This is a genomic window from Paenibacillus hebaui (assembly GCF_051934385.1).
GTDB lineage: Bacteria > Bacillota > Bacilli > Paenibacillales > Paenibacillaceae > Paenibacillus.
The window spans coordinates 3,056,589-3,114,259 of the sequence record NZ_CP196836.1 but is presented as its reverse complement, the minus strand read 5'-3'; the positions used below and the strand labels follow the sequence as shown (position 1 = coordinate 3,114,259).

37 protein-coding genes and 1 riboswitch (1 of these 38 only partly in view) are annotated in these 57,671 nt (G+C 46.7%); of the genes, 7 read left to right on the top strand and 30 right to left on the bottom strand.

The window, feature by feature from the left end:
- A protein-coding gene (locus ACR32F_RS13820) for a sensor histidine kinase (RefSeq protein WP_440119237.1) crosses the window boundary here: on the top strand, positions 1-1,155 show its 3' portion. It extends 363 nt beyond the left edge of the window; the window shows 1,155 of its 1,518 coding nt (coding positions 364-1,518); the start codon falls outside the window, past its left edge; its stop codon occupies positions 1,153-1,155.
- An 86-nt stretch (positions 1,156-1,241) separates the two neighbouring features.
- Here ACR32F_RS13820 and ACR32F_RS13815 read toward each other — a convergent pair whose 3' ends face one another.
- The 5 genes from ACR32F_RS13815 to ACR32F_RS13795 all read right to left on the bottom strand — a co-directional run bounded on the left by ACR32F_RS13815 (position 1,242) and on the right by ACR32F_RS13795 (position 6,340).
- The gene (locus ACR32F_RS13815) at positions 1,242-2,801 is read right to left on the bottom strand and encodes an IS1182 family transposase (RefSeq protein ID WP_440114982.1); all 1,560 of its coding nucleotides are present in this window, start codon (positions 2,799-2,801) and stop codon (positions 1,242-1,244) included.
- A 191-nt stretch (positions 2,802-2,992) separates the two neighbouring features.
- Positions 2,993-3,283 carry an HAD-IA family hydrolase gene (locus tag ACR32F_RS13810; protein WP_440119236.1) on the bottom strand — a complete coding sequence of 97 codons (291 nt, stop codon included), beginning with the start codon at positions 3,281-3,283 and terminating at the stop codon, positions 2,993-2,995.
- A complete protein-coding gene (locus tag ACR32F_RS13805) occupies positions 3,283-3,582 on the bottom strand; it encodes a hypothetical protein (RefSeq protein ID WP_440119235.1) in 300 nt (99 codons plus the stop codon). Before ACR32F_RS13805 ends, ACR32F_RS13810 begins: the two co-directional genes overlap by 1 nt.
- Positions 3,583-3,725: 143 nt before the next feature.
- Positions 3,726-5,501: an ATP-binding cassette domain-containing protein gene (locus ACR32F_RS13800; protein ID WP_440119234.1), complete on the bottom strand. Its 1,776-nt coding sequence runs from the start codon at positions 5,499-5,501 to the stop codon at positions 3,726-3,728.
- Positions 5,498-6,340 carry an ATP-binding cassette domain-containing protein gene (locus tag ACR32F_RS13795; protein ID WP_440119233.1) on the bottom strand — a complete coding sequence of 281 codons (843 nt, stop codon included), beginning with the start codon at positions 6,338-6,340 and terminating at the stop codon, positions 5,498-5,500. Before ACR32F_RS13795 ends, ACR32F_RS13800 begins: the two co-directional genes overlap by 4 nt.
- A gap of 111 nt (positions 6,341-6,451) precedes the next feature.
- On the opposite strand from ACR32F_RS13795, the gene ACR32F_RS13790 reads away from it, so the two are divergent.
- Positions 6,452-7,042, top strand: coding sequence for a biotin transporter BioY (locus ACR32F_RS13790; protein WP_440119232.1), 591 nt, complete (start codon positions 6,452-6,454; stop codon positions 7,040-7,042).
- 143 nt (positions 7,043-7,185) lie between these two features.
- Here the strand turns inward: ACR32F_RS13790 and ACR32F_RS13785 are convergent, their stop codons facing one another.
- The 4 genes from ACR32F_RS13785 to ACR32F_RS13770 all read right to left on the bottom strand — a co-directional run bounded on the left by ACR32F_RS13785 (position 7,186) and on the right by ACR32F_RS13770 (position 12,905).
- Positions 7,186-9,072, bottom strand: a complete 1,887-nt coding sequence (locus ACR32F_RS13785; protein WP_440119231.1) for a beta-glucoside-specific PTS transporter subunit IIABC — start codon at positions 9,070-9,072, stop codon at positions 7,186-7,188.
- A 211-nt stretch (positions 9,073-9,283) separates the two neighbouring features.
- Entirely contained in the window at positions 9,284-10,114 is an 831-nt protein-coding gene (licT, locus tag ACR32F_RS13780; protein WP_440119229.1) for a BglG family transcription antiterminator LicT, read from the bottom strand.
- A 279-nt stretch (positions 10,115-10,393) separates the two neighbouring features.
- A complete protein-coding gene (locus ACR32F_RS13775) occupies positions 10,394-11,836 on the bottom strand; it encodes a 6-phospho-beta-glucosidase (protein ID WP_440119841.1) in 1,443 nt (480 codons plus the stop codon).
- Between the two features lie 241 nt (positions 11,837-12,077).
- Positions 12,078-12,905: an amidohydrolase family protein gene (locus ACR32F_RS13770; RefSeq protein WP_440119228.1), complete on the bottom strand. Its 828-nt coding sequence runs from the start codon at positions 12,903-12,905 to the stop codon at positions 12,078-12,080.
- 306 nt (positions 12,906-13,211) lie between these two features.
- Here ACR32F_RS13770 and ACR32F_RS13765 point away from each other — a divergent pair, with 306 nt between their 5' ends.
- Positions 13,212-14,936: a cellulase family glycosylhydrolase gene (locus ACR32F_RS13765; protein WP_440119227.1), complete on the top strand. Its 1,725-nt coding sequence runs from the start codon at positions 13,212-13,214 to the stop codon at positions 14,934-14,936.
- Between the two features lie 154 nt (positions 14,937-15,090).
- Here the strand turns inward: ACR32F_RS13765 and ACR32F_RS13760 are convergent, their stop codons facing one another.
- From ACR32F_RS13760 to ACR32F_RS13675, 18 genes are all read right to left on the bottom strand, one after another.
- The gene (locus ACR32F_RS13760; RefSeq protein ID WP_440119226.1) at positions 15,091-17,061 is read right to left on the bottom strand and encodes a sucrose-specific PTS transporter subunit IIBC; all 1,971 of its coding nucleotides are present in this window, start codon (positions 17,059-17,061) and stop codon (positions 15,091-15,093) included.
- A gap of 26 nt (positions 17,062-17,087) precedes the next feature.
- Positions 17,088-18,563, bottom strand: coding sequence for a glycoside hydrolase family 32 protein (locus ACR32F_RS13755; protein ID WP_440119224.1), 1,476 nt, complete (start codon positions 18,561-18,563; stop codon positions 17,088-17,090).
- Positions 18,564-18,954: 391 nt separating this feature from the next.
- Positions 18,955-19,938 carry a LacI family DNA-binding transcriptional regulator gene (locus ACR32F_RS13750; RefSeq protein WP_440119223.1) on the bottom strand — a complete coding sequence of 328 codons (984 nt, stop codon included), beginning with the start codon at positions 19,936-19,938 and terminating at the stop codon, positions 18,955-18,957.
- A 240-nt stretch (positions 19,939-20,178) separates the two neighbouring features.
- Positions 20,179-21,900, bottom strand: a complete 1,722-nt coding sequence (locus tag ACR32F_RS13745; RefSeq protein ID WP_440119222.1) for a ribonuclease J — start codon at positions 21,898-21,900, stop codon at positions 20,179-20,181.
- A gap of 141 nt (positions 21,901-22,041) precedes the next feature.
- The gene (rhaA, locus tag ACR32F_RS13740) at positions 22,042-23,313 is read right to left on the bottom strand and encodes an L-rhamnose isomerase (protein ID WP_440119221.1); all 1,272 of its coding nucleotides are present in this window, start codon (positions 23,311-23,313) and stop codon (positions 22,042-22,044) included.
- Between the two features lie 18 nt (positions 23,314-23,331).
- A complete protein-coding gene (locus tag ACR32F_RS13735; protein ID WP_440119220.1) occupies positions 23,332-25,401 on the bottom strand; it encodes a bifunctional aldolase/short-chain dehydrogenase in 2,070 nt (689 codons plus the stop codon).
- Positions 25,402-25,524: 123 nt separating this feature from the next.
- Positions 25,525-27,846 carry a beta-galactosidase gene (locus ACR32F_RS13730; protein WP_440119219.1) on the bottom strand — a complete coding sequence of 774 codons (2,322 nt, stop codon included), beginning with the start codon at positions 27,844-27,846 and terminating at the stop codon, positions 25,525-25,527.
- Between the two features lie 41 nt (positions 27,847-27,887).
- The gene (locus ACR32F_RS13725) at positions 27,888-31,226 is read right to left on the bottom strand and encodes a DUF5107 domain-containing protein (protein WP_440119218.1); all 3,339 of its coding nucleotides are present in this window, start codon (positions 31,224-31,226) and stop codon (positions 27,888-27,890) included.
- A gap of 183 nt (positions 31,227-31,409) precedes the next feature.
- A complete protein-coding gene (gene treR, locus ACR32F_RS13720; RefSeq protein ID WP_440119839.1) occupies positions 31,410-32,120 on the bottom strand; it encodes a trehalose operon repressor in 711 nt (236 codons plus the stop codon).
- A gap of 159 nt (positions 32,121-32,279) precedes the next feature.
- Positions 32,280-39,755, bottom strand: a complete 7,476-nt coding sequence (locus ACR32F_RS13715; protein ID WP_440119217.1) for a fibronectin type III domain-containing protein — start codon at positions 39,753-39,755, stop codon at positions 32,280-32,282.
- A 170-nt stretch (positions 39,756-39,925) separates the two neighbouring features.
- Entirely contained in the window at positions 39,926-40,582 is a 657-nt protein-coding gene (locus ACR32F_RS13710; protein ID WP_440119216.1) for a prolyl oligopeptidase family serine peptidase, read from the bottom strand.
- 9 nt (positions 40,583-40,591) lie between these two features.
- Positions 40,592-41,614 carry an SDR family oxidoreductase gene (locus ACR32F_RS13705; RefSeq protein WP_440119215.1) on the bottom strand — a complete coding sequence of 341 codons (1,023 nt, stop codon included), beginning with the start codon at positions 41,612-41,614 and terminating at the stop codon, positions 40,592-40,594.
- Positions 41,615-41,709: 95 nt separating this feature from the next.
- Positions 41,710-42,135: a cupredoxin domain-containing protein gene (locus ACR32F_RS13700; RefSeq protein WP_440119214.1), complete on the bottom strand. Its 426-nt coding sequence runs from the start codon at positions 42,133-42,135 to the stop codon at positions 41,710-41,712.
- A gap of 188 nt (positions 42,136-42,323) precedes the next feature.
- Entirely contained in the window at positions 42,324-43,289 is a 966-nt protein-coding gene (locus ACR32F_RS13695; protein ID WP_440119213.1) for an EamA family transporter, read from the bottom strand.
- Positions 43,290-43,395: 106 nt separating this feature from the next.
- Positions 43,396-43,506: riboswitch (purine riboswitch) on the bottom strand.
- Positions 43,507-43,622: 116 nt separating this feature from the next.
- The gene (locus ACR32F_RS13690) at positions 43,623-45,833 is read right to left on the bottom strand and encodes a DEAD/DEAH box helicase (RefSeq protein ID WP_440119212.1); all 2,211 of its coding nucleotides are present in this window, start codon (positions 45,831-45,833) and stop codon (positions 43,623-43,625) included.
- Complete coding sequence (locus ACR32F_RS13685) at positions 45,830-47,173, bottom strand: ATP-binding protein (RefSeq protein WP_440119211.1); 1,344 nt, start codon at positions 47,171-47,173, stop codon at positions 45,830-45,832. Before ACR32F_RS13685 ends, ACR32F_RS13690 begins: the two co-directional genes overlap by 4 nt.
- Entirely contained in the window at positions 47,170-48,750 is a 1,581-nt protein-coding gene (locus ACR32F_RS13680; RefSeq protein WP_440119209.1) for a TerB N-terminal domain-containing protein, read from the bottom strand. Before ACR32F_RS13680 ends, ACR32F_RS13685 begins: the two co-directional genes overlap by 4 nt.
- Positions 48,751-48,951: 201 nt before the next feature.
- Positions 48,952-49,548 carry a biliverdin-producing heme oxygenase gene (locus tag ACR32F_RS13675; protein WP_440119208.1) on the bottom strand — a complete coding sequence of 199 codons (597 nt, stop codon included), beginning with the start codon at positions 49,546-49,548 and terminating at the stop codon, positions 48,952-48,954.
- A gap of 268 nt (positions 49,549-49,816) precedes the next feature.
- On the opposite strand from ACR32F_RS13675, the gene ACR32F_RS13670 reads away from it, so the two are divergent.
- The 4 genes from ACR32F_RS13670 to ACR32F_RS13655 all read left to right on the top strand — a co-directional run bounded on the left by ACR32F_RS13670 (position 49,817) and on the right by ACR32F_RS13655 (position 52,769).
- Positions 49,817-50,614, top strand: a complete 798-nt coding sequence (locus tag ACR32F_RS13670) for a Nif3-like dinuclear metal center hexameric protein (RefSeq protein ID WP_440119207.1) — start codon at positions 49,817-49,819, stop codon at positions 50,612-50,614.
- Positions 50,615-51,110: 496 nt separating this feature from the next.
- Positions 51,111-51,536 (top strand): DMT family transporter, encoded by a 426-nt coding sequence (locus ACR32F_RS13665; protein ID WP_440119206.1) that lies wholly within the window; start codon positions 51,111-51,113, stop codon positions 51,534-51,536.
- Between the two features lie 34 nt (positions 51,537-51,570).
- Positions 51,571-52,269, top strand: a complete 699-nt coding sequence (locus ACR32F_RS13660) for a Crp/Fnr family transcriptional regulator (protein ID WP_440119205.1) — start codon at positions 51,571-51,573, stop codon at positions 52,267-52,269.
- A 14-nt stretch (positions 52,270-52,283) separates the two neighbouring features.
- Positions 52,284-52,769, top strand: coding sequence for a DMT family transporter (locus tag ACR32F_RS13655; RefSeq protein ID WP_440119204.1), 486 nt, complete (start codon positions 52,284-52,286; stop codon positions 52,767-52,769).
- Positions 52,770-52,863: 94 nt separating this feature from the next.
- Here the strand turns inward: ACR32F_RS13655 and ACR32F_RS13650 are convergent, their stop codons facing one another.
- The 3 genes from ACR32F_RS13650 to ACR32F_RS13640 all read right to left on the bottom strand — a co-directional run bounded on the left by ACR32F_RS13650 (position 52,864) and on the right by ACR32F_RS13640 (position 57,529).
- Positions 52,864-53,580: a YebC/PmpR family DNA-binding transcriptional regulator gene (locus ACR32F_RS13650; protein ID WP_440119838.1), complete on the bottom strand. Its 717-nt coding sequence runs from the start codon at positions 53,578-53,580 to the stop codon at positions 52,864-52,866.
- A gap of 335 nt (positions 53,581-53,915) precedes the next feature.
- Positions 53,916-55,637, bottom strand: coding sequence for an assimilatory sulfite reductase (NADPH) hemoprotein subunit (gene cysI, locus ACR32F_RS13645; RefSeq protein ID WP_440119203.1), 1,722 nt, complete (start codon positions 55,635-55,637; stop codon positions 53,916-53,918).
- Positions 55,638-55,690: 53 nt separating this feature from the next.
- Positions 55,691-57,529: an assimilatory sulfite reductase (NADPH) flavoprotein subunit gene (locus tag ACR32F_RS13640; RefSeq protein ID WP_440119837.1), complete on the bottom strand. Its 1,839-nt coding sequence runs from the start codon at positions 57,527-57,529 to the stop codon at positions 55,691-55,693.
- Positions 57,530-57,671 lie beyond the last annotated feature (142 nt).

Genomic DNA, 57,671 nt, shown 5'->3' with positions numbered 1-57,671 from the left:
GACATCTTTGGTGAAGACGGTCTGACCGCTCCTCGCTTGACGTCAGCTGAATATCAGAACATCACAGATCAGATTAACGATAAACAACATGTTCCGTACCGGATTGTAACGGATAGCCATGGCAATGAGCAGCTTATCGTCTTTTCCTCGCCAGGGCCGCGTAATCGCGGCTTACCCATGGTGCAGATGGGCACTGCAACCAAACCGCTCAAGGATCTGATTATGAAACAACTTCTGATCTTCATGATGTTATCGCTGCTCGCGATGGTTGCTGGCCTAGTTCTTTATACTAGGGCACTCCGGAAGACTCTGGTGCCTCTGTCCAACATGGTGGATAAAGTACAACAGATCGATGCAGGCAGTCTGGCCGAACGTCTTCCCGCTATTCAAGGGCAACAGGAAGTGGATCAGTTGGCTCTTTCCTTCAACGGTATGCTGGAGAGATTGGAAGAATCGTTTGAAGCAGAACGTGATTCGAAGGAGCAAATGCAGCGTTTCTTGTCCGATGCTTCTCATGAGTTACGTACCCCGCTTACCTCCATTCACGGATTTATTGAGGTACTACAGCGAGGTGCAGCAAGCAATAGCGAACAGTTATATAACGCACTGAACAGCATGTATGGGGAATCCATGCGAATTAACAAGCTGGTTGAGGATTTGTTGATGTTAACCAAGCTGGACCAGGCACCCCAATTGCAGCAAGAAGTTATTCAGCTCGACAGTCTTCTGCTCGAAATGCAGCCACAACTTGTCATGATGGCGCATCAACGTAATGTTCATATTGACCTGACTGCTGAAGTTTATGTGATGGCTGATCCCTACAAATTGAAGCAGGTCGTGCTCAACTTGTTCCATAACGCAGTCCAGCATACCGATCCTGATCGGGGTGCCATCACCTTAACGTTGTATGCTGTTCATGATAAGGCCGAGTTGTCGGTGAAGGATAATGGCACAGGGATTGAACCGGAGCATCTGGCTCACGTCTTTGAACGATTTTACCGGACAAGCACATCGCGTTCGAGGAAACAAGGCGGCGCCGGTCTCGGCCTGGCGATTACCCACACGATCGTGGAGTCATATGGCGGGAAAATTACGGTTAGCAGCCAGGTAGGCACAGGAACTGAATTTACGATATTGCTACCATTGTTAACATGACAAATAGGGGCTGTCTCAAAAGCCTTAAAAAACGTATCGGCAAAAAGAAATAACACCCATACGTTCAAAAGGGACGAAGCAGAGGTTTATCCTGCTTTGTCCCTTTTGCGTTTTTCCGTCATTGCGGCCTTTTTAAGCAGATTGTGGGCGAGGCAAAGCCACCCGACCTCCAAGCTTACTTTTTGCAAGCCGCGAAGCAGGAATTTTCGGAATGCCCGGTTGTTTTTGATTTGTCCAAACACGCTTTCTGGCTCTGTCATGCGCCGAACCGAAAGGGTGTATCCTTCCTCGCTACGCAGTCGTTCCCGCATGTTGTTTTTTTGCCGCATATAGGTCAGACTGATCGCGATCTCCCGATTGCCTTTGGCTTTGGTGCATTTCGTTTTGAGGGGACAATCGCTACAATCTGCACTTCGATAATGGCGTGTTCGAATCGTGTAGCCACTCTCCGTGAACGTCTCGCTTTCGTACCGAAAACGTAACGTCTTCCCAGCCGCACAGGTCCATGTATCTTCCGTTTCGTTGTAGCTCCAGTTATCCACTTTGCCAATCGCTTGCTGAAAGGCTCTCGTTTTCTCCTTGTGGTACGTCCCGTATTTGACGATTGCCTGGATGTTTTGCTCTTCGAAATAGCTGTAATTTTCTTCGCTTCCATATCCTGCATCGGCAATGACGATTTTCGGTCGTCTACCGAGCGTTTCTTCCACATGCTCCAGATGCGGCTTCAGACATTTGGTATCGGTAGGCCGTTGATGTACACTGTAGCCCAAAATAAACTGGTTTTCCGTTCCGATCTGCACATTGTACCCTGGCTTCAATTGACCATTTCGCATATGGTCTTCTTTCATTCGCATGAACGTCGCATCTGGATCGGTTTTGCTGTAACTATTGCGCTCGCCAGCGGTTTGGATCTGATGCTCATACTTCTGCAGCCGCGGTAGCAAGTCCTTCCGCAACTGGCGTACCGCTTTCTTTAATGTTTTGTTCTTCGGTTTTTCTTGTAAAGATTCCTCCAGTTGCTTAACGGCTTTTTCCAGCTTTTCTGCCGTGAGCGCAGAAGCTTCACCGAGCTCAGGAAGGTCTGTACCCGTGTGGAGCGCATCTTCTTCACCTTCAGCCGCTTCGATGGCTTGGAACAGGGTATGTACTTTTTCTTGCAACTTGGCCTGGTACTTGACGACAGCCTTTTTCCAGACGAAGGTGTACCGATTCGCATTTGCTTCAAGCTTGGTTCCGTCCAGAAAGTAGTGTTCCAAGGATACGTATTGCTCCTGAACCAACAACTCCAGCACATGGGTAAACACGGTTTCCAACACCTTTTTCATCCGCTCCGAACGGAAGCGATTGATGGTCCGAAAATCCGGTTGTTGCCGCGCAGCGAGCCACATGAACATGATATTTTCGCGAACGGCCTTGGCGATTTTCCGGGAAGAATAGATGCGCTGGGTGTAGGCGTAGATGATGATTTTGGTGAGCATTTTGGGATGATAGCTATGGCGGCCCCCGCCAGGATACGCCGAGTTGAAAATGGAATCGCTCAGGCGATTGACAGCGTCATTCACAACACGAACGAGGTGATTTTCGGGGATATCTGTCTCCAAATCCATTGGCAAGAAAAGTTGATCCATGGTATATTGAATGTACAAAAGAAGCCCTCCTTAGAAATGGTTGCTCGACACTTCCATTTTACCAAGGAAAGGCTTCTTTTTGTTTTACAATTTGGAAAACAGGGCTGTCCCTAGCCATTTTTATGACTTATGGGACAGCCCCTATTTTTTTTGCATCCAATTCGTGCAGCGGTATATATGTAGGTGATGTAGTACATCTGTGTCTAGGGTTAATGTTGGTCTACGAGCCATTCGTCAATTACAGCAATCCAATGATGCTGTTGATCTGCAAGTAATGTTTCCCATCCCAGTTCAGTAGCAGGCTTCAAATTTTTAGCTTGATCATCCACATATATAATATGTGCAGTCCTGTGTATATGAGATTGAACAAGTTCATATATCTCTATATTGGGCTTGCAATATCCGACTTGATTGGACATATATACAACTAAAAATAGCCCCCGAACAGGACAATCCTGCCGAAGGCCATTATTTATTTCATATTTATAACAACACGTCATTACGATTTTTCCGGGTATTGAGGCTCGGTCACGTTATCGGGGACAGATTCATCAAAGACGTCCTGACCAGGATAATCGCGAACTTCTCCTTCGTGCAGCTCATGATTCTCATAATCAAAACGATGCGCGGTCCTTTGATCCACTCGCCACGGCGAGCTCTTCCCAAGAGATTCAGACATCAGAGATGAACCGTAAGGACCTTCTGGGAACTCTTCGAGTGTGATATCATTTCGCTGCGACTCCACCGTGGAAACATCGGTATATTCTTGCCTTTCTTCCTGCAAAAATTTCTCCTTCATCGTTCGTCCCTCCATATCTGCTTCAAGGTGATCAAAGCAGGTTTATTTTGAGCCAAAAGAAGAACATTTATACATATGCACCTGCAAAACACTGCGTTTCAAGCTCTGATCGAATCATCGATCCAGCGCCTTCATTTTTACCGTTACACCTGGCGTAATGATACAAATAATACAAAGACAATAAGACCAGCGATGCTAATCCAGGTATCACGCCTCGACCATACCAACAAAGAAGAACGTGCTCCAAGCAGAGAATTCTCTCTGACTTTACGCATTTCCATCGCAATCGTCATATCCTCTGCACGCTGGAACAGCGCCATAAGCAAGGGAATGACCATTGGACCCAGGTCACGCACCCGGACCGCATTCGGTCGTAACACCGCTTTCCCACGTGCCCGCACGATCAACGAGAATCGCTGCCACTCACTCCAGATCATCGGGATAAACCGAAAGATTAACGATACGGCAAGTGCAAACGAGGCAACGGGCAGCCTGATTTTTTTACCGATGCCAAGTACCCAATTCAGCCCTTCTACCATACGCCCATAAGGCGTGGTAAGCGAAAACCATAGGCTCGCCAAGGTGACAATAAACAAACGATACACATTCAGCAAAGTGCCCTCCGCCTGTACCAGGGAAAAACCAAAGTGCAGACCACCTCCCTCTGTTGAAAGGGTGGTTCCAGATAACGCTGTTGATATGAGGAAAAAGAATAACAGCGGCTTCATTAACTTCACGCATCCAGCCAAAGTCTGACGAGGGAGAGCGGCAAGTGCGGCCACTACTGGCACCAATGTTAACGTCAACCCCAACCAGCGCTGTTGAAGCATCGCCGCGGTTACCAGTAAAATATACAACATCCATTTCAAACGCGGGTCCATGACTCCATACATTCCACTGGTTGAAGTTGGCCTGACGTTTGGAAATTCAGCATTTCCAGCTCTACTAGAGTAAGGAAGGAGATCCCTCGTTTCCCCGTTGAATAGAGTACTTTCGGCAACCGCCAATGTTCCCGACTTGTTTTCCTTTTTTAATTCCGATTTTGTACAGCCCTCCGGCTCCATTCGCTTGGACTGAACAATACTTTCAACCATCTCCTCTGGCGTCATTGCCGTAAAAGGCAAGTGAATGCCAGCCGTTCGGAATTGCTGTGCCAGCCGCATGGAAGGGGGCAAGCCAATCCCCGTCTGCTCCAGCAGTTCGGGCCGTGAATGCAGCTCTCTTGGTGTGAGATCAGCGATCAGACGACCTTCCTGTAATAACAGAACTCGATCGGCGCAAGGCAAAAAGGTATCCAGATCATGCGTTGCCACCACGATTCCACAGCCTTCCTCACGATGCTGAACCAGTGCATCAAGGAGCAGCATGACACTTTGTGCTTCCAATCCGGCGCTAGGCTCATCGAGCAGAAACCAGTGTGGATTCGTGACACTACCCAGTGCAAGACCAAGTCTACGCCTTTCCCCCCCACTCAGGGCAAATGGCGATCTATTCAGACGAAATCGTTGTTCCTGTTCTTTACCCGAGGGTGGGTCCCACTGTTTGAGCGCTTCCGTGATCTGCTTTTCCTGTTGTTCATCTGAAATTCGGTATGGACGCAGGGAATACGCGAATTCCCGCTGAATGTTCCGGGCAAACAGTTGTTGTTCCGGGAATTGAAATACCAGGCCCATCTGTAACAAAATGGACTGTGGTACTTTGCCTTCTCGCCAGAAAGGCTCGCCATCCAAAGTGATACTTCCTGCATCCGGAGGTTTTAGGCCAGCCAGCGTCTGTAGCAACGTTGTTTTTCCCGATCCTGTGCAGCCCAGCAGCAGGGTAATTTCCCCACTGTTCAATTGCACAGTCACATCGTCAAGCAGTACACGCTTATTCGCTTCGGATGCTTCTATACGTATATTCGTTAAATCAATCCTCAACGTGCAGCCTCCTTAGCGAGCTGTTCTGGTCGCAGTGGCATCACATCAGGAAGCAAGCCTCTTTGCTTCAGCAGTAACGCCGTCTTTACAGTAAAAGGAGGGTCCAGCCCCAATCGTTCGCAGGGCGATAAGTACTCCTTTTCTTGGGTAACACTCTCTTGCGTCTCTGACCCGTAAAAAAAGGACTCAGGCATTCCGTCGTATACACAACGTCCCTTTTCAAGAGCAATGATTCGATCGCATAATGTTGCTTCTTCCAGGTGATGCGTAATCCAGATCACTGCTGTGCCTTGCTGGACAATGGCCTGGACTATAACTTCAATTCGGTCTCTAGCTCCCGGATCAAGCATGGCTGTCGGTTCATCCAGAATGAATACATCTGGTCTGGCTACAAGAGCCACTGCAATGTTAAGCAACTGCTTCTGTCCTCCCGACAACTGCGAGATGGCCGTTTCTGGGGGATAATGAAGTCCTACGGTATGTAATGCTTGCTGTCGGCGCTCCAATTGCTCTTGGACAGACTCCACCACTGGTGACAAAGCAAAATGAAATTCCTCTTCAATGGTATCCCCGAGCACCTGTGCGTCGGGTTGCTGCAAAACACCTCGCACGGTAACATCAGCTGAGATATTTCGTAGACCACCAGATAAGGGGGTGAATCCAATCAGCAGTCCAGCCAGTGTGCTTTTCCCGCTGCCATTGGCCCCGACAATGGTTATCCATTCTCCTCGATGCAGCTCGAACGACACTCCATCCAGCGCCTTTCTCACCTGACCAGATTCGGAAGCATAGTACACACGAGCATCTTCTATAGTAAATAAAGGTATGTTGTCTTGCATCGTAAATTAGTCCTTTCCCTTTCAATCCTTTTGTGGTACGATCCTAATCGTTAACCACTCAATATTATTTGGTTAACAATAGATTACCAAATTTGAAAGGAATGTTCAAACATGAAATTATCTTTGCGAGGTATTGTATTCAGCGCACTCATGGCAGCCATACTTGTTCTTTTTGGTTACATAAGTATTCCGATTGGTTTCTCGCCTGTGCCGATTACTTTGCAAACTCTTGCGGTGATGCTGGCTGGTGGATTGCTTGGACCATTGTATGGTTTTCTCAGTGTCGCACTGGTCGTTGTGCTCACGGCATTTGGTTTCCCCCTCCTACACGGAACCGGAGGTCTGGCTGTACTACTCGGACCTACAGGGGGATACGTTGTCATATGGCCTTTGTCAGCACTCCTGATTGGATTGTTCCTCTCCAGAATTCAAATTCGGGGAATCATGGGTTATTTTCTTGCTTTTATCATCTTGGAAATCTTCGGTTCCCTGTTGAACTATGTTTCAGGCGTACCCTGGCTTGCGTATGGTTATAACATGTCCTTCTCTGAAGCCATGATTCAAGGTTTCTATCCTTACATTATTGGAGATCTTATTAAAGCCGTATTTGCTGCGATCATCATTGCACCTGTACGCATGGTTTTCCCTCCTCAGCGTCTGACAGGTAACATGCATTCAACGGTTGTAAAAGCTGACTCCTGATCAGTACATAAATACATAGATATCCTATACGGATATCCCAAAATAAGAGAAACCGCCAAAATGATTTTGGCGGTTTCTCTTTAATCTCTTCCTTTATGGCTTCATTTTCTAATGTGCATGCAAAGTGTACCGCACTTCTCGCGTTACTCTGCGTCAACCTTCCCGCCATACAAGTTCAACAGTGGCTCCTGGGTACGAACCTGCCCTGTAACCAGTGAAACCACTTCCTCGTAGTTCGCAGAATTCGTTACAATGATAGGTGTTACTGTATGATAACCTGCCGCCTTGATCGCAGCGATATCAAATTCCAGCAGCAAATCTCCCGCTTTTACACGGTCACCTTCCTGAATGTGTGAAGTAAAATGCTGACCGTCAAGCTTGACCGTGTCCACCCCGACATGGACCAAAATCTCAGCACCCGTATCGGATACAACAGCCAGAGCATGTTTCTTTTTGAAAGCAACGGTTATCGTTCCGTCAAAAGGTGCTACGACACGGCCTACTACCGGTTCAATAGCAATCCCCTTGCCCATCGCGCCGGATGAAAATGCGGGATCGGGGACTTCCGACAATTCCACAATCGTTCCCTCGATTGGGCTGAATACCTCTTGATCTGATGAAGCCTCTGCTCTTGCCGATGGCTTGCTGGAATCCGTATTTTTTTCTTTCTCTTCTTCTTCAACGGGATCTTTGAAGCCCATAATATAGGTCAGTACAGCCGAAACGACAAAGGATACCACGATACCAAGGATCAGACCCGGGAAGCCCTGCCCACCCGGCCCGTAGAAGATTGGCAAGGTCAGTAGCCCCGGTGCACCGGATGCAAACGCTTGTGTACCTGCCTGGCCGATAATAGCTCCACCAATGGCGCCCCCAATTACGCCTGCGATGAATGGACGTTTGAGTGGCAACGTTACACCATAGATCGCTGGCTCGGTAATACCGAACAGTGCTGTCAATGTGGATGATCCCGCCAATGTTTTCAACTTTTTGTTCTTGGTTTTCAGCATAACCCCAAAAGCAGCCCCGGTTTGTGCGAAGATGGAAGCAGTCGCAGCTGGCTTAACTCCATCCTGTCCATAGACAGCAACGTTATTAATAAATACAGGAATGAGACCCCAGTGTATTCCGAAAATAACGAGCAACTGCCAGCTTGCCCCCATCACGGCTCCAGCGAGCAATGGACTGAATCCAAAGGCCGCAACAAGTCCCGCTGCAATCGCATTACCTACATACACTCCAAATGGACCAAATACAAGCAGGGTAAGTGGTACCATGATTACTAGCAAAAATAGAGGTGTAACAAAGTTTTTCACACTATCGTGAAGTGCTTTATTAAAGAATTTCTCTAATTTGCTCATGACAATTACAGCTAGAATAATCGGAATAACGGTAGATGAATAATTCATCAATATCACAGGGATACCGAAGAAATCAGTAGGTGTCCCCTCTGCTTTCAGCGTGACAATGGTAGGATAGATTAGTGCACCTGCAATGGTCATCGCTACAAACATATTACCCTGGAATTTACGTGCTGTTGTAACCGCTAACAACAGGGGCAGGAAATAAAAGAGACTGTCCGCTGCCGCAAATAAGATTTTATATGTCGTTTCCGTGGTTTCCAGCCATCCGATGTTGCTAGCAATCAGCAACAAACCTTTCAGAATACCGGCTCCAGCCATGACGCCAAGCAGCGGTGCAAAAATGCTGGAAATCACATCGATAATACCGCCAATTCCCTTGGCTGCTTTGCGAGGTTTCTCCTTGTCCGAAGAATCGTCCAAGAGGCTGCTAATCTCTCCAATGGCGCTATACACTTCAGGCACCTTATTACCCACCACAACCTGAAACTGTCCACCGTTTTCCTTGACAGCGATGATCCCCTCTGTCTTCTCCAGCTTGGCTTTGTCTGCCTTTGCATCGTCTTTCAATACAAACCGCAAACGCGTTGCGCAGTGAACCAGTGATACCACATTCTTTTCACCGCCGACCAGCTCAATAATCTCTCTCGCTAGTTTTTCCTGACTCATGATGTGCACCCCCACTTTTTATCAAACAGGCATCCTACCCATTTTTTTGCACACAAAAAACCTAAGCCTTGAGGAAGATAGACACATCGGTCCGGTCTTCTCATGACTTAGGTTTTGCCTGCATAACCAGTAACAATCCCAGTTAAATCGTATTCAGTTCCTGTTAATCTCATATTATTATAATTTAACCAAATTTGTCAACATATATTATCTAGCGATTCACAACTCGCTCAATGTGTACCGTCAGATACAATTTCTCTTCGTTTGTCAGTTCGTGATTGTACTCTTTTTTCACAAACAGCTCAATTTTTTCCGTACATGCTGCCGCTTCCTTGTGTTTCTGCTTGATCATGTCGTATAGGTGATCATAGTTGTTCTCATAGTGCGTTCCGCTCAATACACGCTGCGAGAAGAATTTTAAATGTGTGATGAACCGAAAATAACTTAAGGATTCTTCGTCAAATTCCGTTTTGAAATGATACTTCGCAATATTAATAATCTGCTGAATGAACTTCGTAATATTCATGGTCGTAATCACTTCTTCGTTCATCTCGGCATTCACGATGTGCAGAGCAATAAAAGCGGCTTCATCTGGTGGAAGCTCAATGTCCATCCTGGTTTTAATCTGCTCCAGCGTTTTCAGACCTAGTCCGAATTCGGCCTTATATAACTGTTTGATTTCCCACATTAACGCATTCTTGATCTCAACCCCTTCACGGTATCGTTCAATCGCGAAATTGATATGGTCCGTCAAGGACACATAGATATTTTCATTCAAATTCCGGCCAAGATTCTCTCTGGCGTAGGTAATAATTTCTTCCACTATTTCGATCAATTCCATCGGCACTTCGCGCAGCAGCAGTTTGAAATTATCGGAGGTCTGCTTGTTTTTCAATGCAAAAACTTTCTGAATGCGGGTCTCATCTACTTTATCTCCCGGCTTTTTCTTAAAGGCAATCCCACGCCCCATCACTACAAGTTCGGCTCCATCCGACTGATATATGCTGATGACGTTATTGTTGATAACCTTTGCTATGTTCACTTCAATCCCCCCGTCACAATCCCTCTTTGCAGTCCTATACACTTTTGGGCATACAAAAAAAACCTGAAGCATCACAAAATAAACAAGACAAATGCTGTCTTCTTTTTTGATGCTTAGGTTTTGCCTACATGGTGTAGTAACAATCCCAAAACGATATAATTGCGTCAAGTATAGCGCGAAAGTAACGTATATGTCAACGCTTTCAAGCAAAGGGCATCAGCCGGGGAGCTCCATGATGAATGGTTCTCCCGGTTGATTTGACCTGCGCTTTTCCCAATCCTACGCTTCGCCCAAATTCGTCCCCTCTGATTCAATCACTTTTTTGTACCAGTGGAAACTCTTCTTCTTAATACGCTTCAGCTCACCTTTACCTTCATTATCCCGGTCTACATAAATATAGCCGTAACGTTTTCTCATCTCACCCGAAGAAGCACTGACAATATCGATCGGTCCCCAACTTGTGTAACCAATAATGTGTACACCGTCCTGAATAGCTTCACCCATCTCGGCAATATGCCGTTTCAGATAATCGATCCGGTAGTCATCATCCACTTGCCCTTCTGGAGACACCATGTCATTGGCACCAAACCCATTCTCGACAACAAACAGAGGTTTTTGATACCGGTCATGCAATTGGTTTGCTGTAATACGGAATCCTTTGGGATCTATGGTCCATCCCCACTCCGATTTTGCCAAATACGGATTGGCTACTGAGCCAAACACATTGCCGCTGGTCATGTTTTTGATCACTTCCGGATCTGTGCTGGTTGTACGGCTGGAGTAATAGCTGAATCCAATGTAGTCAACCGTATGATTCTTAAGGATATCCACGTCACCCGGCTGCATAACAATATTCAGACTGTGATCTTTGAAGAAACGTTTGGCGTAACCCGGATATTCCCCGCGGGACTGAACATCAATGAAGAAATAGGATTCTCTATCTTTTTCCATACCCTTGAATATATCTTCCGGATTGCACGTATACGGATAGAAGCTGCCGGCCGCGAGCATACAGCCAATCATTGCGCTCGGAATGATCTCATGACAGGCTTTGACTGCCAATGCACTTGCAACCAGTTGATGATGAGCAGCCTGATACTGGATCTCCTTGATATTATCGCCTTCCTTGAACGTTAACCCCGCACCGAGGAATGGCAGATGCAGCAGCATATTGATCTCGTTAAAGGTCATCCAGTATTTTACCTTGTCCTTATAGCGGGAGAATACCGTTTTGGCATACGTCTCAAAGAAATCTACCAGTTCGCGGCTTCTCCAGCTGCCATACTTCTCAATCAGATTCACCGGCACATCGAAATGCGCGAGTGTAACCACAGGTTCAATACCATGTTTCAGCAGTTCATCAAACAGATTATCGTAAAATTGTAATCCGGCTTCATTTGGCTGTACATCTTCTCCGGTTGGGAAAATTCGTGCCCAGGCAATCGAAACACGCAACACTTTGAAGCCCATTTCAGCAAATAAGGCAATATCTTCGGGATAACGATGATAGAAATCAATCGCTTCATGCGAAGGATAGAACTCGTTTGCAAGCGGCGTAAATGCGGGAACGTTGCCCTCCATAATGCCTCTGCGGTTCTCTCCTGTTGGCAACAAGTCAACGATACTCAGTCCTTTGCCATCTTCCAGGTAAGCACCCTCCGCCTGATTGGCAGCAATAGCTCCACCCCATAGAAAGTCCTTGGGAAATTTAAAATTTGTCATCATCATTCTCCTTCCAAATATGGTTTTCAGATATCCGCTCAAATCGCAAGAAACATTGAAAATACAAATACAAAAAACCCGAACCAGCCTGGATACACGGTCGCGTGTAAACAAGCCAGCTCAGGTTATGCCCGTATCGGTAACATTCCCGGATCACAATTATGCGGATTGGATAAAACATTAACAAGAATTAGGGAAACTGTCAACATCGTCAAACCTGGATCAGCTATGAATGCAATCGCTATAACTGATAAAAGGTGGCACAGGTGCCCCCAAATATCATCTGCTTCTCCGTCTCAGACATGGAATACATATGCTTCATTACAATCTCAAGTGCTTGAGAGTATGTACCAGCCACCGTACAAACTGGCCAATCCGAGCCAAACATGACCCGATCTGGACCAAAGGCTTCCAAGGCTGTATGCAGATAGGGGGTAAAGTCCTCCTGTTTCCAATTTCCCCAATCCGCTTCAGTCATCATTCCTGACAATTTACAGTATACATTCGGTTGTTCTGACAACGAATATAGTGCTTCCTTCCAAGGTGACACCTGGCCCGCCTTAATATCCGGTTTCGCCAGGTGATCAAGCACAAATCGCTGTTCAGGAAAATTCTTAACCAATTCTACCACATAAGGCAGTTGCTCCTTGGACACGAGCAGATCGTACGCCAGATTATAGGGTTGCAGCAAAGCAATTCCGCGCTGAAAATCGTCACGCAGCACAAACTTTACATCCGATTCATCCTGTATCACATGACGTACCCCCTTCAACCAGGGGTTTGATGCATATTTCTCAAGTTGACGTGAAGCTTCTACAGAACACAGATCCACCCAACCCACAACGCCCTTGATGAACTCGTGCTGTTCTGCCAAGTACAGAAGCCATTCCGTTTCCTCAACCGTTTGTCTCGCTTGTACAGCAATACAACCCGATACTCCTGAATAGGTTAGCAGAGGTTCCAAATCTTCCGGGAGAAACGATCGTCGAATAACACTCATATGCTCCCCGATCCACCCATATTCATGCATGTTATAATTCCAAAAATGTTGATGTGCATCCAGTTTCATTACATATCCCCTCCTGTTATTTTATTTAAATTCAATGATGGACTTAATGCCACGATTTTTCTTCAAACAAAGATAACATAATCCAATAATCACTAATTTTTACATGAAATTTATTCCAATTATGATGGTATTCCCTTCTCATTAATTATGATATATTTACAACTTAGAAAACGCTTTCAATTCTAAAAATGGAGGTGATCCCATTTTCGAACAAGTGTAACGCTTGTTGCTGTTGAGCTTCTTTCGGTATTTCTTTCAAGCACCATATTATAGTTCAACAATTATAACTCAAAGGAGACTATGTTTATGAAAAAAAACCGTAAATCGGTTCTCTCACTCACGATCGTGACCGCGATGATTCTGTCCTTGTTCTCCTCTGCCATAGCTGCTGCCGCTACGGATAATACAGTTCAGGCAAATGTAGCTGCTGCGCCAACCAATATGCAATCTTATGTCAATGCCATGGAACCAGGCTGGAATCTGGGTAACTCACTGGACGCCGTTGGTGCCGATGAGACTGCCTGGGGCAACCCATTGATCACCCAACAACTGATTCAGCAGATTGCCAATCAAGGATACAAAAGTATTCGTATTCCTGTGACCTGGCAAGCTCACATGGGTGGAGCACCCAACTACACGATTGATGCCGCTTACATGAATCGTGTGCAACAGGTTGTTAACTGGGCACTTGATGCGAATCTGTATGTCATGATTAATATCCACCACGACTCCTGGCAGTGGATCAGTTATATGGAGAATGACCATGCCAATGTTCTGGCACGCTATAACTCAGCTTGGACTCAAATTGCGAACAAATTCAAAAACGCATCCACCAAGCTGATGTTCGAAAGTGTAAATGAACCACGCTTCACAGAAGGTGGAACAACGAATACCGCTACCGCATACGCTTTGCTGGATGAGTTGAATGTATCTTTTCACAACATCGTGAGAGCATCCGGCGGAAACAATACAACACGTCCATTGGTTCTGCCAACGATGCACACCTCTTCCACTCAACCGGATTTGGATGCACTATCCCAGACGATTGCCAAATTGAATGATCCTAATATTATCGCTACAGTCCACTACTATGGCTTCTGGCCATTCAGTGTTAACATCGCTGGTTACACCAAATTTAACGCAGAAGTGCAGCAGGATATCACCCAGACATTTGACCGGGTGTACAATGCTTTTACAGCCAAAGGCATTCCGGTTATCGTCGGTGAATATGGTTTGCTCGGCTTTGACCAGCACACTGGCGTCATCGAACAAGGCGAAAAGCTGAAATTCTTCGAATTTATCGGACAATACCTGCGTCAAAAACAAATGACTACCATGTTGTGGGATAACGGACAGCATTTTGGTCGTACCAGCTTTGTCTGGTCTGACCAGGATCTGTATAACACGATGAAAGCCAGCTGGACTGGTCGTTCGTCCACTGCTGAATCCGATTTGGTGTACTTGAAGAAAGGTGCCGCAGTTCAGGATAAGACTGTAAAACTGAATCTGAATGGCAATACATTCACTTCCCTGTCCCATGGCAGCACAACACTTGTTAATCATACGGATTATACCATCAATGGGGATATACTTACATTGAAAGCCAGTCTGTTAAACAAACTAACAACATCCGGTAATCTCGGCGTAAATGCTAAACTGACTGTCAAATTCAACAACGGCGCCAACTGGAACTTGAATATCATTAAGTATGATACACCTAAACTGAACAATGCAGCAGGTACAACCAGTTCATTTGCGATTCCAACTACATTTAACGGTAATCAGCTGGCCACTATGGAAGCCACGTATACGAATGGTGGCAACGCTGGTCCACAAAACTGGACTTCATTCAAAGAGTTTGCCCGCACGTTCAGCCCGAATTACAACAGTAATGTGATTGAATTGAAACAAGACTTCTTCAACGAAACCAGTAATGGTGAGGTTATTCTCAAATTCCACTTCTGGAGTGGAGACGTAATTACGTACAAAATTACAAAGAACGGTTCTAGTGTTGTCGGAGTATCTTCATAATAGAATTACAGCTCTTTATATAGCCTATTGAAATTCATAAAACGTTCTGCCCAGAGCAACAGGCTCAGGTCAGAACGTTTTTTCTTTTACTTGGATAATTCGGATTTATTAATGATGACGGCGATCCCCGATCCGACGACTTCAGCCTACTGGCTTATTGTGGTTCTTTGAATTTCACCACGAGTATGACTTCATCATTGGCTTGAACATTGCCTGTCAACGTTGCCATGACATGCTCAATCGTATCATTCCCGTATGGAATAAGCACAGGTGTAATCAATGGCAGACCTGCAGCCTGAATGTGATCCATATCAAATTCAATCAACAACTGTCCTGCGGTTACGGTGTCCCCGTTATTCACATGCGCGGTGAACCCCTCCCCTTTCAGTCCTACCGTGTTAATTCCAATATGCACAAGCATCTGCACACCCGTTTCATGCTCCAGAATGATCGCATGTTTGCTCTTAGTCATTACATGTGCAATGACACCATCAAAAGGGGCGTAAACGTTGCCTTCAGAAGGCTCAATGGCAATGCCCTCTCCCATATGTTTCTCCGAAAATGCCGGATCAGGAACCTGCTCCAAAGCAACAGCGGTCCCATTCATCGGTGAAGCGATTTCCAGTACATCTACCTTGGGACGATGGCTTACCGTTGGTTTGATATCTGTTTTTGAATGAACCGCAGTCAATTTCACTGTTTCATCCCCCATGCCCGCATGGCTGGCCGCTCCCTCTACACTCGGCTGATCCTTATATCCAAAGAACCAGGTAAGTGCAAAGGCTACCCCCATGGCAACCACATTGGACAAAATGTATAACGGTAATTGACTGTTCAGATATAACAGGGTTCCCGGAATAACCGTCACGGCCATACCTGTACCTTGCAAATGGAATAATGATGCGATAAACCCACCCACACCGCCACCCACGAGACCCATAATAAACGGTTTCATATAACGCAAGTTGACCCCGAAAATGGCTGGCTCGGTAATGCCCAGAAATGCAGACAACGATGACGGTAACGCGAGTGCTTTCAGCTTCGTATTTTTGGTCTTCAAACCTACCGCCAGACAAGCGGCTCCTTGTGCAGCCATTGCACAGGTAATGATTGCATTGAACGGGTTAACGCCCGTTTTCTCCAGCAGCTGGATTTCCAGGAAGTTGAAGATGTGATGCACACCGGTAACCACGATAATCTGATGAAAGAAACCAATGATTATACCTGCAATCCCGAACGGAAGATCCAATACGGCGGTCGTTCCATGCAGCACCCACTCTTCAAGGGAATGGAACACCGGGCCAATCGCGAAGAGTCCGAGTGTAATCATAACGGTTAGTGTGATAAACGGAGTGAGGATTAAGTCCAGTGCCTCCGGTATACGTCTTCTTAGAACCTTCTCGAACTTAGCTCCAATCAAGCCTACGAAGAACGCCGGCAGAACTGAACCCTGATAACCCACAACAGGTATGAAGCCGAACATATGCAGGGGCTGTGCTGAACCATCTGCCACCGCGTAAGCATTCGGCAATGCCGGATTGACCAGCATTAGTCCTAATACGATACCAAGTACCGGACTTCCTCCGAATACACGGAATGCGGACCATGCTACAAGTGCAGGCAGGAATGCAAATGCCGTATCCGTCAGTATCTGAGTGAATAACAGGAAATTGGGCGAAATATCCTCTGGGGTTGCACCAAACAAGGAAAGAATCTCATTATGGGTGAGCAGTCCCCGCAGTCCCATGAACAACCCCGTTGCCACCAACACAGGAATAATCGGAACAAACACGTCACCAAACGTGCGGATAGCTCGTTGAAAAGCGTTGCCTTCCTTTTTTCCCTGACTTTTCACATCATCCTTGGACGATCCTTCAATGCCTAGCTTCTCGACCTCTTCAAAGATTCGGTTCACCGTCCCCGTACCGAAGATGATCTGATATTGGCCCGAGTTGAAAAAAGCCCCTTTGACTTTGTCGATGTTCTCGACCTGCTGCTGATCAATCTTCTCCTTGTCTTTCACCATGATGCGAAGGCGTGTTGCACAATGTGCAAATGATGAGATATTGTCTTTGCCCCCGATGGAACGAATGACTTCCTGGGCAATTCGTTGGTTATCCGACATCCTGCTTCATTCCTCTCCCCTAATTTCTAAATCTCCCATTTCGTTGCTTGGAATTCTGCTTTGCCTCCGTGAGCAAAGAATCGAATCTCCCCACTGTCTTGGCTCGGGAAAATCCGGCTGGTAAAGACCTCTTCCCCATCGTTCACAAAGATCTCAACGGAAGAGGAATCCACAAACATATGGAACTTAATCACGTCTGCACTTAGTTTGCACCGCCGTACAGTACCATTCTGCTCTTCCAGCTTGGTACCAGACAGGGTCCGATCCAGGACAACTTTCTGCTGAATTCGATCATACAGGAGAACAGTCTTCTCCGCTACATTCGCCCTGAATTCTATGCCAACAAGCTCTGCATCTACATGACTTATCTCACAGATCAGCTCATAGGCAATTCCAGCAAAACCAGCGAAAGATCGACTCTCATGGTCAATCATTGAGCGAATATGAGTTCCTTCGACTTGCTTACGCAATTGGATCATTTCTGCAACGGGTTGTTGGATTAACTTGCCATCTCGCAGTGACAATTGCCTAGGAATCGTCAGGCAATGCGCCCATCCACTCTCGTCTGTTGCATACTCCAGATCGGGAAGTCCCATCCATCCAACAAGAATGCGTCTTCCATCCGGGGCCTTCGTTGTCTGCGGAGCATAGAAGTCAAATCCGCGATCCAACTCCTGAAATTCACCATGCTCGAAATCTCTCGTCTGAAGATTCAGCGGTTCGCCAATCAGGTAGCCAGACTGAAAAATATTATTGTAGTGGTCTCCCTTGGCAGCTATGCCTTGCGGTGAAAAGATGAGTACACCCTTCCCATCCATCTCCATGTAATCCGGGCACTCCCACATGTAGCCAAATGAGGTCAGTTGGGTAAGGACCTCTCCAAGAAACTCCCATTGCTTGAGATCAGTCGAGCGATACAATACCGTACATCCGGTCTCATCTGCTCGCTGAGCTCCGATCACACAATAATACGTATCTCCCTGTTGCCAAACCTTCGGGTCTCTGAAATGTTCTGTATATCCTGAGGGTACCGAAGAGATCACAGGGTAATCCAACTTGTTTATTGAGCCGCTTTCATCCATTATGGCTAAGCACTGGTACGGATGTCTGATCCATGCCTCATCCCGAGTATTGCCTGTATAGAGCAGATATAACTTGCCCTCTTTCTCGATTGCACTTCCGGAATAAGCTCCATGCGAGTCAAACGTATCACCAGGCTCGATCCCAATACCCACTTCTTCCCAGTTCACCATGTCCGTTGAGCGGGTATGGTACCAGTACTTCATTCCGTGTTCTGTTCCAAGCGGAAACCACTGATAGAATAGATGATAATGCCCATGATAATAGGAGAATCCGTTCGGATCATTTAACAGACCTGTTATGGGCTGAATATGGTAACTCTGTCTCCAGGGACATACCGATATGAGAGCTTCAAGATTTGCAATCTCCCCAGGTTCAGCTTGCTCAATCCGTCTGTAACGCTGTTCTCTAGTCATTTTCATAAGTGTTCTCCATTCTTGCTTATATAAGTTATTTCAAAAAAATTTACACTGGGACTTCGATGGCAGAACAATCGTCCCATCACTGTTATCCCCTGATTCCCTTGATCCCTTTTCTAATGGGTGAAATCCGTGATAGCCTATGCTTCCGAAGCAGCTTTCTTACAGAAAGCTTTTAGGCGAACACTACGTTTCTTCAGATTTTTTCTGCCCTCTCCGTAATCGTGTATTTCTTTTTCTTAATCTAACTTATATGAAAATCAAATTATCGGAACCGGTTCCATAACATACAAAAAAATAATTCCATGTAGCTTCTTCGCCTGTCCGTGTTCCCCTATCCAGATTGAATATTTAGTATGGAACCGGTTCGATGGAATTATCATAAAGGATGGTTTTATATTTTGTCAACGCTTTCTCGAGGAATGATATCTACATCAAGTACCGTTCGTTCCTCCACTGGCTCACCCTTAACCAAGCGAATAATGTGATTGGCCGCAAGTGTGCCTGCCTGCAAATAATGATATTTTACCGTCGTTAGCGCAGGGTGTATCATCTCCGTTATATCATACCCGCCAAATCCGGTAACAGATAAATCCTGAGGAATTCGCACTTTATTGGAAAAAGCAATCTTCATCACACCCAGTGCGATGTTATCCGTTGCCCCCACAATGACTGTGGGTTTATTTTCTTTTAGAATGGCTTCTGCGGTAGCGATGGCTTCGGACATTTTGAAGCTTGTCTCATAATAAGTAACATCACATCCCTCACACTCCGCGATTGCCCGCTTGAAACCCTGTTTACGATGTACGCCTACCGCCTGATCTTTCTCAGTAACGCCCATATATACAATCTTTCGATGGCCCTTCTCCACAATATACTTGCCCATCTCATACCCGGCCTGATCGTCATTATGAACCAGACTGTGCAGACGCTCATGCTGTTGCCCCACCAACAATACAGGAATCCCGATGTCTTCAACGGCCTTCAGATGTGCATCAGTCACTTCCGCAGCCAGCAGAATAATACCAGATACTTTCTGTCTGGCAAAATCATATATGGCATCAATCTCGCGCTGCATATCTTGACTTGTATTCGCAATCAGCATCTGATATTGATTATTTCTCAGTTCTTCATCAATCCCGATCAGCGTCTGGGATGTTGCAAAAGAATCCAGTCGTGGAACAACCGTGCCGATAATGCTGGTCTTCTTCGCTTTGAGACTCTGTGCAAACGTATTGGGTACATAATTGTATTGTTTGATAATGCGCTCAATCTTCTGCCGTGTATCTCCACTGACAGATCCGCCATTCAGAAAGCGAGAGACTGTGCTCTTTGCTACCCCTGCCAACTGAGCGATATCGGAAATGGTTTTGTTCATAGAGGCTCCTCTTATTTTCATTAGCTTGGATTCCTTTATTATACTTCGAATCGCAAACACATGGCGAATAAGGATTCACTCGAATTACCTGCACAACCATGACAAGTTCAATTTTCCAAACGATAGCAACACCAAAAGCCTGATTATAATGTGCGGCTCACACGAAGATTGTATGAGCCGACATTTCTCAGGCTTTTGACCTTATCACTTCCCATGTATGTGCATCTGCTCTACTTTTCTTCAAACCTCAATAATGATAGGCAGGATCATCGGTCTTCGTTTCGTCTGGGCGTAGATGTAATGACCGATTTCGTCTTTGAGCTTTCTTTTGATGACATTCCACTGGTTCGCACCAGCCCCGGTTAACTCATCCATTTTACTCAGAACCAACTCATAGATCTCGTGCATGAACTCTTCCGAGTCCCTCACAAATACAAATCCTCTGGAGATGATCTCAGGTGTGACGACCATTTTTTTCTCCGTTTTACTCAGTGTAGTCACGATCACCAGCATTCCATCAGACGACAGCTGCCTACGATCACGCAGCACAATATTTCCCACATCGCCCATGATCAGACCATCAACCAGACTGTTTCCCGAAGCAATTTTTGGCCCCAGTGAAGCAATGCCGTCCTTGTATTGGATCATCTCCCCGTTGTTTACGATAAAAACATGATCTCGCTCGATGCCTACAGACTCGGCAAGCAATCGGTGTTGATACAACATGCGGAACTCACCGTGAACAGGAATCAGGTAATCCGGCTTCATCAGGGTCAGCATCAGTTTGAGTTCTTCCTGACTGCCGTGACCTGACACATGCATCCCTGCTGCACCGCTTGAACCATAAATTACGCGTGCGCCCAGAACGTAAAGGTTATCGATGACATGCGCAAGATTACGTTCATTGCCTGGAATCGCGCCTGCGGCAATAATGACCGTATCACCAGGTGTGATTTTTACGTGGGGATGCTTGGAAGCTGCCAGACGGGATAATGCAGCCATGGTCTCGCCTTGGCTTCCCGTACAGAGTACAACAACTTGATCAGGTGGAAACTGATCCGAATCTACCGCTTCAATCAGTAAACCTTCAGGTACATGCAGATAGCCCAGTTCACTGGCAACAGACACCACATTGACCATACTTCTGCCCAGTAGGGCCAATTTACGCCCAGTCTCAAAAGCTGCATTCACGATCTGCTGCACCCTGCTTACATTGGAAGCGAAGGTCGAGATGAATACTTTTTGCTTCGCACGTATGAAGGCATCCAGAATATGGTCACCAACGACACGCTCGGACGGCGTGAATCCGGGTCTCTCCGCATTGGTACTCTCAGATAACAGCACATGAACACCTTGCTTACCAATCTCGGCCATACGGTGTAGATCGGGATAAGGTCCACTGACGGGAGACAAGTCAAATTTGAAATCTCCGGTGTGGACGACGTTGCCTCCTGGTGTTTGAAAGAAAATACCGAGACAATCTGGAATACTGTGACTGGTTGCAAAAAAGGAAACCTGAATGGCTCCCAGTGTAATACGGGATTGGGAATCAACCGTGTGCAGATCAGCCTTGCGCAGCAGCCCATGCTCCTTCAATTTAAGTTCGATCAATCCCCGGGTGAGTCTCGATGCATAGACAGGGATATTCATTTGTTTTAACAAATAAGGAATGCCCCCAATATGATCTTCGTGTCCATGGGTCACCACAAGAGCTCTTACCTTGTCCAGGTTCTCCAACAGGTAGTTCACGTCCGGGATGATGAGATCTATGCCTGGCAGGGTTTCATTTGGAAACTTCGATCCACAATCGATGACAATGATGTCCTCATGGTACTGGATGAAATACATGTTCTTGCCTATTTCATTCAAGCCGCCAAGTGCTGCAATATACAGTTTATTGTGGGCGAGATTCAAATCTATCGTTCCTCCTCTACGTAGCAAATATGGGCGGAAATGAGCCATATGCCTAGTATGGAAGGTATCGCCTCAATTATGCATTTCGAGGCTGCTTTCATATTAAAAAACCACTGCAGAACTTTCATTCCGCAATGGTTTATATCACTTGATGCATCATTTATTCAAAAAGCGCCCTATGAAGTCGTGCTAAACAAGGGATTTATCGCGCTGAAGCAGTACGTCCTGTTCATAGGTTTTGATATCCGTAATCCACTGTTCACGAACAGGTACTCCCTGCTGAGCACAATAATAATCCCAGATCGCTCCAAACGGATAGGATTTGAACTCCTCCGTCAGAGCTAGGCGCAGGGTATAATCCCCATCCAGTTCCGCTTGTTTCAAGGCATCCACAGGTTCCAGCATTGCACGTAACAGTGCTTTAATGGTGTTCCGTGTCCCTACTACCCACGCCGCGACACGGTTGATGCTTGCATCAAAAAAATCAAGTCCGATATGTGTCGTTGACAACAGATCATGACGAACCAGTTCACGGGCAATTTCCAGCAACTCGTCGTCCATGATGACGACATGGTCACTGTCCCAGCGCATGGGGCGGCTTACATGAAGCAGGATACCACTTGTAAACAAGGCAAGGGAGGACAATTTATTGGAGATAACCTCTGTCGGATGAAAATGACCAGCATCAAGGCATATTAACGTATCATTTTGCAAGCCGTAACCCATATAGAATTCGTGGGAACCAACAACATAAGCTTCTGATCCGAGACCGAACAATTTGCTCTCTACTGCATCCAGATTGTGCTTTGGATTAAGCGGTTCACCAAAGACTTCATCCAGAGATTCCTTGAGCCGTTTACGTGGTGTCATACGATCGACCGGATTATCCTTGAATCCGTCCGGTACCCATACATTGGTTACACAGGTCTGACCAAGCTGTTCCCCAAAGTAAGCACCAATACGGCGGGACGCCTTGCAGTGATCGATCCAGAACTTGCGAATCACAGGGTCTGGATGACTAAGCGTGAAGCCATCACTTGATTTTTCATGGGAAAAGCACGTGGGGTTAAAGTCCAGACCGAGTCCTTGTTCTTTCGCCCACTTCACCCAGTTCTCATAGTGCTTAGGCTCAATCTGATCCAATTCAACTTGTTCGTCTGTATCCGCATAGATCGCATGCAGGTTGACTTTATGTTTGCCGGGAATCAGAGAAAATGCTTGTTCGAGATCTGCCCGAAGTTCGGCAGGTCTCGTTGCAGCTCCCGGATACTGACCCGTAACTGAGATACCTCCTGTCAGCTCTCCATCTTTATTCAGAAAGCCTTTCACATCATCACCTTGCCAGCAATGTACCGATACTTTGATCTCCGCGAGTTTCTCCAGTACCTTATCCGTATCAATTCCATGCTGGGCATATAATAATTTGGCTGCTTCATATGCTTGCTTGACTTGATTTTCCATGCGCGAGAACCCTCCTTATTATCGTGTAAATGCTGCCGGAACACCGCCATCAATGGTCATCATGCAACCGGTTGTTTTTTCGGATTTGGATGAGGCAAAGAATGCGATACCTTCTGCAATATCCCTCGGGTAAATATTAACAAGCAATGTAGTGCGCTTGCGATAATACTCTTCCAGTTGATCCGGCTCAATTCCGTAAGCCGCTGCACGTTCGTTTCTCCAGGAGCCGTTCCAAATGGCTGAACCTTGGAGGATGGCATCTGGCAGAATCGTATTTACACGAATACCATATTCCCCACCTTCAGCTGCGATACAGCGTGCGAGATGCGCTTCCAGCGCTTTGGCTGAGCTGTATGCTGACGCACTTTTACCCGCATAAACCGAGTTTTTGGAGCCGATGAACACCATGCTGCCACCGATTCCCTGCTGTTTCATTAATTTGAAGGCTTCGCGAGCAACAAGGAAATACCCTGTGCCGAGCACATTCATGTTCAAGTTCCATTCCTTCAAGGTTGTTTCGTCAAAAGGACTGGAGGTTGCCAGACCCGCATTGTTTACAATAATGTCCACACCGCCATATTGTATCGCAACTTCGGCATAAGCGGATTGCACCGCTTCCTCATCCGTTACGTCCATTTTCAATGCATATGCACGATGGGCACCATATTGATCATTAATTCCCTGTACCACCTTCTGCGCGCCTTCAAGGTTTAAGTCCGCCAGAATCACATGAGCCCCTTCGGATACCAGTCTGCGAGCCGTCTCACTTCCGATACCGCCAGCTCCACCTGTGATAAACGCTACTTTACGAGAGAATTCCGTTTCTGCCGGGGCCAAAGATAACTTGTACAGTTCAAGCGGCCAGTACTCTACATTGTAAGACTCATTGGCGCTGAGTGATACGAACTTCCCAAGACTTGTTGCACCGCGCATTACGGCAATAGCTCTATGGTACAGAGCCCCGCTCACCTGTGATAGTGCCCAGCTCTTGCCTGTGTTGATCATACCCACACCTGGAATGAGAATGACGCGAGGTGCAGCCTCGAACATGACGTCTCCCTCATTTTTGTTACTCTCAAAATACTGCTGATACTGCTTTTTGTAGGCCGCTACGCCTTCCACCAGCTTCGCTTTCAAACCTTCGATATCATCCGCATCTGGCGTCCAATCGATGAACAAAGGTACCACTTTGGTATGCACCAGATGATCCGGGCAAGCCGCTCCAACCTGGGACAATTGTGCTGAATGCGCTCCACCAACAAAGGCAAGCACATCCTCCTGATCATCAAAGGACAAAATCATTTTTTTGCTGTCCGATACCGCTCCACGGATCGTCGGCATCACCCGGGATACGATCTGACGACGAACTTCAGCATCCAGCGCTGAGTGCTTCACACCACCGAACAAGCTCCCTTCGTTCACTCGCGCTTCGATGAACGCTTCCGCTTCATTGATAATCTTAATCGTTTGAGCGTAACATTCCTCAGATGTTTCTCCCCAAGTTACAAGTCCGTGCTTCTCCATCAGAACCAGCTCGGCATTTGGGTTCGTGAATACGCTTTCAGCAATCATCTTGGATAACGTGAAACCCGGGCGAACATAAGGAACCCATACAAATCGATCTCCATAGATCTCTTTCGCCAGTTCCTTACCGTTATCTGCACAACACAGGCTAATAATGGCATCTGGATGTGTATGGTCCACATGTTTATATGGAAGGAACGCATGCAGCAGTGTCTCGATGGAAGCACGCGGGTGCTTGGCATCAATCATGCAATGTCCCAGATATTCAACCATTTCTTCATCCGACATGGATTCACGCTCAATCAATGGACGAATGTCTTCGAGTCCAAGACCTGTAAAATGCTTTGCCTGCATGGAGCCCAGGTCAGAGCCGCTACCCTTTACATACATGACTTCTATATCACGGCCACGAAAATCTTGTACCGTCGTTTTGGTAGACGTGTTGCCTCCGAAAATGTTACATACACTGCGATCTGCACCAATCAGGTTGGATCGGTAAACCAATTGCTCCAGTCCTGTTGTTTTCTCAGCTGCCTGCGATGAATTCCATAAACTCTGTACCATTCGTTTCCCTCCGATAATGTTTGTTTTATTCTTAATCAGAGTTTATCATCTTTGTTTTGTTTTGAAAACAAAAGATTTTAAATATAAACGGAAAAAATCAAAAGAAAATTATTTTAGATGCAGCTATCCCAGCACCAAGCCTATCCGGTAATGCGGTATGACCTGGATATGATTGAACCGCCCAATCTCCAGACCTTCAAACCGTTCGATATAAGCCTGATTCACATAACTCTCCGTCGTCCCTCTCCGAATTGGCGTAATGGACAGACTCAGCACATGATCGTCCAGTAAGTGACGAGACTCCTTCAAGCCAATCTTCCAGCTCTGTCCATAGTGAATGTGATCCGTCAAAAGTCGATTGTGGAGGTATGCTCCAGCCACATCTCCCTCATAATCGATCTCAACAAAAACATCATCCACCTGTTCCGGCCACTCTGATTCAAGGTTTAACACAGCAGCATACTCGTTCGGATAATTGATCTGGGTAGCTGGCTCATACGCCGGGACTTTGAAGGTATACGTGCCAAATATCGTCTCTATAGACTGGGATAACAACGCATAATCAGAAGCAGTAATGTGTTCAGGTGCTGGATAAAGAGATACTTCTATCTCCGGTTGACCAACCGATGTGCATACGAGCTGATCATTGTGCACAAACAAATGACTGCTGCTAATGATAAGTCTTTCTCCCCCTCCCAGACTGAATCGATAGGAACATAAAGCCTCCTCACGAGTCAATGTGATGATGCGAATCACTACTCCGTCCGCCGTTGTCAGTCGCAGATGATGATCTTTGCCGGCTATTGGGTGAATAACACATGCTTTGCTGCCCTCGGTTACCGTACCTACCTGCATATCCACATTCATAACAGATGATCTGTCTATGACGTACTCGGGAGCCGTTCCTTTATGGGCGTAAAATACAGCCGTAAGCTCCTGTTTCACCTTGAATCGTGTCAATGGCTGAACGGTAGCGCTAATTATTTCAAGCCCATCCAGGTTCATATGTAAGGGTAAGATGGCAGCCATGCCCGATTTCAGTTGTATCGTTCCTTCTAGTGGAAAATGAGCAACTCCTTTGCATGTATGCAACTCGATGTGTGTATCCCGATCAGGCAAGTCTACATGATCCTGATAATTATTAATGAAAAGAAATCCAGAACCCGATTGCTGACGAACTGACCAGCGCAAATCCATTGCGTTCTCTGGTGTTATCGATTGCTGATCCTCCGGGACCACACACCCCATCGGTGCAAGCATCTCTCCGTAAGCTTCCAGGAACATCGACAGGGTACGAATTCGATCATACGACTCTCCGACACGTCCAAACTCCCCGAGTGGGGATTGGTAGTCATACGTAATTTTGGGCAATGCCTGCTCGTTCATGTACGTCTTCTGGCCAATAGGATTGGAACCACCGTGATACATGTAATACCCGACCAGATTGCTGCCATTTGCCAGCTTCACGACGGTCATCGCCTCAACACTGTCTGCATCCACATAAGGACGAGCATGATAGCTAACCTGCATACCACCAGCAAGTTCACAATAAGCGGCTGGATACGCCTGACTGTCATAATCCACTTCTTCAGCAGGATTCACATGCAGATCCCGGAACAAATATTCCCGGCTTGGAGGCTGGTTGGGAATCCATGGTGTGTACGCATATCCGGCAAGCATAGGCAAAGTGCCCTCTTCGGGAACCGCAGCACCACCCCAGGCAGTCGCAGTAAAAAACATAGGCCTCATGCCCACCGCCTCTGCAATTCGGCGAAGTTCATTCAGATGTTCCCGCCCGTCCCGTCCAGAAGTAATGTATTTTGGATTTGAATAACCCCAAGCATCCAGTGGTGCTCCTGCGTGCATATATTCATTTTCCAGCTGCACTCCAATAATGGGGCCACCCTCCTGAAAGTAACAACCCTTAATCTGGCGTGCGATCTCACGATATAGTCTCTTGGCGCAATCCAGATACCCTGCATCATTAGATCGTACTTCGAATGGGTAGCTGAATAACCAATCAGGCATCCCCCCATTACGAACTTCCCCATGACAGAATGGTCCAATTCGTACGATTAAAGGCATTTGATGTTTGCCACACAAATCCACAAAATGCCGCAAATTCAAATTTCCTGACCAGTCAAATTTCCCTTCCTCCTCCTCATGAAAATTCCAAAAGACATAGGAAGCTACGATGTTCACGCCGCCTGCCTTCATCTTGAGCAATTCTTCTTCCCATTGCAGATAGGCAAATCTGGAGAAATGGAATTCACCCACGACCGGAATATGAGGTTTGTCGTTATGAGACATATAATAGTTTGTAAAATCGTAAGACTCTCCTTGCGGACTCCTACCCCCGCTGCCAGTCATCCGGCCAACACGGATGTCTTTGTCTTCCGCATCCAGGGTGAATCGAATATGGCTACTTGCTACACTTTTATTCATAGATAGGTCTCCTCCAGGCATAATGGGGTTTCGTGCAATCCTTATTGATGGATGAAAGCACCTTGATGATTGGGATTCATCTCAAGTACCCGTTCCAGCTCAAGTCGAGCTTCATTCGTCCGACCCATGCCCAGCAGACCCAGTGCCCTCATGTATCGGCAATGCTCTTTGTTTCGCTGATCCAGATTGTCCTCGAACACCAGAAAATCAGGCAGGGATACCGCGAAATAGTCCATTTTTATCTGGTCCTGCATATGTCTCTCCGCATAATCAATCAGCTTATTAAACCGCCGGTTCGATTCCTTCGAACTCCCAAGCTTCTGCCAGGCCAAACCCTGATAATAGATCCATTCTGGCGGTTGATCGTTATAGAACATTGCGCTTGCAGGTTTGTTCAGACCGATTGAAGCTCTGAGAAAGTGGGCCTCAGCGGCCTTGGTATTGCCCATTTGTTCATACGCACAACCAAGATAGAAATATAGGGGGTTGTCACCCGCTCCTTCCAACTTTCCTTCACCCAGATTATCCGGATAAATCAGAGCCTTCTCCAGTAAATCCACTGCTTGTTCAGGTTGTCGTTTCTCCAGATTTTGCTTCGCCAGTTCGGTCAGAGCCACAACATATTGTCCTGTGACCTTGCCTTCCCCGCCTTCCCAAGGGTGGAAATGCCGTGTTTGAAGTGCAGTCCATGCCTCCTGATGCTTGCCTTGCATGTTCAGCAAAGTAACCCACTCGATATACAAATCGTCACGAAGATGAACAAGCTCCATACGTCGTTCCAGCTGCTTGATTCGACGTTCGCAGGAGCACCCTCTCTTCTTGTGCAATTGATCCAGTTCGTAGAAGACCCGGGCATCGTTACTGTCCAGGCGAAATGCTTCCTCCAACGACGCCAATGCATCATCAGGTTGATTCAATTTGTTATAATAAGCCAGACCCAGGTTACGGTGTACTGTCGGAAATGTAGCATCCACTTTACGAGAGATTTCCCAATGGGCTATCGCATCCTGGTAACGTTTTTTGTCATATAGCCAATTTCCCAGAAAATAATGAGCTCGTGCATCGGCTGGATCTGCGGTTAGTGCATCCTGAAGCACCAGCAGCTCAAAGAGACTGTTCGGAAAACAATAGTCCGTCTTTGCGACTTTCCCCTGCTTCTGACATTTGTGCGCTTGCTCTGTCTGATTCATCCGACGATGCAGGTACGCTTGAGCATAATAAACCATGGGGTACGACTGCTGCACTTCGGATGTATAGTGTAAGAGTACCGTCAGCGCTTCTTCCCATAAACCACTCTCCGCATAATCTGCAGCTGCATTCATATAATTGTGAACGTCTCCGCGCAGAAGTTGGTTGAAAACAGTTATCGCTTCCGCTGCCCTTTCTGTATCTGCCTCTGAGGATGTTCCACTGTATATCGAAACCAATTCATATGCAGCCCCAAAATCAATCGGGTCCAGCTTCAGTGTATCGCAAGCATACTGGATAGCCCTTGTCACCTGACCCGTTCTGCGCAGCAAAGCCACCTTCAGATGACGGGCCTTATAGTTTCTGGAATTACGAATCAGTGAACGCTCAATGTGTTCCAGCGCTTCGATGTCTTTATTCTGCGCTGTAGCGATCTGTGCAAGAGTGTAGTAGCCACTATCCTGATACTGTGCAGACCAGATTGCTTTGTATAACATGGAATAGGCTTCTTCCTGTCGGCCCTGAAGTTTCAGACACACCCCCAGCTGATAGAAGGCTTCACTGTCATATGGGTTCGTGTTTTTCCAAGTGAGTGACTTCACAGCCTGTCTGAAACAAACCTCAGCTTCATGAAATAAGCCTCTACGCAGCATTAAGGTCCCATAGGCAATATTCAGGCGAATGTCCCCCGGGTCGCGCTTTAATCCTTCGAGATAATAAGACTCCGGTTCATAAGTAGCGTGACGATATTGCTCAATATGAACACCTGCCAAATATAATTGTTCCGTGGTCCTAATCTCGGATGGTAATGGCAGCGGGGTTGCTGTTTCCGGTACTTCATCAATCGCTGGCTGTGAAGGCTGGTAGGAGACCAACACTCTCCCCTCCGCAGTACGAAGTGTTAAAGTCACATCATGCCATTCATCTTGTTCGATCCATTGGAATGAATTCTTATATAATTGTGTAGGTGAAATCATGCAACCTTCATTGATATATAGGGTGGTTGGCCCTGCCAATTCAATCGTCGCATGGGTAAAAACTGAAGTAGCATATACACTTACAGTCACCATTCCCGTTGCTTCGTCCAGCTCCAGATTTACTGCCGCGTCAATCGTCGCATTTTTGACCATACCGATCCCTTTGTAAGGCATAAAATACTGGGAAAATGACTTGGTCTCATAAGGTTGCAACCATGTAAAATCAGGCTGATTATCCGTATATATGCCTGTCATTAATTCGATATAAGGTCCATCCTCATCCGTGAGCTGTCGGTTCCAGGCCTGCCCGAATGCTCCGTTCCCCCAAGTCCACTGCTTCTTGCCTGGAGAAATATGATGATTGGCTACATGTAGAAGACCGGCCTGGACTCCGTGATCATATCCGCCTACGAAATTGTAATCCGACTTATAGGCCATATAGGATGTTGGAACAGGTATGTTTTTGTATCGTGAGATATCTACACCTTCGGAATAGTCCATCTTGTAGTACGTCCCTGTTGCAATTGGAAATCGGGATACATCCCGCTTCCCATGATCCAGTACTGCCGTGACATCCGGTGGAAACACCGATTGGGTATGATTATTTACTGCTACAGCCGGGTTGGCCCACCATAGAAAGGTTTGAGGTGCACTGGTGCGATTATATACCTCAGCATGTATTTCAAGATAGGCTCTGCCAGGATGCAACGTAAAACCTGCTGTCATTTTCGTACCATACATACGATCAATTTCACCAACCCATGCGGTAGCGCTTCCATCTTCATTGTTTCCAAATGTACAATCGACCGGACCGAACGTATTGGGCCGATGATGCTGGGGCCAGTTGAATTCGATTCCCCCGGAGATCCAGGGTCCTGCGAGACCCACAAGTGCAGGTTTAATAACCCGGTTGTAATATACAAAATCGTAATTGTTGGTACGATCAAGCGCACGATAGACACGCCCACCCAGCTCCGGCATCATCTCGATACGTACATATTCATTTTCGAGAATAATTAATCGGTACGACTGCATCCTTGCCTCATCTTCAATACGATCGATTACCGGATGTGGGTACACCTTCCCCGAGCTGCCCTGGTAGATTCGTTTTTCAAGAAACATCGGATTTTTGTCCGGTTTGCCTGTACCATAGGTTGGGATGTCCTTGATTTCTTCCCATATCCGAACTTTGGGTTTCGCTGTAACATGATCCAATCTCCTCACTCCTTGGCCTAGTATATATTCTGATCATACGCTCCGGTGAGAGGCAAGAACATTGACTTTAAGCGGTTATTAATGGACGATCTTCGGATTTCTCCATAGCAAAGAGAGTACCTTATCCACCGCCAAAAGCAGTAAAAGGTACTCTCTTTCTAACACCATATCATAATCTGAACCTTATCTTCGCCGGGCAAAATCCACAAATCTGAACTTGTCTGGTCGATGCCTCGACTCCGTGTACTGAAATTGACTGGCATCCTCGAGATAAACCTGACTTCGGACTACCACTACATTATGAAATCCTTCAAGATCAAGCAATTCCTTATCCTCAGGGGTAGGTTCTTCCACCAAAATTTCCTTCTTGGCAAAAGAGATGGACAGTCCAAGCTCTTTCTCAATGTACTCGTAGACGGAATCCTCACAGATCTTCTTACTCAGCCCTGGAACAAGCTTTTGGCTGATGTAGTCTTTGTCCAGAATGACATGTTCTCCATCCACTTTGCGCACACGTCTGATCTCCCAGATCTGTTCATCCAGACCAAAATTAATTTTTTTGTGCAGGATCTGATCTACCTTTTTTTCCTCAAAAAACTTCACATACGTTTGAGCCCGATGTCCCATTTTCTTGGCTAATTCCTTAAAGCTAACCAGACCCGAAATGGGAAAATCAATTTTGCGAATATCTAGTACAATCGAGCCCTTACCTTGAATCTTCTGAATGAAGCCTTCTTCATACAGCATTTTCAGTGCCTTGCGAATGGTTTCTCTGGACGTTTGATAAGTCTCCGATAAATCCAGTTCTGATGGGAGCAATGTGCCTGCTTCAATTTCTCCAGTCCGAATACGTGCTGCAATATCTTCATATATTCGTATAAATTTATTTTTCATCATTCATCACCACAATTCATTACCCTTTATTATCAAATTGGCACCCTATTATAGATTAAAAGCCGATCCGGGGATAATGTCAATACTCACGATGCTGTACAGATTCACATTCATTCGGTTCAACCTACAATCTACATACGGCTGCCCAGCTCCGATGTTCTAAATCTTTCCGCTTGTTCGATTCACTTCAAGAGTACTAATCAGCTTATTCAAGCGGAAGATCAGGGCTGCGGCCTCGGATCTGCTCAGATGCTGTATGGGACGGAAACTACCATCTTCGTACCCGTTAAGCATGTACATTCCCGCTAACTCTTCAACCTCTTCTTTCGCCCAATTGGACACATCCATCTGATCAGTAAACGCCCTCTGCGAAGTGGCTGGTTCCGGTCTGATTTTGCGAATGACATTCGCGATAATCTTCGATGCCTGTTCCCGGGTCACCAGAGCATGAGGTGCAAATTTGCCGTTCCCCATACCATGAACCATGTCATGACTTATCGCCGCTTCAATCTCATGGGCGAACCAGTCCTCGGCAGCAACATCCTGAAAAGCATGCTGGTATTGGGCTGAAGTGTCAACTCCCATCAATCGCACGATAAGTGCCGTAAACTCCGCACGTGTTATGGGACGACGCGGTTCGAAATGAGTTTCACTAACCCCCTGAATGATGTTCTGCTCTGCCAGCCAAGTAATCTGATCTTTATTAAATGTTCGACCAATATCAATAAATCGGACCTGCTTCTTAACTGCTGATTCGGCGTGCTCATCCATGTCGGGTTGAGACAACTCAGACGGCTTTTCCTCCGGTTTGGATAAAGGCGAAGGTGAACTACTACCTCCACTCCCACTTGGAGGTGGGTACGGAAAGGTAACAGCCGAGGTCTGCTGACTTTTGCTTTTCTCTCCGGCTGAATTTTCGGTCCACAATATCACATCATAACGCTGTCCACCCGTTAATCTTGTCCAGATGTAGCTTCGATCTTTCCCACGATAAATTTCACGTCCACTATTCGAAAGGACTACTGTTTCATTCGAGGAATCCAGCTTCCAGCTCAATATAATCGTACTTGTATCTTGTGCCACCGCTGTCATCGTGATCTCTTCTGATGGCAAAGTCTCAAACTCCGGTACGACAATCCTTTCAGCGTCTCCCGCCTCATTGTATGGAATGACTGAAAATTCATCATATCGCTGGGCACTGTCTAGTCCTGACAGATGCACAGCAGTTTCTGTTACCGTTGCGATCAGTTCCTTATTCCGATAGATTCGATAACCGGATGCACCCGGGATTGTATCCCACACCATGTCGGCACTGTGCTGAGAACGTTCTTGTATGACAGGAGGAGAAACAAGACTACCAGGCAGGGTAATTGCATTCAAGTAGTAACCACCGTCACTGCTGCCGGATGCATTCATGGTTTTGATTGTATAGATATAATTCACGCCAGGTTCGAGTCCCCCGTCATTGTAGAACGGCTCGTCTGTAGGAACACGAGCAATCTCTATCCCATCCCGTTCAATGATGAACTGTTCTGCTCCTTCTACATGACTCTGTTCGAATCGAAGACGAATACTCTCTTTCGTCGAATGATATTCCACTTTCGCAGGAGCTTCCGGCTTGGTTAACAGGGAATACCCCAGCTTCTCCGAGGCATCTCCCTGATCGTTCTCCGTGTACAGCTCAATCCAGTATGGTTTACCGGCAACCAGCTGATCCATGATGAACTCTCTTTGTTTGCCCCTGTACACCTCAGTTCCCTCCAGAAGCACAACAAATGTTTCATTCAGATAAGGAAAGTCCCATTCCAGTCTGGCATGATCTGTCTCCGAATAAATCTTCATCTCCATGGAACCGACATGGGGCAAGGTGAAAAATGGTGTAACGATCATGGGGCTTCCTTCTCCAGCCGTATTGTAAGGAATAACCTGTACCTCATGATATAGGGCTGCGCTATCGAGATGGGTCAATTTGACCTCAGTAACATCGCCTTCTTCGATCATTGTAAACACATGATCTCCAATACGTATAATATAACCCTCTGCCCCCTGTACCTTTGGCCAGGAGAGAAGCCCTTCCTTTTCTCCAATCATCCGTGGCTGCAACGGATCTCCAATCGTTGCGGGCAAGGTCCGTAAGTGAACATCGAAGCCTGAATCACTATCCCCGGAGGCATTGGAGGTTTGGATGGTATACGTGTACCTCTCTCCTGGTGTCAAACCTTTATCTTCATATGCAGTATTATCCGACGGAATCCTGGCTACTTCAATGCCGTCCCGTAAAATGATAAATTGTTCCGCACCCCGTACGGAGCTTCCAGTCAGGTTTAAAACTGCCGACTGATCTGTAATGTCAGCCATACTTGCTGTCTGAGGAGACATCGGTTTGGTTAGAACCTGTATCCGAGTGGCATCTGACCGATGCCCATCAGCATTCATAACCATGAGTTCGAGCTCATAAGATGTGCCATCCAGCAAACTGGCAAAATAAACAGACGGTTCGGATACATGTTGTATCTCTCCCGTTACCTGATTGTGAACTTCATATGCGGCGGCTCCCTTTACCTCTTCCCAAGCTAGGTCGAACGTGTGCGTTCCTGCTTTTACCGTAATCCCATCTGCAAGTACCGGCAGTGTTTGAGTCATAATTCCATAGGTAAGAGATGCGCCCGCACCACTCGCATTGATTGCCCGAATCTCATACATGTATTTCGTTCCTGGTGACAGATCCTTGTCCACAAATCGGGTTTCACCTGCATCCATACGAGCAATTTCCATCCCATCGCGTTTAATGATATATTGGTCTGCCCCTCGGACACCTGTTCTGGCGAAATCCAGACTAAGGCCATTCTCTGTCACATCATATGCCCGAATTTCAACAGGTTTCTCAGGCAATGTCAGCACGGCTACATCTGTCACTTCTGAGCGAGTTCCTTGCCTGTTCACCGCCCAAAGTTTGTAGTTATGCCACGTTCCATCATGAAGTCCCGTAATAATGGTCTCCGGCTGTGATCCCCGATAAATCTCTTTGTTTCCCTGGTGAAGTACATACTCTGAGGCACCTTCTACTGAAGCCCATGAGAGGGTCGCTTTATGTACACCCGGTTCCACGGCGACTTCCGAAGGAAGGGCTGGTTTGGATAATCGGATTAAGCTGGCGGACTGACCTGTTCCTGAGGCGTTTACCGCCTGTACCTCCAACACATACTCCAGACCTGGCAATAAATCTTTTGCTGTATATGTGCGCTCCGAAGTTCGTTCAACTTCAGTCCCATTGATGTGCACAATATAGAATTCTGCCGTATCAACAGCTTTCCATTCTATTCCGACACTTGTCTCATCGGTACGAGTTACAGTTAATGCATCAGGTCGGCTCGGCAAAGTAAGGAGATCACTCGTGGTGGCTGAACCATAACCGGCAGTATTTCCTGCTTCTACCTGGTAGGTATAATTTCGACTTTCCGATAAATGGTTTACTGTCAGTTGTGTATCTGATATTTCATAACTCCGTCCATCTATAACTACCCGATATCTCGTTGCTCCAGCTACCGCATCCCATCTCAGCGTTGCTCCAGCCTCCGTCGGTTGTACAGAATGAAGGCCCGAAGGAGTCTCGGGAAGCGTAGTCCCGATTACTCGTACAGGATTGCCATGCCCACTAACGTTAACGGCCTGCACGTCCAGTTGATACTGAACTCCCGGGGTCAGCCCCGTAACGGTCCATTCCAGTGTTTCAGGAGATACGGTCCCTACCTTTTCTCCATTCACCAAAATATCGTACTTGTCAGCACCCCTCACTGTATCCCAGTGCAGGCGCATGCTCGTAGTTGTAACATCTTCTATACTTAACTGATTAATTGGGCCAGGCAACGTCATCACATTTTGCAAAAGAGCCACGGGTCCTTCTCCCGTTTCATTCCCGGCCAGCAATTCGTAACTGTACACTGTACCGCTATCCAGACCGGCATCCACATACTCTATTTCCAATCCTTCGTAAATTCCTGCTCCATCGCGGGAAAGACCGTAATAAGTTGCAGAGGTTACCGTCTCCCATGCAAGGGAAATCTGATGTTCTTGAATCTGCACTGCGGCAAATTCACCGGGAGCCGAGGGTAAGGTCAGGAATCCGGTCCTGCTGCTACTTCCCGAACCACTTTCATTCAAAGCCGTTACTGAAATGGTATGAATGGTTCCCGGTACAAGATTGCTAATGTAGGGAAGGCTGGCAGAGTCGGATACCATCTGATCAAATACCGTGTTTCCGTCCGAAGTTGAGGCCATGATGCGGTAGGCAGAAGCTCCCTGAACCGAATCGAAATAAATTTCTGCCAAATCTGGCTGAGAATCTACTTTTCGAACGTGCAAGGAACCCGGAGCCGCAGGGATTGTTAATGCTTGAACGGTTACTGCATCACTTAATCCGGTATGGTTCCTCGCTCTCACTTCATACTCATAGACTTGACCACCGCTTAGTGAATGATCGACTAACGTATGATTGGGGTAATCCAGTGTCCACGACTTGCCTGTTGTCCTATTCGTAATTTCATACTGATAGCCGTCTGTATACCCTTGGCCTGTCGGCAAACCCATTGTAAGTTCTGCTGAAGTCTCTCCGACCTGTGTGATACTCACATGACTAGGCTGCTGTGGCTTTCGCTGAATCTGATAAGGCGATGATGTCGTCTCATATGTATTACCTGCTCTGTCGGTTGTTTTGGCATGGATATACCAGATACCTTCCGATTCAATGGATATCATATGCTCATTGGAGCGGGCTTCATTCCAGTTATCCGGTGACTCTACGCTGTTTGTTACTTTATAAAAACGTTCCACTTCATTAATGCCTGAGTGGGCATCAGCATACTGAACTGTAGTGGATATATCTGTCTCCTTCCAGCTCTGTCCGTTCGGCGTAAATGTGATCGTTGGAGCAAGCTGATCCACATATGCGGTACGGCTGACTTGCTTCCCGACGTTTCCGACAGCATCTATTGCTCTTGCTCGAATTACCGTTGCCCCGATTGTGCTCACTGTACCCGTGTTTCCGGTAATGAACGATGCATCATCCAGGCTATATTCATATGTTATCTCTTGTTCATCTACACTTCCAGCTATGCTAAATTGCACATGTTCTTTGCTCCATCCGGATTGACTTAATGTAATTATCGGTTCGGTTGGAGGCGTCTTATCGATTCGAAGGGTGCCTTTAGCTATGGAACTTACATTCCCTACGTAGTCAAGCGACCGAGCGTACACGGTGGTCTGTCCTTCATCACTGACCTTCACTTCGCCCGTGTAATCGATCCAGGGGCCCTGTTCGTTTAATCGATATTGGCTTTTGGTAAGCCCACTGCCCGTATCTTCACCACTAATTATTGCAAAAGTTACATCCTGATTCGTCCATCCCTCTTCACTCAACGTGATTTCCGGTTGCTCTGGCCCAGTCTTGTCCATTCTGGCAGTTGCCGAAGTTGAAGCACTAACATTGGTGGCCCGATCTACACTTCGTGCATAAATCTCGGTTATTCCTTCTGTATCCAGTGTAAAAGGGGCCTCGTAATTAATCCATTCTCCCTCGCTTCCAAGCTTATACTGCGTCAGACCAATACCACTTGCTTCGTCCATACCATTCGTTAATGTTACTGTTACCCCAGCTTTGGTCCACCCAGGGGGATTCAACGAAATAACGGGAGGTGTTGGAGCTGTCCGATCGATTCTTGTTGTCACAGCCGTTTCTTGTCCTGTATTTCCAAATGTGTCTATACTGCGCACAGTAACAACGGTGTTTCCTTCAGCGTTGACTGTAAACGGGTTGCTGTAATCCCGCCATTCTCCGCCAGGCCCCAGCTTAACCTGTGTCTTCTGAGTGCCGCTCCAGGCATCAGTTCCTTCGGTAACAGTGATGAGAACATCGTCCTTGGTCCACGCAGAAGGATTGATCGTAACCAATGGGGCGCTTGGCCCCGTCGTATCTTTTATCATCTGGCCAGCGGTTATGAACGGTGTCTGCACTCCTTCTCCATTTAATGCTGCCACAAATACTTCATACCTGCCATCCGCGAGTCCGGTCAGGACAAGCTCTGTACGTGTAGAGGACGTTGTTCCTGATGCAAGCACCTGTCCGCTGGAGTTACGTATTTCCGTTTTGTAGTTTGTTCCGGTAGGATTACCGTTATTGTTCCAGCTTGCCGTAACGGAGTTACCCGACTGTGTCACAGCTGCATCTGAAGGTGTGTTTGCCAGTGTATATCTGGCGGCAGGACTTGAATATCCTGTGTAGGAACCACTTGAATTTTTGGCTCGTACCGCAAAGGAATAGCTGGTATTGGGCGCAAGTCCGATCACCTGCTGACTGTTTAAAACACCTGTATCAAAGGTCTGATTCGTGGTTACATTCTTCAATTCATAGGTCACGGATGCATCGTTAGCCTTCTTATCCCAGTTCACTGTCAGGTTATTGTTGTTAACCCGTGTAAATGTAGGTGTTCCCGGTACAACAAAGCTTCTCACCGTGAAGTTGACGGTCCCGGCGGAGGACACCCCGCCTTTGTCATCCATAACCCACACCTGCAACGTATGTGCGCCATCTGCCAGCGTGTTCGGCAATGTGTAATTCGTGTTAAACGACTGATTCGAACCTGTAGCCGTCATCTGAGTCAGAACATTTTCGGTTCCGCTGTCAATCGACCATTTGACTGTCAAAAGATCTCCCACATCCGTATCCCGGATTGTGCCGGAGATCTGAAGCTGCTCCCCCTTGTAATAGGTTTGGCCTGAAGATGGAGCCGTGAGCGCAAATGAAGGCGGGGCATTTTTCGGACCAATTCCAACGATTGTCGAAAATTTGCGTGAAGCCTGATTTGCCGTGGCCTTACCATTCCACCAAAACTGTGCGGCAGTGTCATTGGACGTAACCGTCTGGCCAGGTGTAAACGATGAAGGAGAAGAACCGCCTGTAAGTTGAGCGCTGTCAGGACTTGAATATTGCCCCATGAAGATCCGATCTGCGTCCACCACATTGTACGTATTGGCATAAAATGCCGTCACCTGAACACCACCGCTGTAATTACGCCAGCCATTCTCAATGACTTCAAACGGAGAAGCGTCATTACCATTCACCATCGTATCCCAATAAAATGTTCCTCCCAGGTTAAGTGTGGACCCGCTGCGATTAACAGCCTCCAGCTCTACCTTCATGTATCCGCCTTGCGAAGTGGCATTGACGAGCGATACTCTTAAAATATATTCGACGTTATCCTTTTGCCGGGACATCTCAATTACATTGTTGTTAATTCGGTAATAATTGAGCGGTAATGATTTAAAATTAACGGGCGTCCCATGATGATCGATAATCGTGGATACATTTCCGGTGTCACCGCCGTAAAATACATTGGTGTTTGGTAGCAAAACAATTCTATACTTCCCTTCACTATTCATCTCCACTTTCACCTTGGAGGATTGTACAGCCTTCATGCTGGTCGTATCAGATACAATACTGATGGATTCACCCGACTCGGCCAGCACGACCGCTGCACCCCATTCAACCAACAAGGCTTGAGGTGACAATAAGGCTAAGGCCAATACTACTTTTGTCAGTTGCTCAGCCTGTTTTTTAACACGTTTTCTGGATTTCTTCAACGTCTGCTCTCCTCTTTTCAACACAAAAAAGGAGGCACCCCAACAAAGGAACGATGTCCTAAGTTGGGGTGCCTCCCCTAACAAGTGTCATTTTTTCTTGATTATAACGATTCAATTAACGAATGTAAATACTTGAGAGTTCCAAACATCATCCGTTCACGAATGATTGCTTATAAAGTATGGCTGAGAAACCACTTGTACAGCTCGGGATTGTCATACGTTACGGTCCAGGCATCATGATTGCTTTCCGGATATATCGTCAGCTTTACATCCGCATTCAACGCTTCAAGCGCCTTAACAATTCCCTCCGATTCAGAAAGTAACACGATATCATCCTTGGCGCCATGGAATGCCCAGATCGGCACATTCTGCAATGCTTCTGCCTTGGAGGGATTCGCTCCGCCGCAGATTGGTGCCACGGCTGCAAATACATTGGGATAGTCCATTGGCAGATGCCAGGCACCATACCCGCCCATGCTTAACCCCGTAAGATACACTCTCTTCGGATCGGCAGGATAATGCTCCAAAACGTGCTCCACAATCGCCATAACTACCTCTTTCTCCATCGCCCAAAGCTCATTTTCTGGACATTGCGGTGAAATGACGATAAAAGGAAAGCTCCTGTCCTGCTCTACAATATACGGGACTCCATTTCTTTTGAGCATTTCCAGATCATTGCCACGCTCTCCAGCACCATGAAGAAACAAAATGACAGGCCATTTCTGGTCGGGCTCTGTTGGTTCCTGGGTTTCAGGAATGTGTAACAAATAGTCCAACGTGACGGTTTTGGTAATTTCTTTTACCAATTGATGCCCGGTTTGGGACATATGCTCATCTCACTTCCCATCTCTGATTTTTAACAACGCTTCGTCTAATGCTCCGACCACCCTGTCACACCATGTATCGAAATCCGGATCTTCGGTTTGCAGTTGGGGGTGCTCCAGAATGTATTCCATGGTACTTCGGATGCCTTGATCAGCTCTGGTGGTTGCCACAAAATCCGGTACAAGCCGTTTCAGCTTACTGTTATCGAACACTACGGTATTCGCCTTGTCTCCCAGCAAACCACCCCGAAGATCCTGATCACTACATGCTGCCAAAAACTCCGATGGTACATGGACCGCATGAAGTTTAACACCCAATACTCCCGCAATAATTTCATATATCTGATTCCAGGTGACAGACTCGTCCGAGGTAATATGTACCGATTCACCAATGGCATGAATATTTCCCATGAGCCCTATGAACCCTTTGGCAAAATCAGTGTTGTGCGTTATCGTCCAGAGCGATGTGCCGTCCCCGTGAATGATAACGGGTTTATTTTCACGTATACGCTTGAGGACCTGCCAGCTGCCTTGAGCACCATGCACACCAAGAGGTACAGATTGCTCACCATAAGTATGGCTTGGACGCACAATCGTAACCGGAAATCCATGTTCACGATACTGCTTCATTAGATAGTCTTCACATGCAATCTTGTTGCGTGAATATTCCCAGTAGGGATTGGATAATGGCGTCCCCTCCGTAATCCGGTAATCGGCCAAGGGTGTCTGGTAAGCGGATGCTGAACTTATGAAAATAAACTGCTTCGTTTTGTCTTTGAACAACCGGTAATCTCTCTCCAGCTGCGAAGGAACAAAGGCAATAAAGTCTGCCACCACATCGAAATCCAGATCAGCGATCAACTCCGCTACGCGTGCCTCGTCATTAATGTCCGCTTGCAGCACCTTTACCTCCGCAGGCAGATCGGCATTGCGGTTGCCCCGATTAATCAAATAAAGTTCACAGCCTTGCTCAGCAAGTTTGTTCGTAATGGCCGTACTGATCGTGCCAGTGCCTCCAATAAACAGCGCTTTCATGATGCCACCTCCAGATGGATTTACTCACTCGTCCATGATATCATGCACACAAAAAAGGAGCAAAGTCCGGGATTCCCAAACGTTGCTCCTTCCACTTATGTTACCTTGATCGTTGCATAAATCATGTACATTCCGCAGTGAATTTCATATTCCCCCGGCTGCAGATCTTTGTCAACGGTATAATAATTGTCTCCCTTTTGCATGTATAGATCCATGCCAAGCTTTTGCGACCCCACAGATTTGACATGTGTGACCTGACGGGTAAGAATAAAGTTGATTTTAGTGGGTACTCCGGCTTTAACTTCAATAACATCAGGTCCAAAACCATCATTACTTACGTCAACATCAATGACTTCATATCCCTTCAAATCCTCCGGTGTCTCGGCTTTCGCTGTTACAACGTTTCCGGATCCAGGGGATACATCTTTACCCATAAAATAAAACAGAAATGATCCGAGCAGTACCACAACGGTCAGGCCCAGTGTTAACCAAGGCCATGTTTTGCCAAACCAGCTTTTCATATAAACACTCCTCTTTCAATGTTCCACATACAAGAAATATACAAACAGACTGCTCTCTAAGCATAACCGATTCACTTGATGATGAAAATGACCCTTCTGGGCTACTCCCATGTAAAAGGATTTTCAAGTACCAAAAAAGCCTGATTTCTCAGGCCTTTCTAGCTTCGTGTATTCCTGTATAACCCTTTTTATATCCCTGAATCAGAAATGAGGGATGCTCTTCGATTGCGTCTCACTCGTAGTTTATACAACTCTGGCAGGGCTACACCGACCAACACTACAATAACCCCAAACCATTGTAATCCGCTGACATGTTCATGAAGAACGATGGCGGAAAGAAGTACTGCAATCGGAAGTTCAACCGCACCAAGTATTCCGGCCATATCGCCTCCAATATGAGGCACACCTATTGCAAACAGAACCGGCGGAATGAAAGCTCCGAAGAAGCCCAGCAACAGTCCGAACACAAGCAACTGGCTCCAGATCAATCCGTTAAAGAGGAAGGTCGGCGGGAAAAGAATACAGAGTAGCACTAATCCCCCTGTAACCATCCACGCGCTACGGAAAGCCGGATGCGCCGATGGAACCGCTTTACCACTGAACAGTACAAACAAGGAATAACTTACGGCTGCCAGCAATCCAAGGGCAATACCCAACCCGTTAAATTTACCAAGTCCCTGTTCCAGGAAACCGGCTGCCAGCAACGTTCCTCCGAACAGGATGACCAACGTCAGATACATCACTTTGTCTGGACGCTGACGTTTGCCTATTGCCTGAATCAATACGCTAATCCACGTAAACTGGAACAAAAGAATAATGGCAAGTGATGCCGGAATGTAACGCAAAGATTGATAATAGACCAGACCGGTAATCACCGTTGGTGTCCCTGCAGCCATTAACAGCAGGCGCTGCTTCCACGTTAACCGCTGGAAGGCTTTTGCTACAGCTGCTGATGATTTTCCATCTGCCTGTGATTTACGTTTCATTCTAAATTTGGTGTATAAAGCCAGCATCCAGGACAGGATGAAGCCTGTGATCAGCTGTGCTCCCACAACCTCTCCAAGTTTGTATCCTTCGCCGTAAGCCAGAACCACAATCGTGGATAATATGCCATAGCTCATCGCTCCCGCGAGAACGGACAGATAATATTTCATTATGAATAAACCTCCTGATGATTGAAAAATGAGTCCGCATGTATGATCCATGCCAAGGTCACAGACACCAGCAAAATGCAAAAAATCCTAACTACGAGCAAGGAATAACATGATTCCCTGGCATCGTAGTTAGGAAGTATAGGCTTCCTGTAGAGACCCTCGCCCTGTGTACACTTTCGGCCTGCGAGGTTATACGAGATGATATATGCAATTTGGTGTAATTCGTTTGTGACGACTTTTTATATATTACAGGGCAGGTGAGATAGTGTCAACCCTATTTACCCTTTAAATTTCAAACATTCAAATTCCAAGTATAAAGCATGCGTTATAACGTCACTTCCCAGAAGAATCCCATTCCAACGTTTGCTGTAAACCTTCTTTCAGGCCATGCAGATCTAGTCCATCCACGGCAAAAGCCTCGCGGATTAAAGGGGGAGCTACAAATTCATCATATTTCCCAAGATACGGCGCTTCATCTTCAGCAAGTAACGCAGATGCGTCTTCAGCCGTCCGACATTCACTCATGATTTCTGCCAATAATGTTCGTTCATCAACCTTGCCAGATACCACAAAATAATATGGCTCCATGGGTACAACAGAACGCAAGGCAAGTTTGCCGGACAAATTGTGCTTCATTAGTCGTTCCAGTGTGCGGAAAGACTTGCTTCCTACCCAAGGCAGAACATACAAAGAATCTCCTCCTGCGGGAATGACAACCTGCTTCAGCAATCCACTCTCCCGCGCTAGACGGCGCGCCCGTTCCAGTCGATTTACCGCTTGCGGAGACAGATACGGATAGATCACCGAATCGGATAACACCTCACGCATTTTCTGCACAACCATGGTATGAATGTCACCGCCTGCACCGAGCCATAACGTATCCACTTTACCTTTAGCTGATTTCACATACACGGATTTGTGCCTGTGATCTACCTCTTCCACTTTCCACAGTTTTCCTGCCAGCGAGAAACAATAGCCTGGTGGTGGCACGGTTGTAATGGAACCAATCTCTTCGGAACCATTCAACACCTTATGTTCTTCGTCGTCCTTGAACACCGCATAAAAGCGATAATTATTAACGATTTTCTCACCTGTAAGTCCAATGATTAGTGTTCTCTCTTCTGTCCACTGCAGATGATCCGTCTCAATCAGATAATTCAGGAAGGCCTGATATTGATCTGCACGAATCTGTGCGAACGGTGCCAGGGAAAGTATGGCCTCAGCAAGCTCTTTCGGTTCAGCCTCCCCCATGCTTTTCAGCATGCTCATCGTCTGATGATAAAGTACACCTATCGGCATTTTGCGGGCTTCAAGCGGCTCGACCCATTTGGTCTTCACATACAGTTCAATAACGGCAATCGCACGCATCAATGTCCATGGCATACGCGCTGGCAATTGTGCCTCCTCATCCTCTTCCTCCGGACATACAAAAAGCATTTCCGAAGCCATGTCTTCTCGTCTGCCCGAGCGTCCCAGACGCTGTACAAAGCTTGATGCACTATACGGTGCACCGAGCTGAACGACACGTTCCAGCTCTCCCAGATCGATTCCCAGCTCCAGTGTTACAGTGGCGGCAGCAACCGCTGGTCCTGATCCGGTACGCAAGGCTGCTTCGGTCTCTTCTCTTAACATGGCGGAGATGCTTCCATGATGCACATGGAATACATCACGCTCCTGTCTTCGAGCAGCGACACGTCGCATCTCAAGTATAGTGACCTCAGCATCCGTGCGGCTGTTCGTGAAGATCAATGCTTTTTTGCGGTGTGTACTCTCATAGATGAAATCGTAGTAGGCTTTGCGTGCATTATGCAGTTGTTCCGCCTGTTCTTCATCCTGTGCATCGGGAAAAGAGAAATGTTCCACCCGCAGTCGCAGCTTGCGACCGCCCGGAGAAGAGACTACATCAACACCCTGCTTCGTTCCGGCAGCAAGCCAGTTTGTAGCCGCATCATAATCACTGAGTGTCGCGGACAGTCCAACTCTTCTCGGTGTACAGCCAGCCATGCGTTCTATTCTAGCGAGCTCACTGAGCACCTGTATGCCACGATCTGCACCCATGAACGCATGCACTTCATCAATAATGACATAACGCAAGTCATGAAAGAGTGCCGGAATTGCATTGGGCCGGTTCATTAGCAGACCTTCCAGTGATTCGGGCGTAATCTGGAGCACACCGGACGGGTTCTTCATCAGTTTTGTTTTTTCCGCCTGGGGCACGTCCCCGTGCCAGTGCCATACCGGAATATTCCCTTCTAACAACAGGTCCTTAAGACGTTCAAATTGGTCATTAATCAGTGCCTTTAGTGGCCCGATATATAAGATGCCTACCGATTTGGATGGTCGTTCATGCAGCTCAGTCAGTGCAGGAAAAAAAGCCGCCTCCGTCTTGCCAGAGGCTGTACCTGCCGCAATCAGCATATGATGCGGGGTATGAAAACAAATATTGCAGGCCTCGATTTGGGCAGGCCGGAGTGATTCCCATCTTTTTTTGTAGATAAATTCCTGGACAAACGGCGCCAGTCTGTAGAAAGGATTATCACTCATAATTCAAATTCCGCCAGAAAATCATCCAGATCATCCGTATTCGTGGAGTCATCTGCCCCTTTACCCGTTTTCTGAGGCTGGGCAGCCCGCTCACCAAGCAATTGGGTATAGGTCACTTCGGGATTCTGATGGAGCGTATGCAGCACATCCATAAAGTCCCGCACCACTTCACGCGTTGTCAGTAATTCATCTGCACCAAGTCGGTTCACTGCCGTTTGCATAAAATCAACTAATTCTTCATCCGTCAGACTTGCACTGTAACCAAAATGCAAGGCATGAATCTGACGCAGCTTCTGCAACAGAATCAAAATCTCTTCATGGGATAACATGGTCAGCTTCAAGATCGGACCTGTATAATTCGCATATTCTTTTGCAGCATAACGACCATCAATGAGTCTGGAGCGAAGTGCTTCATAACTGAAAAGCCCACGTCTTTCATTTTCCACAAATTGCGGCGTGCCGCCAACAAATATGCCGAGGTGCTCCGCCTTGCCTTGCATCGTATCATTAAACATCGTAAGCAGCTTCTCATAGTTGCTTTGCCGAGAGATGCTATTTGTAATTTTATACAGATTGACTGCTTCATCAATGAACAACAGAAGTCCCTTGTAACCAATCCGTGCGGTAAATTCCGACCACAATTTGAAATAGTCATACCAATTATCATCGTCAATGATGACTCCAACAGCGAGTTCTTTTTTCGCTTCTGTTTTGGTGGCATATTCTCCTCTAAGCCAGCGAAGTGCCGCCTGTTTGCGATCATCATCGCCCAGCTTGTACCCATTCCAGTAGGAAGCCAGTACCTTGGCAAAATCAAAACCATGAACCAGATTCTGCATTTCACCCGTCACCGCATAAATCTGCTGCTCCACTGCAGCGGAAAGAGCAGGATCATCCGGGCGCAGGCCCTGACTCTGCATGGTTTGCTGCTGTAATCCAGCAATCCACTTCTGCAAAATGGGTTCCAGTGCCCCGCCATCTGGCCGTGTGCGTGTAGACAGACGCGTCATCAGCTCACGGTATGTGGCAAGTCCCTGACCTTTGGTGCCGACCAGCCTCCGCTCTGGTGACAGGTCCGCATCCGCCACAACAAATTCCCGATCCATGGCATAATTGCGAATCATCTGCAATAGGAAGCTCTTACCGCTGCCGTAACGTCCTGTAATGAGCTTAAACGCTGCGCCCCCCTCGGCAATATTGTCCATATCCCGCAAGATCGCGTCCACTTCAGCTTTTCGACCAACAGCAATCTGTTCCAGTCCTATTCGCGGGACAACACCCGCTGTCAACGAATTTACAAGAGCGGTGGTTAGCCGCTTTGGTATTTTGAGTTCTGTCACTGCCCTTTCCACCTCTTCACATGTTCAAATACATCTATATAGTCAGGAACGATCCGGTCGCCATCAATCAGCAGGTCGCCGATCGTTTCCATCGCCACATCATTAATTTCATCAAGCAGAAGCGCAGGCATCGTTCCGTATAGTTCAGCCACCCGCATCAGCTCCGTATCCGGGCTTTCGCCAAGCAGGGTATGGATCGCTTGCACCTGCTGAGGAGATAGCTTCCCAGCAAACAGCATCCAATCTTCATCTAGATCACCAACCGCAGCCTCGTCCCATTGCAACACCATTAATTCTGCTGACGCTCCTGATGTTGCATTGTCTTGGCTTGCACCTTCAAAAGATGTTGCTCGCTGGGCCTCAATTGTTGTTTGCGGTGCAACAAGATTACTCGCAGCGGTTGTGTGGTTTACCTCTTCTTCCTTCACTTCAGAAGTGTAATCATTCTCAATCGTAAGAGCCTTCCGCACATACTCGCTCTCCTGCTGCAACGAAGCAAGTTTTTCCGTATCAATGAGAATCATCGGTTGCTCTACAGCTTCGGCCTGCTCAGTCGCAAAGGCTTTGTCCAAATAACGTTCAATCAGGTTGGCCAGTTCAGGTTCAAGGGTCTTTCCGCGCAGTCGGCCTCTGAAGCCGAGTAGTTCGCGCAATTTATTTTCCGTGCATCGAAAAATTCGGGTAACCATCTGCACAAAATCCGCATGCTCTCCGATCGGTACGTAGGTAAGCAGAATCGTTCTGCCATATATCGAATCATCATATACCGCTTTGCGAAACAGTGTGCGCTCCATCGTTCGTTCATCATTTAATTCAAAATGTTCCATCAATCCCGCTTGGCGCGTACGCAGCAGATACGAATCCACCAATGCCATAACTCGGGGAATGTACTGCGCCAGAACGTCTTTGCCGCCGTCTCTATAAAATTTACTAAGTGTAACGTCATAGTCATAGTATCTTTGTAACAGTGTCAATGAGACTTCCGACACGTTGTTCCGTAAAAGGCGTTGAAGCTCCATATCCAGCATCTCTGCGGACAGATATCCATTCGAAAGGTCCATGACCTCGGAGAATGACGTCTCCAACTGATGGACCAGACCATAATCCATAATCCATTCTTGCATATATATATTCAGTTGCGGGAGCCGTTCCCGGTAGTTCATCCATAACTGTTTTAACTGATCGTAACCTTGCTGAGGGTCATGCCAACCAATCCCGTTAATCAATTCATAGATATGAACAAACAGATAGGACAGATCCGTATCCAGATATCGGCCTTGGCGCACTTCCGTTCTCCAATATAGGTACCACTTACGCTGGGCTTCGTTCATAACGCCATAGGTCGGCCAATAACTCATAAAAGGAACCCAGGGTACCTGATCCCCATCCACTTCTGCAAGACGCCGTGCTTCCTCCACAAATCGTTTCTCTGAAGACAATATGCTCCCACCAGACTGCCTTGCATTCAATTCTGACAGGGGGATCGTTGAACGATCAGGAACCGGAATAGCCGCTGTTTCCGGTTCTTCTCTCAGATCGATTTCCATAAACTCCAGTTGTCTTGAATCGTCTTTCATAACACTCTGTTTCACCTTCCTCTACGAGAGAATACGAACAAGTGTATCCATAGGGATCATTATAACACTAGTCCTGTGTCTGCGGTGACGAAAATAATACTTTCATCAGTACAAAAAAAGAAGGCATCTCTGCCCTCTTTTATATACAACATAGTTCATGTTTATTATTCTGGCTCTATCTATTTGAACAGAATGCCCTCATCACTTGTCTGTATTAATCCATTGATCAAGCAGTCGGAATGTCTCTGAAGCTGCATGCACCATCACATCGTGATCTTCTGTTGAGGATACGGATTGCTGCAGTAATCCTGCGAACTCGCTCCATCTCGTTCTTGTTTCCGTACCATACGCATTGAAATATTCCAATCCACGATCAGCTTCAATGGGCAGAAACTGCGATAATCGCTTAGTCATGATCTGTCCCCCGTTAGTGGACCCCTCAATTACATATAAATATCCGAACAAACGTGCAGGTGTTGAGATATCCGGCAGATCTTCGCACAACGGAAGTTGGCTAATTTCTTCTTCACTGGCACCCAGATTTCGCAGATCCTTCTCCAGCAGTCCTGCCTTGCCTCTGATAGCAATATCCAGCCCCGTACTTCCCCAGAAAGGCTGCTGTACAGCCTGATCTTCCAGCGGTTTCAGAAATCCATAAAATTTCTCAAGATATTTTTTATACTCTTCTAAACTCACGGTTTGATTCATAATAGCCTTGGCATAAGCGTTCTGCTCCACTTGTCTGTGATAATGAGCGGTTTCGCTTTTCAGACGTTCCATAATATTCGTTGCTGTCATGTAATCATCACCTTTCAACGATCTGTTCTCTTCATCAAAATAGAAGCTTATAACTGAAATTCAGTGTAGGTACAGAATGCTCCATTCAATCTAGATAAAGGCTCTATGTAAGTATACTTTTTCTTGTACTAGAAAACGATATGAATCCGTCATCGTTACATGTTGCATTATTTCCTGCGTTGTTATGATAACTAGCTACAATTCATAGGATTTCTATTTTCAAAATGATACACTAATTATAAAATCTGTCATTGGAGGACTTATGCGCATGAATATAACCACTCAAGACATTATACAATATCTCACAGCCAATGTAGAGTTACCGGAGAACACGGTAGATCGGCTGATTACTGGCTCGCCCGATCAAACGCTCACAGGTGTGTTTGTTACTTTTATGCCCACACAACATGTGATTGAACATGCCATACAGCGTGGAGCCAATCTAATTATTGCCCATGAACCCCCCTTCTACAACCATCATAGTCATACCGATTGGTTAGCCAATGATCCGGTTTATGAAACCAAAAGAAGCTTGATCAACACAGCAGGCATCTCCATATATCGCTGTCATGATGTGATCCACCGTTTCCATCCAGATGGCATTACAGAAGGGTTGATTCAGGCACTAGGATGGTCCACCTATGTGGAGGAACGAAGACCGGAAGCCGATATCCTTTCCTTTCCCGAAGGGATGACAGTGCAGCAAATTGGCGAACATTTGAAACGGACCATTGGTATCGATTATGTGCGAATAGCTGGTGATCCGGGGATGTTGTGTAGACGTGCAGCTGTACTTGTGGGTTTTCGGGGCAACGGCAATCTGACCATTCCCCTGCTTCAAAGCGAGCAACTGGATCTGATCATCGCAGGTGAAGGATTCGAATGGGAGACGCCGGAATATATACGTGATGCTGTGCAACAAGGCAAGCAAAAGGCTCTCATTATGATGGGACATGCAGAAAGTGAGGCTTCCGGAATGAAGCTGCTCTCACAGAGACTGGCGAAGAACTTTCCTGAACTCCCTATTCACTTTGTAGGAGAGCAGCCTGTGTATAAAGTGCTCTGATCTGATTTGTGCTAACAGGATCGGATCGATTCAGATGCCACTGCCAGCTAACCTCGGAGCTTGAATGCAGCCTCGCGCCGGGGTCTGTTCGGCAAAATAACGAATCTAGAACACTCTATTTAACGAATATTTGCCACGTTGCAAAACTAACGAATTGTAGACACTTTATTTCTCCGTTTCCCTTGTTTTACCGCTGATTTCTGCCCGCTTGAGCCCATTCAACGCCGCTGAGATTCGTTAGATGTTTCCATTCAATCTGATCTTCAAAATAAGGTGTCACCTGTTCGTTGGAGTTCATGAACATGGGCTTTCAATTACACCACAATAAGAAGTATATATGAGCATGACTTAGATTGATCTAGCCCCATCTGGATTTTCCATGTCCTTTGTTGTAATCTGAATGCTGTAACTCTAAAGCTGAGGACATTTGTCCTTGGCGTTCAGGGCCAATTTATCATTTAATAGAAGTCGAAGTGATTTGATAAGGAGAGTACATATGAGAGGAATTATTTTTGCATTATTGGGGGGAGCGTGTATCACGTTGCAAGGGGTTGCCAATACTCGGATCAGCACCGACATGGGTACCTGGCAAGCCGCGACGATTACACAGCTCACCGGATTTATCCTTGCGGCCATCATTCTGATGTTCGTTCGTGACACCAACCTTCAGGGACTCAAACAAGTAAAACCCATGTACTTGGCCGGAGGCGCTTTTGGTGCCGTCATTATTTTCAGTGAAGTAACGGCCATTCAGCAAATTGGGGTTACGTTCACAATCTCGGCCCTACTGATTGCACAGCTGTTCCTGACCTTCCTGGTTGACAGTAACGGATGGTTTGGCGTTGTGAAGCAGAAGATGAAGCTGCCGCAATTCCTCGGCATTGCATTAATGATCACGGGCGTGATTATTATGAAACTGTAGCTTTTCGAGTATATCATCGGGGGTGAAATTCAGCATGGAAGAGATTCACAATGAACAACAATTACTGCAGTATTTGAAGCAATATCAACTGGAATCGGTATTCCATGAGCCCTTGCGTCCTCATATGACATTATGCCATTTCGAGAAATGTGAATTAATCTGTCGCGAAGGTGAAGCATCCGAATATTTATATGTGCTGGTCGAGGGCAAAATCAAAATTTTCACCACCTCGGCACAGGATAAAACGCTGGTTCTCTGTTTCAAAACACCACTTGAAGTGGTTGGCGATATCGAGTACGTCCGTGAAAGCAACATCGTCAATACCGTACAGGCGGTCTCACCTGTCGTGATGCTGCGCATTCATTATCAATATTTAGCTGAACATGCCAGCGAGTATGCTCCCCTGTTAAAATTTTTGCTCAAAATTATTTCTCATAAATTTTATATTGATTCGAATTTCTCCAACTTCAACCTGATGTATTCCGTCGAGGTTCGATTAGCCAGCTACCTACTCTCCATCTCTACCGAAGAAGCGGGGAATGTGGTCCACGAAGAACTGGATGCGTTCAATCTGACGGACATTGCCAATCTGATCGGAACGAGTTATCGTCATTTGAATCGTGTTATTCAGAAGCTCTGTGCCGATGGATTAATCGAACGAGATCAGGGATTCATTATGGTCAAGAATCGGGCCGGTTTACGCGAAGTAGCAGGTCACAACATTTATGAATAAGGAGTTCGACATCCATGATAATTACAGGTATTTCGCTTGCATTGCTCGCAGGTGCCCTTGTTAGTTTGCAGACGATTTTTAATAGTAAAGTGAATGAACGCACCGGTTCATGGTCCACGACAACGATGGTGCTTTTCACCGGATTCATTGCTTCATTCCTGATTTCTTTGCTCGTCGAGGGAAAAAATACGTTCAGCTTCCAGCATATGCAGCCCTGGTACTGGCTTAGTGGAGCCATCGGCGTTGGGGTGGTATTCTGTCTCGTACAAGGGATGAAACTGCTTGGCCCCACCTATGCCATCTCTATTGTGCTGACGTCCCAGCTGAGCTTTGCCCTGTTGTTCGACTCCATGGGGTGGCTAGGACTTGAGAAAATTCCGTTCTCGTGGAATCAGCTGTTGGGTGTACTTGTGATTGTGAGCGGTATATTATTATTCAAGTTTGGCGGTAAAAAAACGAAAAACTCGGGCAAAGGACATGTTATGCCTTCCGATTCATAACGTAGCCAATGCAAAAAGAGTGTGTAAGCCAATCCTGTGGATTGGCTTACACACTCTTTTTGTAATCGAACCACGTACCTACCGTATTGTTCTCTTATACGAACTCTACGTTATGGTACACCTGTTGAACATCTTCGAGGTCTTCAAGCGCATCAATCAGCTTCTCGAACTGAGCTTGCGCATCCTCTGGAAGTTCAATGTGGTTTTGCGCAAGCATCGTCAGCTCGGCTACTGTAAATTCAGTAACGCCCGCCGCTTTGAACGCTTCCTGCACCGCATGGAATTGGTCTGGCTCGGCATATACGATAACCGCTTCATCTTCGTCTACGATATCACGTACATCCACATCGGCTTCAAGCAGGATTTCAAGTACTTCTTCCGAAGTTTTGCCTTCAACCCCAATTACCGCAGTTGGATCAAACATATAAGCAACAGAACCACTCACACCCATGTTACCGGCGTTTTTGTTAAACGCGGAGCGCACTTCAGGTGCAGTACGGTTCACATTGTTGGTGAGGGCATCCACGATGACCATCGCGCCATTCGGTCCGAAGCCTTCATAACGCAGCTCTTCATAGTTCTCGTCCCCGCTGCCTTTTGCTTTTTCCATTGCCCGATCAATAATCGCTTTGGGTACGTTATACGTTTTTGCACGTTCCAGTACGACTTTCAATGCACGGTTCGCTTCCGGGTCCGGTTCGCCCTTCTTGGCAGCTACATAAATCTCAACGCCGAATTTGGCGTAGACCCGGCTCGTATTTGCATCTTTTGAAGCTTTTTTTTCTTTAATATTATTCCACTTACGACCCATATCGTTTCCGCTCACTTTCAACATGTAATCTGCTTTCTACCTTGTCATTATATCTTGTTGAGCGTACTTCAACAAGTTTATACTGACGAAATAATGGTAGGAACAGCGCATATTAACCATCTTGGTTTGAAGCTCAGCCACAGTTTATCCTTTGATCAATGTCTCTGCACCATCAACGTATACCTCTGTTTCCGTAATATGACGTGCCTTATCCTATACCCAAAAGAGCAGTAGCCTGGTAACATCTTTCGGTTTCCCTGGTTTTCGGGTGAGCGGCTTACACGACAAAGAAGCACTCCTCTAGGGAATGCTCCTCTAACCAAATCGTAGTTTAATTAGGCATGAAATTGCCGACCATCCAACACTTCAGGTACATAACCTGCACGAATAACGAAATCTCCAAAATGTTCGCCTTCATTGCGTTCTTTGGCATATTGATTCACCATTGGAGTCAACGTATCCAAAATCTCGGTTTCACCAATATTTTCTCTGTACAGCTTATTCAAGCGATGTCCGGTGAAGCTGCCGCCGAGATACATATTGTATTTCCCCGGTGCTTTGCCGATAAATGAAATCTCCGCCAGCATCGGTCGTGCGCAACCGTTCGGGCATCCTGTCATGCGAATGACAATCTCTTCATCTCTCAGTCCCGCATCATCCAGAACAGGCTCCAGTTTGTCAATCAGAGACGGCAAGTAACGTTCGGATTCTGCCATTGCAAGACCACAGGTCGGAAGGGAAACACAAGCCATCGAACTTCTACGCAGTGCAGAGTAATGAGCACCATCAGTCAGATGATATTGCTGAATCATAGCCTCGATCTTTTTCTTCTTCTGACTGCTGATGTTACCGATAATTAGGTTCTGGTTCGCTGTCAGACGGAAATCTCCTGTATGGACTTTGGCAATTTCACGCAAGCCCGTCATGAGCGGATAACCCTCGACATCCTTCACCCGTCCGTTCTGAATGAACAAGGTGTAGTGCCATTTGCCATTACTGCCTTTGACCCAACCGTAACGATCTCCATTATGGTCAAAATGATACGGACGTGCCGCATCCAGTTTCCAGCCGAGACGACTGCTCAGTTCTTCAACAAACCATTCCAGACCCCGGTCATCAATTGTATATTTGAAGCGAGCGTGCTTGCGCACCGCACGATCCCCATAATCACGCTGAATCATGACCGTTTTCTCCGCAACATCAATCATTTGCTCTGGCGTGCAGAATCCAATCACTTTGGACACCTGCGGATAGGTTTTGGAATCACCATGAGACATGCCCATGCCTCCACCAACAGAAACGTTAAAGCCTTGCAGCTTACCGTTCTCCACGATGGCGATAAAGCCGAGATCCTGTGAAAATACATCTACATCATTGGATGGCGGAACAGCAATCCCGATTTTGAACTTACGTGGCAAATACACTTTGCCATAGATCGGCTCCACTTCTTCGTTCGTTTCCTGAGAATCGACAACTTTCTCCCCATCCAGCCACAATTCATGATAAGCACGGGTGCGGGGATCAAGGTGATTACTCACCTGACATGCCCACTCATACACTTCGGAATGAACCTCGGATTGATCCGGATTCGGGTTACACATTACATTACGGTTCACGTCTCCACAAGCGGCGAGTGTGCTCAGCAACGAATCGTTCACTTCACGAATGGTGTTTTTGAGATCCCATTTCAGTACACCATGCAGTTGAAAAGACTGACGTGTCGTGAGACGAATCGTCTCATTTGCATATTTATGTGCTACACGGTCCATCATCAGCCACTGTTCTGGTGTCACAATGCCACCGGAAGCACGCACACGCAACATGAATTGGTATGCAGGCTCCAGCTTAGATTTGTGACGCTCATTTCGCAGGTCACGATCATCCTGCATGTAACTGCCGTGGTGTTTCATCAGACGATTGTCATCCTCTGGAATGGCACCCGTAATCCGATCGGCCAGCGTTTCGGTCAGACTTCCGCGCAAGTAATCACTTTTAATCTTTATATCCTCCACATCGCTGTTTGTGCGCTGCGGGTTAAGTAAATTATTATAGGCCATGCTGCTTTCTCCTCTCGTCTCTGCGGGATAATGCATTTCGGCATAATCAAAAATTAATAGACGTCCCGCTGATAACGTTTTTCCTGTTGCAATCGTGTCAGATATTCCGATGCCTGCTCAGATGACAAACCGCCCTCTTGCTCAAGGATCGTTGTGAGAGCAGCATGAACATCATGTGCCATTTTTTTCTCGTCACCACAGATATATACACTTGCACCTTCCTGAAGCCATTGATACAACTCTTTGCTGTGTTCCAGCATCCGATGCTGCACATATACTTTTTGCTCTGTATCACGGGAGAAGGCTACATCCATCTTCGTGAGAACTCCATCTTTGAGCCAGCGCTGCCATTCGGTCTGGTACAGAAAGTCGGTAGAGAAATGCTGATCCCCGTAAAACAGCCATGTCTTGCCTTCTGCTCCTGTCTCTTCTCGCTCACCAAGGAAAGATCTGAACGGCGCTACACCGGTACCTGGTCCAACCATAATGATCGGCGTGTCTGGATTCTCAGGCAGCTTGAAGTTCGGGTTATGCTGTATATATACAGGCAGTGTATCGCCGGCTTCGATTCGTTCAGCCAGTTGAACTGAGCATACACCGTAACGCTCTCTACCACGCGCTTCATATCGTACTGTGCGCACCGTGAGATGAACTTCGTCCGGGAAAGACTTCGAACTACTTGCAATTGAATATAACCGTGCCGGAATTTTGCGAAGTACAGCTACAAACGATGCAGCCGGAATGCCTTTAAGTCCATAATCCTGTACCAGATCCAGCAAATCACAGCTGTTCATGACCGTACGGAATTCGGAATCATCTGCGAGCAACGCTGTTAGCCCGCTTCCCGGATTCAGTTTCGCCAGTTGTTCCACAACCGGTTTTGTTACGGCAGTAATTTCAAAATAACGCAGCAACGCTTCGTGCACAGATGCCTGATCCCCGTTTTTATTCACGGTCACGCGCTCATCGGCATTCCATCCCATGGCTGCGATCAATTCATCTACAAGACGAGGGTGATTCTCAGGGAATACACCAAGGCTGTCACCAGGCTCATAATCCAGGTTGGAACCTTCCAAAGACAACTCAATATGGCGTGTTTCACGGTCCGATCCTCTACCGTTTAGATTGAGATTTTCCAACACTTCAGCCTTGAATGGATTCGTACGATCAAATTCGAATTCACCGCCGCTCACCGCAGCAGTAACCGCTTCAGTAGTTACCGTGCCCGCAGTAGCTGATGTGCTGCTTAATGAGGCCAGTACTTCATTCATCCACTCCGCAGCCGGTTCATCAAAATCAACATCACAGTCTACGCGCGGTACAAGAGTTGTACCGCCCAATTCCTGCAATCGCTTATCAAAGTCCTTGCCGGTCTGACAGAAAAACTCATAGGAGGTATCTCCCAGAGCCAACACCGAGTAACGAAGTCCTTCAATCTTGGGAGCCCGTTTGCTGTTCAGGAATTCATGCAGCGGAATCGCATTATCTGGTGGTTCGCCTTCCCCGTGAGTACTTACAATGATGAGGAGATTTTCAATTTTCTTGAGTCCGTTCGGTTTGAAATCTCCCATCGACGATAACGTCACCTGGAGTCCCTGCTCTTCCAGCTTTTTCGCCAGTTTCTTGGATAGTGCGCTGGAATTCCCGGTTTGTGATCCAAAGAGTACCGTAACTTCCCGTGAAACCGTCGGTGCATTTGCAGGTGCTGTACCTGCCGATTGTACAGGCTGTTGTATCCCACCAGCGGGTGCAGTCACAGCTGCAATCCCCTGAATGGCTGTCAGATATCCGCTAAGCCAAGTCTTCTGTCCATCGTTCAATGTAGGAATAAGGCGATTGAGCAGCTCAATCTGTTCCTGATTAAAAGGGCTGTTTGTCACTTGAAGTTCCACCATTTGCCACCTCGCGCATTGCTTCAATTTTAATTCCTACTAAAATGATCACATTAATTTAATTTCTTCTCTCTAGAACCTAACACACCGGGTGTTTAGGGTCAATTTCAATGATTTTATGGCATTTATCAGTTTCACTGAT

What these genes read in the sequence shown, in the direction of transcription:
- ACR32F_RS13810 (WP_440119236.1), bottom strand. Translation starts at nt 3,283, where the DNA reads ATGACGTGTTGTTATAAATATGAAATAAATAATGGCCTTCGGCAGGAT.
- ACR32F_RS13805 (WP_440119235.1), bottom strand. Translation starts at nt 3,582, where the DNA reads ATGAAGGAGAAATTTTTGCAGGAAGAAAGGCAAGAATATACCGATGTT.
- ACR32F_RS13795 (WP_440119233.1), bottom strand. Translation starts at nt 6,340, where the DNA reads ATGCAAGACAACATACCTTTATTTACTATAGAAGATGCTCGTGTGTAC.
- ACR32F_RS13790 (WP_440119232.1), top strand. Translation starts at nt 6,452, where the DNA reads ATGAAATTATCTTTGCGAGGTATTGTATTCAGCGCACTCATGGCAGCC.
- ACR32F_RS13785 (WP_440119231.1), bottom strand. Translation starts at nt 9,072, where the DNA reads ATGAGTCAGGAAAAACTAGCGAGAGAGATTATTGAGCTGGTCGGCGGT.
- ACR32F_RS13775 (WP_440119841.1), bottom strand. Translation starts at nt 11,836, where the DNA reads ATGACAAATTTTAAATTTCCCAAGGACTTTCTATGGGGTGGAGCTATT.
- ACR32F_RS13770 (WP_440119228.1), bottom strand. Translation starts at nt 12,905, where the DNA reads ATGAAACTGGATGCACATCAACATTTTTGGAATTATAACATGCATGAA.
- ACR32F_RS13765 (WP_440119227.1), top strand. Translation starts at nt 13,212, where the DNA reads ATGAAAAAAAACCGTAAATCGGTTCTCTCACTCACGATCGTGACCGCG.
- ACR32F_RS13760 (WP_440119226.1), bottom strand. Translation starts at nt 17,061, where the DNA reads ATGTCGGATAACCAACGAATTGCCCAGGAAGTCATTCGTTCCATCGGG.
- ACR32F_RS13755 (WP_440119224.1), bottom strand. Translation starts at nt 18,563, where the DNA reads ATGAAAATGACTAGAGAACAGCGTTACAGACGGATTGAGCAAGCTGAA.
- ACR32F_RS13750 (WP_440119223.1), bottom strand. Translation starts at nt 19,938, where the DNA reads ATGAACAAAACCATTTCCGATATCGCTCAGTTGGCAGGGGTAGCAAAG.
- ACR32F_RS13745 (WP_440119222.1), bottom strand. Translation starts at nt 21,900, where the DNA reads ATGGCTCATTTCCGCCCATATTTGCTACGTAGAGGAGGAACGATAGAT.
- rhaA (WP_440119221.1), bottom strand. Translation starts at nt 23,313, where the DNA reads ATGGAAAATCAAGTCAAGCAAGCATATGAAGCAGCCAAATTATTATAT.
- ACR32F_RS13735 (WP_440119220.1), bottom strand. Translation starts at nt 25,401, where the DNA reads ATGGTACAGAGTTTATGGAATTCATCGCAGGCAGCTGAGAAAACAACA.
- ACR32F_RS13730 (WP_440119219.1), bottom strand. Translation starts at nt 27,846, where the DNA reads ATGAATAAAAGTGTAGCAAGTAGCCATATTCGATTCACCCTGGATGCG.
- treR (WP_440119839.1), bottom strand. Translation starts at nt 32,120, where the DNA reads ATGAAAAATAAATTTATACGAATATATGAAGATATTGCAGCACGTATT.
- ACR32F_RS13710 (WP_440119216.1), bottom strand. Translation starts at nt 40,582, where the DNA reads ATGTCCCAAACCGGGCATCAATTGGTAAAAGAAATTACCAAAACCGTC.
- ACR32F_RS13705 (WP_440119215.1), bottom strand. Translation starts at nt 41,614, where the DNA reads ATGAAAGCGCTGTTTATTGGAGGCACTGGCACGATCAGTACGGCCATT.
- ACR32F_RS13700 (WP_440119214.1), bottom strand. Translation starts at nt 42,135, where the DNA reads ATGAAAAGCTGGTTTGGCAAAACATGGCCTTGGTTAACACTGGGCCTG.
- ACR32F_RS13695 (WP_440119213.1), bottom strand. Translation starts at nt 43,289, where the DNA reads ATGAAATATTATCTGTCCGTTCTCGCGGGAGCGATGAGCTATGGCATA.
- ACR32F_RS13690 (WP_440119212.1), bottom strand. Translation starts at nt 45,833, where the DNA reads ATGAGTGATAATCCTTTCTACAGACTGGCGCCGTTTGTCCAGGAATTT.
- ACR32F_RS13680 (WP_440119209.1), bottom strand. Translation starts at nt 48,750, where the DNA reads ATGAAAGACGATTCAAGACAACTGGAGTTTATGGAAATCGATCTGAGA.
- ACR32F_RS13675 (WP_440119208.1), bottom strand. Translation starts at nt 49,548, where the DNA reads ATGACAGCAACGAATATTATGGAACGTCTGAAAAGCGAAACCGCTCAT.
- ACR32F_RS13670 (WP_440119207.1), top strand. Translation starts at nt 49,817, where the DNA reads ATGAATATAACCACTCAAGACATTATACAATATCTCACAGCCAATGTA.
- ACR32F_RS13665 (WP_440119206.1), top strand. Translation starts at nt 51,111, where the DNA reads ATGAGAGGAATTATTTTTGCATTATTGGGGGGAGCGTGTATCACGTTG.
- ACR32F_RS13660 (WP_440119205.1), top strand. Translation starts at nt 51,571, where the DNA reads ATGGAAGAGATTCACAATGAACAACAATTACTGCAGTATTTGAAGCAA.
- ACR32F_RS13655 (WP_440119204.1), top strand. Translation starts at nt 52,284, where the DNA reads ATGATAATTACAGGTATTTCGCTTGCATTGCTCGCAGGTGCCCTTGTT.
- ACR32F_RS13650 (WP_440119838.1), bottom strand. Translation starts at nt 53,580, where the DNA reads ATGGGTCGTAAGTGGAATAATATTAAAGAAAAAAAAGCTTCAAAAGAT.
- cysI (WP_440119203.1), bottom strand. Translation starts at nt 55,637, where the DNA reads ATGGCCTATAATAATTTACTTAACCCGCAGCGCACAAACAGCGATGTG.